Here is a 57,671-nt window from a genome sequence, read left to right on the forward strand (position 1 = left end):
GTGTTGATACCATGTTACTTGGATCAATCACCATTCTATTATTTTCAAACGTTACTTGAACGCCCATTAGCTCTAGAATTTCCATTAAAGAATGAACATCTTGGATATCTGGAACGCCTTCTAATACAACGGGTGAATCCGCTAGAATTGCTGCTGGTATTAATGCCACTGCACTATTTTTTGCACCACTAATCGTCACTTCACCTTTTAACTTTTTTCCACCATTTATAATTAATTTTTTCATTATGTTTTAAATTCCTCACTTTATACTTTAAAAAGCCGCTTGAACAAGCCGCTTTATCTTCTTTACCATTCAGTCAACACTTGCTATTTTAACACAAGTTACCTAGTAAAAAAAGTTTAAGTCGTCTTAAAAAGAAAAAAGTAACAAACCGAAGTTTGTTACTTTTATATTTCGTGTTTAGAAATTAATTATGCTTTACCGTTTGAACCAAACCATTGAATACGTTCTTTCACTAATTCAGTTACTGCAGTAGTACCTGGCTCTAATAATTTACGAGGGTCAAAACCTTTACCTTGTTGGTCTTTTCCTTCTTCAATGTATTTACGTGTTGCTGCTGCAAAGACTTCTTGACATTCAGTGTTCACGTTAATTTTAGATACGCCATGAGAAATAGCTTTTTGTACTTGGTCTAAAGGAATACCAGAACCACCATGTAATACTAATGGTTTGCCGTCTGTTACATTAGCAATTGCTTCTAATGTTTCAAAGCTTAATCCTGCCCAGTTTTCTGGATAAGAACCGTGGATGTTACCAATACCAGCAGCTAAGAAATCAATACCAGTATCTGACATTGCTTTACATTCAGCTGGATCAGCTAATTCACCAGAACCAATGATTCCGTCTTCTTCTCCACCGATGCTTCCAACTTCACACTCAACTGAAACGCCTTTAGCGTGAGCTTTAGCCACAACATCTTTTGCTTTTTCTAAGTTTTCTTCGAATGGTAAATGAGAACCATCAAACATTACTGACGTGTAACCAATTTCGATACATTTTAAAGCATCTTCGTATTCACCATGATCTAAATGTAATGCTACAGGAACAGTGATACCCATAGAATCGATTAAGTCTTTTACTAAATCGTAACATACTTGGTAACCACCCATATATTTAGCGGCACCCATAGATGTTTGAATCATAACTGGAGAGTTAGACTCTTGAGCTCCTTTAAGAATTGCTTTTGTCCACTCTAAGTTGTTAGTGTTGAAAGCTCCTACTGCGTATTGTTCTGCTCTTGCTTTTTTTAACATTTCTGTTGCTGATACTAATGCCATAATTAATTTCCTCCCAAATTTGGATTACAATTTTTGTTAAGTATAACCTAACTGACAAGGTTATTTTAACAGAATTTCAGTTGTTTTGCTAGTCAAATCACAAGATTTACTTGTTTTTCTGAAAACAATTAAGTTTTTCATACTTTTATTCTAGTATTAATACAGACCAAAACCTGTTTCACTTGTATCAATATAGATGTTTTTAGCTTGTGTGTACGCTTCTAAGATACTCTTATGGGTTTCACGACCAATACCTGATTTCTTCACGCCACCAAATGGTGAACCTGCTGGGATTTGGTTGTATGTGTTCACCCAAATACGACCGGTTTGAACTTCACGGCCTACTTTAAGCGCAGTGTTAAGATTGGTTGTCCAAACACCGCCACCTAAACCGTACTCAGAATCATTCGCCATCTCAATCACTTCATCCACTGTTTTAAACTTAATCACAACAGCAACAGGTCCAAAGATTTCTTCTTGTGCCACAGTCATATCGTTTGTTACATCTGTTAATAAAGTTGGTGCAACATAGCAACCATTAGCTAATTGTCCATCCAAACGCTTACCACCCGTTAAAATCGTTGCGCCTTCGTTTTTACCTTGCTCCACTGCTGCTAAAATCTTCGTAACTTGTCCTTCGTTCACTTGGGCACCCATTTGTGTTTCAGGATCCATAGCAGAACCAACCACAACAGCTTCAAATTTTTCTTTTAAAGCGGTAACAAATTTATCGTAAATGCCTTCTTGAACAAAAATTCTAGAACCGGCACAACATACTTGACCTTGATTAAATAAAATACCTAATTGTGCCCCTTCAACCGCTTTATCAAATGGCATATCATCAAAGAATATATTCGCTGATTTACCACCTAGCTCTAAAGTAGCTGGAATTAATTTTTCTGCCGCAGCACGCGCTACTCTATAACCTACTTCTGTTGATCCTGTAAAAGCTAACTTGTTAAAGCCTGGATGATTTAACATGTATTCACCTGAACGAGACCCTTTACCCGTGATGACGTTTAAAACGCCTTTAGGTAATAATGGTCCAATGAGTTTGGCCAATTCCAACAAGCTTAATGAAGTAGAAGATGATGGGTGAATAACTACAGTGTTACCTGCAGCTAAAGCAGGAGCTAGCTTCCATGCTCCCATAAGAAGTGGGAAGTTCCAAGGAATGATTTGTCCAACTACCCCAACAGGTTCTTTGATAACAATACTCAATGTATCTTTATCAAACGCTTGGGCTGATCCTTCTTCACTACGAATCACTCCTGCAAAATATCGGAAATGGTCCGCACTCAAAGGAACATCGATTGCCATCGTTTCACGGATTGGCTTACCATTATCCATTGATTCTACTTGTGCTAAATGCTCTAAATTCTCATCAATCACATCTGCAATTTTTAATAACAAGTTACTTCTGTCTAAAAGAGACCAGTTTTTCCATTCAGGTAATGCTGCTTGTGCGGATTCTACCGCATACGCTACATCTGCTTCTGTTGCGTCTACTATTTGTGATACTTTGTTGCCATCTAATGGTGAGTGAACATCTAATAACACTTGTTCTTCTTGTTTGTACCATTCACCGTTAATATATAAATCGTATTTTTTGTCTACATTAGGAAATACCATTAAATCAAACCTCCTAGATACTTTTTTATTTTTGGTATACATACATTGTATCGATATAAAAATAAAAATCAAGTGTTATGAACTAAAAAAAATAAACCTTTATTTCACAAGGTCTATTTCTTATCTAATTCAACACTTTCAATTTCTTTGCCTAAGAAGTAAGATATGGCTGTTCTAATCACAACAATCCCCGCTAGAATAAGGATATCTTCAATACTTGGGTTCATGATTGTTTCGATAATATCGGAGGCAATCAACACTTCTAAACTCAATAAAATATACGAACCTAAATACACTTTTATTTGGTTATTAGAACGTGTAATCGTTTCTTGATCTGTACCACGTGTCTCGTTTTTAATAAAATCGACGGTCGTCTTAACAACGCCAACTAATAGAATTAAAATAGAAAAACCATTTAACAACAAAATAAGCATACTAACAATTTCTTCCATTCTTTCCCCTCCTATTTACTAAAAAAAAGAACGTCTGATATCAGACGCCCCACATTCTTACTCTTCTTCTTCCTCTTCATCATCAAGATCAGAGTCATCATATAAATCATCTTCATCTACAATGGTTAAACCTTCGTTTTCAGAGACTTCTTCTTCATCGTTATCGGCACCGATTTCTGATAAATCTGAAGTGTATTGTTTAATTTCTTTTGATTCATCTTCTTCATCTTCATAAAGATCATCTTCATCTTCATTCAAATCTGAATCTTCTGGATCGTCATCGTTATAGTCAATACCATCGTCATCTAAACCAATGAAGGCATTTACTTTTTTACGCTTTTTACGACGAGGTGTTTCTTCTTCGTCTTCATCAATTCCTGAGATTTCTTCATCGATTGAATCAATTGGATACCATGCGCGTAATCCCCAACGATTGTCCCCTAATGAAATGAAACTTCCATCCAAGTTTAAATCTGTATAAAATTGAGGTAGAACGTCTCTAATTTCACTGTCTGCTTTTCCTAAATAGCTTTGAATTTGATTCACTAAATCTGAAAAGTCTATAATTTCTCCACGTTGTTCTAATATTCCATGAGCCACTTCAATCATTGATAACTCATCTTTGTTAACATCATTAAATGCTTTTATTTCCAACTGGCACACGTCCTTTCACAGTCTACTCTTTATAATACAATACTTAGGCCTTAAAATGCAATGCTATTCTATGTTTATCCCTTAAATTTTAAATCTAGTTGATAGATACCTAATCTTTCTTCCCCGCCATATAAATCATAATCGATAAAAAGACTTCCTTCACTCGGATGATTCTCCATGTTCACCGTCATATGTTTAGTATGGGTTTGAATTGACATGCTTCCAAAATTGGTGTGATACATGGTTTCATGTCTCTCTAGTAAGTTAAATATCAACTTCATCCTTATATCTCCCGACCGGATTAATTGAACTTTGCCATCAGGTAATATTTTGATGGTGACTGGTACCGCGTTGTCTACCCCTTCTAGTCTTTCTTCGTAACGAATATAAAAAGAGTCACCCATTGCAATGACTTCACCTGTCACTTGACTCTGGAAAGTATCCTCCCCAGCCTCTTGGCGAACCTTCGTTTTGACATCAATGGTTACAGGGGTTGTTTCACGTTCTTTCATTTTGACACCTCGTTCTTTTATTTCCTTCATTTTCAATGGTTTTCATCTATTTGTCAAATAAAGTAAACATCTTCCTTTCCGTCCTTTCATTATCTAGGTATAATGGACTTATTATTTTATAAAAGGAGTGTCACCATGATGCCAACCGCTTTATTATTTGATCAACACGTATTACCTCATACAAAAGGATTTGATCCTTTCATCTATACAGATATCCTGGCAGCCTATTCAGGAGAAACAAACCAAACCATGTTTCATTTTTGGGAAATGGAAAACCAAGTGATTCTAGGAATGCAAGATACCCGAGTGCCCTTTTTACAAGAAGGGGTCACCTCCATTGAGCAAGCTGGATACCATGTAGTGGTTCGAAATTCCGGTGGACTCGCTGTGGTTGCCAACCCTGGAGTGCTAAATTTTTCTATCATCTTACCTCAAGATGCTGAAGTTAAAGGTCTCAGCATTAACAACGGTTACGATTACATGAAAGAAATAATCGAAGCAGCTCTCCATGACTTTGATGCCACAATTGATGCTCTTGAAGTGGCTGATTCCTATTGCCCTGGTGATTACGACTTGAGCATTAATGGGAAAAAATTCGCTGGAATTGCGCAACGTCGTATTAAAAAGGGCATTGGTATTATGATTTATCTGAGTGTCCATGGCGATCAAACGCATCGAGGTCAAGTGGTTCGTGATTTTTATCAAGTGGGACTGAAAGAGGCGTTTGGAACAGGTGCCTTCCCGCCAGTGAACCCCGACTCTATGGCTAATCTCAACGACTTGTTGAAGACAAATATGACAATGACTGATATGAAACAACGTCTTATTCACGCTATTGAAGAACGGTTCACTCTATCAGAAGAGGCACAAAGTAGTTTTGATGCCTTTTTAACAAGTCCAGATTTTGAGGAAGAATATCAGCGTCAATACCAAAGAATGTCTGTCAGAAATGATGTCATCAATAAGGAGGCGTAATATGACACAAGACTTTACAGAACGAGTGTTTAGAGACCCTATTCATACTTATATCCATGTAGATCATCCTATTATTTTGGATTTAATTAATACCAAAGAATTCCAACGACTCAGACGGATTAAACAGCTAGGAACAAGCTCTCTTACCTTTCACGGGGCAGAACACTCACGCTTTGGCCATTCATTAGGTGTTTACGAACTGACCCGTCATATTTGTCAGTTCTTCCACCAACATTATCCGATTGAAAAAGACCCTATTAACGGGTGGGACAATGAGGAACGCTTAGTAGCTTTGTGTGCGGCTCTGCTTCATGATGTTGGTCACGGGCCGTATTCTCATACTTTTGAAGGGATTTTTGATACGAATCACGAAGCCTTAACGATTGATATCATTGAAAACCCTAATACCGAAATTAATCAGGTACTAAAAAAAGTTGCTTCAGATTTTCCTAGCCAGGTTGCTAGTGTCATTGATAAAACCTATCCTAATCCACAAGTGGTGCAACTCATCTCTAGTCAAATTGATGCTGATCGTATGGATTATCTTTTAAGAGATGCTTATTATACTGGTACGGAATACGGTACCTTTGACCTCACACGTATATTAAGAGTCATTCGACCTTATAAGGACGGCATTGCCTTTCAAATTAATGGTATGCATGCCGTTGAAGATTATATTGTGAGTCGTTATCAGATGTACATGCAAATTTATTTCCATCCAGTCTCTCGAGGTATGGAAGTCATTCTAGATCATTTGCTGCAACGGGCCAAAGTGCTTTATACTGAGGAACCTCTTTACTTTGAAAGAACTTCTCCTCTACTGATTCCTTTTTTAACCAACCAGTACACTTTAGGTGATTATCTCAAATTAGATGATGGGGTCTTAACTACCAGCTTCATCCTATGGTCTGACCATACAGATTTTGCTTTAAGTGACTTGGCTAAACGTTTCTTAAATCGTAAACCGTTCAAATCCGTTACTTTCAATAAAGAAACAGAAGCTGTCATTCCAATATTACAAGATTTAGTACAAACCGTGGGATTTGATAGCCAGCGCTACACCGCCATTAGTTCCAGTTATGATTTACCTTATGATTTCTATCATCCTGCCGAAAATAAGCACCGCACACAAATTGAGTTGATGGAAGAAGACGGCAGTTTAATTGAATTATCTAAGGCCAGTAACTTAGTCAGGTCTATTACCGGTGAAGTCCAAGGCGATCAACGATTCTATTTTCCAAAAGAAATGCTTGCATCAACAGACAAGGCTGCCTATACTCTATTTGAAGAACAGATTCAAGCATTCAATGCTCTCTTACACAACGGAGCGATAAAAAGAACGAAGGAGTGACTTAAAATGTCAATTAAATTAGTCGCTATCGATATCGATGGCACGTTATTAAATAATGAGCGTCAAATTACCCCAGAGGTGAAGCAAGCTATTACAGACGCTACAAATCAAGGTGTGAAGATAGTCTTAACCACAGGCCGCCCATCTATTGGTATCTTAGATGTGATTCAAGAACTTGGTTTAGAAAACGAAGACAACTATATGATCGCTTATAATGGTGCAGTGATTCAAAATGCTGGAAGTAAAAAAGTCTTACTTGAGTCTCCTTTAGACTACAATGATTACCTAGAAATCGAGTTACTTTCTCGTCAACTGAACATTCAATTACATGTACAAGATTTTGAAATGATGTACACAGCCAATAAAGAAATTAGCCCATATACCATACATGAAGCTAGTCTGACAGGTATTCCATTGTCTTATCGACCCGTATCAGAGATGACACCAGATATCAAAATCATTAAAGCTATGTATATTGGTGAACCTAACCATTTAGATGATGTTATTGCGAAAGTCCCACAACAATATAAAGAGAGATTGTCTATGTTCAAGAGTGCTCCTTTCTATTATGAAATACTTAATCCAGAAGCTACAAAAGGTAACGCTGTACACGAACTAGCAACGCTTCTAGGTATTAAACAGGAAGAAGTCATGGCAATTGGTGATAACGAAAACGATCTTTCTATGATTGAATACGCTGGCATTGGTGTCGCTATGGAGAATGCCCTACCAAGTGTCAAAGCGATTTGTAACAAAATCACTTTATCCAACGAAGAACACGGTGTCGCTCACGCCATTCGTGAATGGGTCTTATAATAAAAAAAACAGTCACTTCTCTTACCTAAGAAGTGACTGTTTTTTATTTGTCGTTTTTAAAAAATATCCCCATTAAAGATTGAATTCTTAACAATCACGTAGTCCACTTTGCGAATCGATTCTAAATCTTTACCACCTGCATAAGAAATAGAAGACTGCAAATCTTGTTGCATTTCAACTAAGGTGCTTTCTAGACTACCTTTATGTTCAATCCAGATTTTTTTACCTTCGACGTTTTTATGTTCTCCCTTTTGATGCTCAGAAGCACTACCAAAATATTCTTTGTAAAGAACGCCATTTTCTTCTTTGGTTGTTCCTGGAGATTCTTCATGCCCTGCAAACAACGAGCCAATCATCACCATAGATGCACCAAAACGAATGGATTTAGCAATATCACCATGGGTTCTAATCCCACCATCGGCAATAATTGGTTTTCTTGCTGCTTTACTACAACGTCGCACGGCAGATAATTGCCAACCACCTGTACCAAAACCTGTTTTTAGTTTTGTAATACATACTTTACCAGGTCCAATGCCGACTTTGGTTGCATCTGCTCCTGCATTCTCTAACTCTCTTACCGCCTCTGGTGTTCCCACGTTTCCTGCAATAACAAAACTTTCAGGCAACAAGCGTTTAATATGTTTAATCATGTCAATCACAGCATCTGAATGACCATGAGCAATATCAATTGTAATATAATCTGGTACCAATTGTTCATTAGCTAGTGTTTCTACAAAAGTGTACTCATTTTCTTTAATTCCCACACTGATGGAAGCAATTAATCCTTTACCTTGCATGTGCTTGATAAATGGAATACGGCCCTCTTCATCAAAACGATGCATGATGTAGAAGTAGCCATTGCTTGCTAAATATTCCGCAATTGTATCATCCACAATTGTCTGCATATTAGCAGGTACGACTGGCATCTTAAATGTATGTTTACCTAATGCAATACTTGTATCACATTCTGAACGACTTTTTACCACACATTTATTTGGAACAAGTTGAACATCTTCATAATCAAAAATCTTCATTTTAATACCTCCTGGGTTTAAATCCCGAATATCTTTAGGCTAAACACGAATAATTAATAAGAATAGAATAACTAACGTTTAGCTCCTATGATAATTTAACCCATCCATAAAAAAAAAGCAAGGATTATATAAATAATCTTTGCTTTTTTATTCTAATCGTTCGTGTTTACTAAAGATTTTGCTTATTCATGACCTTTAAAGCAATCAAAATAAAGATAACTGTGGATATTGCTGTCATTAAATTACTAAATAGCGTTATCCCTGTTAAAGAAAAATTCAAACTTGTTGGGATAAAATTGAAGAAATACAAAACAAAACTTTGGATCATGTTAAGTCCCATGTACAATAGAATCGTTAAATTGCGTCCCTTTAAAATAATCGTTGCTGTGGATATCACAACAAGAGTATTTATATAACCTAATATCAGTGACCCTAACGTACCAAACATTGAGAATTGACTCATTCGAAGAACTTCCAAGACACTTGCCATGATATCTGAAATATTAGTAACTTGATTCAATTTAATCATAACAATTAGAAAGGGAACAAAAATCAGAACAATGGTTAAACACATCGTCCATAATAAAGCTGCCCCTATTTTTGAGAAAAATAACCGACTACGATTGACTCCTGAAGCCACAAGCATGGACATAACATCGTTCTTATAATCCATAGACATTAAGTGAAAAGGATATAAAAACATGAATACCATGTTAATCATAAACGTTAAAGAGACCGAGAGTATAAACAAACCAAACATTGCCTCTCCCGTATCTGATAAATGATTCATGTTATCAATAAAATAGATTGAAAAAATTGTCATTAAGATATTTAATACCGCTAATACCGCTGTCGTCATTAAGTACTTTTTATCTTTCATGTACTTAAAAATTTCCATTTTAAAAATTAATTTGCCTGTCATAGAATCCTCCTAATTCAAATTACCGTCAAGGGCACTTACTTTAGCTAGCTCGATGATGTCCACGCCATGTTGTTCCATTTCACGCTTCACATCAGTCCATCGTTCATCTTGTATGTTCAAGCGAACACCGCCATTTTGTAAGACTTGATAGTAATAATTGATTTTTTCAAGAATAACAATAAACATTTCTTGATTGGTTGTCTCTATGTCTCGCAACATTTGACCTTCAACTTCTCTTAAATTAAGGTGCTTCATTAATTTTCCGTCCTTAATAACATAGACTTCTTCACATAGAGAAAGAATATCATTCTTTACATGACTGGAAATAATCAATGTCATGCCTTTGCTTGTCATTTGTTTTAAATAGAACTTAAACCATTGCACTGTTTCTGTGTCTAATCCTCTAAAAGGCTCGTCTAAAATAAGTATCTTAGGATCATGTAACAAGGCTATCAGTAAAATTAATTTCTTGACCATACCATAAGAATAGGTTTTGACTTTACTGCTTAAATATTCTGATATTTCTAATTCCACTGCTAGTTGTTCTGCTCTTTGAGGATCAAAATTACCTCTTAAGCCAGAGAAGTACTCCACATTAAACCAACCTGTTCGATCTTTATAAACGGAAATACCATCAAGAACAATCCCAACATTCATTAGAACATCGTTTTGCTCCTTAACATTTTGACCATTAATCAGTATTTCTCCTTCATAATCTGTCACAATGTTTGTCAGTGATTTAAATAAGGTTGTTTTCCCAGCCCCATTAGGCCCTATTACGCCATACGCCTGACCCGCTTTAAATTCCAGTTGTTCTATATTAAGAGCTTCTCTTTGACCATATTTCTTAACTAGACCTTTTACTTCTATATCCATATAACCCCTCTTTCTTACTTTACTTCGCACAAATAGACCGATATTCTAAAGAATAGCATGTTTATTTGTTCTTAACAATCAAAAAACTAAAATTGTTGATCAATTAGTTCTAAATTCAAACGGTTAAAAAATAATCTAATCTCTTTACGACTTAAATCATAGTGATCTGATTCAATGTATCCTATAATTTTACTAAAAGAACGACTGAACTCTCGGTACAAGAAATGAATCGAGGTATTTGGAAATTGAATACATACGATTCGGCCAAAGCTTGTAATAATCGCTTTAGCCATCACATCATTGGACAACTCTTTTAAGAACAGACAAAGAAAAGCTTCACTGTTAAGGTATTTATCTGGAACTACGTTTGTCCCGTCTAGTTTATTTAAGTATTTTTTTAGCTCTTTCCCATCTAGTTTGCTCTTTTTGATTTGTAGCTGATATAGATAGTTCGTTAATAACATTTCTAGAAAATACGTATGATCAGTAAACTCTTTGGTCGAAATAGATAGTCGTTCTACCAATACGCCTTTGTTTTTTTGCTTAACTAAATAACCTTCCTCCACAAGCACACTAATAGCGTCTCGTACAGGTGTCCTACTTGTATTCAGAGCCGTTGCTACATCTTGCTCTATTAATTTAAACTGATTCGGCCATTCGCCTGAATCTATTTTTTCTTTAATATAATCATATGCTAATTGCTGTGTTTTTTTTTGTTTCACGTCATTATCCCATTTATCGTTAGTTTTTTATTAATTTAATATGTTTTAACTCTTGTATTTTTTCGTCAATATTTTCTGAGAGGATTGTTACATGGCCTCTCACTTCATCTCTTTTGGCTAAACTTTCATAATGATGATAGTGCCAATCCCTCTTACTGCTAAGTAATTCTAACACACGTTTCTCATTATCCAGTGTTACATTGAATGAGATCGCTGGTTCATGTTGCTTAATTTTAGGTATTGGCCAATTACAGATTCCACGCACATGGACATCATACTCTGAAAAATTACAAGCATCCATCGTATATAACCCGATTTCATGAGGCCTAGTGGATACTTCATTTACGTATAAATTATTGTCTTCTGTTAAAAAGAACTCAATCCCTACAATTCCACTAGCATTAAGCTCTGAAGCAATGGCTTTAGCCACAATATGGATTTGATTAACAATAACATCTGGTAGATCATTAATGATGATAGGTGCTTTTACTTTACGTAGAGCCCCTGTGGCATCATGATAGGTTTCGACAATCGGGAATAAAGAATAATCCCCATTACGATTTAATCCAACGGCTACAAATAATTCTTTTTTCAAAGGAACATACGCCTCAACCACACACACCCCTTGTTGTATAAGGGGGACAGACTGATCCACGTCATCTGGACCATTCAATTGCACTACTTTATCTGCTTGCCCGTTTCTAATATTTGATTTTACAAGGCAAGGATACCCTACAAATTGCGCTGCTTCTCTGATATCTGATACTAGAGTCGCTGTAGTATAAGGGGCAATGTTTATCCTTAAAGAATTTAAGAATTCTCTTTCTAATAGTCTGTCTTGTGTCACGGACAAACCAAAAATCCCTTGTGGCATGTAGACATGTTCCTCCAAAAACTCCATGGCTTTTATGTTAACATTCTCATATTCATAGGTTAGAACATCTGACCTATCGCTCAGTTCAACTAACGCTTGAGCATCGTTAATACTGGCAATAATCTGCCAGTCTGCAACATAGCTTGCCGCACAATCAGCGCTTGGATCTAATATACCCACTTTAAATCCCATCTGCTTAGCAGATAAAACCAACATGCGAGACATGTGGCCTCCTCCAATAATCCCGATCGTCTGACCAGGTAATACTATTTTAGACACAACTTTTCACGTCTTTCTTACATCCTTTTATTAAAATTCTACTACAATAATAGTAACAATCATTGCCTAAGGTGTAAAGAAATAAAGTAGTGATTCCAAAAAACATCACGATTCTTGTATCAGAATCGTGATGTTTCTCTTTAGGCTTTCAGCTCATTAAAAATAATGTTCAATACAATAGCGGTAATACTCGTCACAACAATGCCATTACTCGTAAACATTTGAATTGTTTCAGAAAATTGACTAAACAAATCAGGAACACTATTGAAGCCTAAACCAAATCCAATAGATAATACCATGATTAGTAGGTTTTTTTCATTATTAAAATCAATGGTCGATAACATTTTCAAACCCTGAATCGCTACCATACCAAACATCACCAACATGCCTCCACCTAATACCGATTCAGGAATGATTTGAGCAAATGCTCCTGCCTTTGGTAAGAGACCAATAGCAATTAAGAAAATACCTGAATAGAAAACTGGTTTTTTCGATTTTATTCCAGATAATTGGACTAATCCAACATTTTGCGAAAAACCTGTATAAGGAAATGTGTTAAACAAACCACCTAGAATAACAGCTAATCCTTCAGCTCTATACCCTCGTTTTAAATCATCCTCTGAAACAGGTTGATCAACCAATTCTCCTAACGCGAAGTAAACCCCTGTGGACTCTACGATACTTATCATTGATATGACCGTCATAAGTAAAATGGATGACCACTCAAATTGTGGCGCTCCAAAGTGAAATAGCCTAGGAAAATGAAACCATGACGCATGAGCAACAGCCTCTAAATGCACTTGACCATTCAACGCAGCGACTAGAGTCCCAACGACTAACCCAATTAAAACAGAAACAGATTTAAGAAAACCTTTACCCCAAACTTGTATCACAACAATAATTAAAATCGTTAACAAGCCTAATAAAATATTCATTGGCGTACCAAACTCATTAGAGCTTGGATCGCCTCCACCTATTTTAGTGATGGCAACTGGCAAGAGCGTTAAACCAATCACTGTAATGACTGTTCCTGTCACAATGGTTGGAAAGAAACGACGTAACCTAGATAAATGCTTCGCCATCAGGACAATAATTAACCCAGAAGCAATAATAGAGCCGTACATTGTTCCAAGACCATGTTTGGTCCCAATCATAATTAAAGGGGCAACAGCCTGAATCGCGCAGCCTAAAACAACAGGCAAACCAATTCCTGAAAATTTGGTCACTTTTAATTGGAGTAACGTCGCTACCCCACACATAAAAATGTCGATGGAAATAAGATATGTTATCTCCTCAGCAGACATTCCTAGTCCCTGACCAATAAGGAGAGGAACAGCGACTGCTCCAGCATACATAGCTAATAAATGTTGCAGCCCAAGAACAGCAGATTTGGCATGAGTTTCATGTGTCATCCTCTTAATCCTCCGTCACGAAACGAACCTGATTATTTTTTAATGAAGCAACCCGAGCTAAAGAATCTACAACGTATCCCTTATCTTCTAGTAATTGTCGCCCATCTTGGAATGATTTTTCAATAACAATACAAATAGCCTCAACAGATGCCCCTGCTTGTTTACACAATTCGATTAATCCCAGTGCCGCTTGACCATTTGCTAAGAAATCGTCTACAACTAATACATGATCGTCTTCAGTTAAGAATTTAGTTGAAATAGAAATATTGCTTGTTACTTGTTTAGTAAACGAATAAACCTCTGCTGTTAACAATTCCGTATTCATTGTTAAACTTTTTTGCTTTCTTGCAAAAATAACAGGTAATCCTAACTCATAACCTAAAAAGATAGCTGGGGCAATCCCAGATGCTTCAATCGTCACTATTTTGGTAATCCCTTTGTCTTTGTAACGACTAGCAAACTCTTTAGCAATATTCGCCATTAATTGCGGATTTACTTGATGGGTTAAAAAACCATCAACCTTTAACACATCTTCCTTTAATACAGTACCTTCAGTTAAAATAACATTTTTCAATTCTTCCACAATTATCCCCCTAAAATATAAAAAAGAGGTCCTTTTTACAGAAAAGTAAAAAAGACCTCTTTTATGAGCCTTATTTACTTATAGTCCAATATTTACGGCATTGGGTAGAGACGATCGTCCATATTACGATCATATATAAGTCTTTGATACTTATAGTATACTTAATGACGAACGATAATGCAAATAAAATATTAAACATTCATGTTATTGCTAGGGATAAAAAAAGAAGACTATTTGTCTTCTTTACTTACTGTGTATTTATTCGGTTTATCCAAACTTTCAGATAAAGTATCTGCCATATCTTTGCCTAGCTTGTTAATCGTTGTGACTTTATCTGTATGGCTCACTTTTTTCTCACTTACTGGTTTCTTCTTAACTACTACTTCTTTATCATACTTTGTTAAATCATAAGTATTAATAATAGCATTCAATTTTTTATGATACAGGTGATCGTCTCGATTGGCTACCGTTAAATACGCAGTGACTTTTCTAAAACTATCTTTTTTCGTTTGCGTGTGCTCTTTATAGACTTTATCCTCTTTTTTCAACTCTTCAACATAATCATTGATAGCTGTTTCAATGTCAGGATAATCTTTGTACTCAACTTCAACTAGTTTGACACCTTCATCTTCTTCTACAAAAGTAGCGAGATTCTTCCCTTTGCCTTTGAATTGCCCTTTAGTTTGATACAAGTTGTTTTGTTCTACTAATACATTATTTCCTGAAGAACTCTTTAAAACGGCTTCGGCAATTAACACAGAGGCATACAAGTCATTTTTATCAGCTATCTTTTTGCTATCTTCAGCAATACTATCAATAAACAGTTGTGTTTCTTTGGATTTCTTTATGGTTTCGGGAACTGTTTTTTTCTGATCGTATTCGGTTAGATTATAGGTATCAATTAACCCATTTAACTTGTCATTATAACGGGTATCTGTTGCATATCTACCTGTTAAAAATCGAGTAGCCTCGGTATAGTCTTTAGTATTTGCTTTCCAAGCACCTTGGTAAAACGTGGATCTTCCCGATGTTCCACCTGTCATAAGCGTGGCATAGTCGTCTAAAGATTCTTTATAAGATGGGTATTTCCTAAATTTAGCAGTAATGGTAAATAAGCCGCCTTCACCATCGTCTTCCATTGTTGCCATTTCTACTGCTTCACCCTGATACGACCCCTTGATACCAAATAAATTATAATTAGGTTTTCTCGCCAGACCGCTATTACCTGACCCGCTCTCTAAAATAGCTTGCGCAATCATAACAGAAGCATACAAACCGTTCTCTTGACCAATTAATCTAGCATCCTCACCAATTTCTTCAATAAATTCTGCTGTTGATTGATTTCTTGAATAAACAATAGGTCCTACTGGGCCTTTTTCTTTATTCTTGTCAATTTTTTTCTTTTCTTCCTTTGACTCTGATTCGTTCCTTTCACTACTAGAGGAATCCTTACTAGAATTAGTACTTCCAGGCTTAGAATTACCTGTACTACCGATATTTGAACTATTACCCGTAGAAGAAGCGCTGGAACTAGCGCTCTCTGAAGTACTACTAGAAGTACTGTTAGTAGATGACGAATCAGATACTGGTGGCTGGTTTTCAAAGTCTGATTGTAAATCATCGTCCTTATCAGACACAGTGGTACCAGTTGAAGATGTTTCACTTGTTAAAGAGGAACTCTCTTCTGTTTCAGTATTTTCAGAAAATCCTGTTGAATTTATTGAGGTGTCAGAACTAGATAGGGCATCAGCCAAAACAATCATCGATGCACTTGGTACAAAAATAGAAGCCGTCGTAGCGACAATTCCTAAATAAGTCGTTGCACGTGTTAAGATTCTCTTTTTGCTCATTAACCTCACCTCTTCCTTTTACAGACGGTCGATGTCTCCCATTGTTTCTAATTTTCTTAATAACTCTGAGAAAACAACTTCAGATTCTGATTTAATTTTTTCTAATTTTCTATAATAATTTCTTGCTTCTTGACTGACTGCACTTAATTCCATTTCTGCATCTGCCACTTTACGTTTGGCTTCATAGTTAGCAACATCAACAATTTGACGCGCTTTTGCTTGTGCTTCTAACATTACTTGAGCAATGTCTGATTGATGCATTGTTCCTGGTTGTTGTTCTGCACGTAAGTTAGCCATTCTTAGCTCTTCTTTAACACGAGCTAATTCTTGTTGTAGAGCTAGTGTGTCTTGATTAGCAGGTGCACTTTGTAAATCAGTTAAGCTTGAAGCGACTCTCTCTTGTTGAACTTTCATATCCGAAAGTTCTCGCTCTAACTGGTTAATCATTTGTTGATTTTCCTTTAATTCAGCCAATTCTTTTTCTAATTTCTCGGTTTGACTTAATTGTGTTTCAAATTGTTCGTTCATCTCCGACAGCTCCTGTTCCCTAGACTCCAACGTCATGGCGTCTTTTTGGTATATTAGTATTTTTTCTTCGTATTCTTTGATTAGTGTTGTTTCCAACGCCTTAGACTGACTTAACTCATCTTCAAGCTCTTTAATAGTTCTTTGTAAATCCGCGATTGCAAGTTGTTCTGTTGTCCCTATTTTGAATTCTTGAAGTTCTGTCTCTAATACAGTGAGCGTTGTAATAAGTTGCTTGTTCTCTTCTTTTAGTTTTTCGTTAGCACTTTCAGCTGACGCTAAAGAGTCTTTTAATGATCCATTTTCTGTTTCAAGTGTTTGTTTGTCACTCTCTAATAATCTAAGTGCTTCTCCCTGTTGATCTAATGCCACTTGGCTCATAGAATTAGTCTCCAAAAGCATTTCTTTGTCATTTAGCGATTGACTTAATTCCGTTATTCTCTGCTCTGTTTCAATTAATTTTTGATCACGTTCATTAAGAAGGTTTTCTTGTTCTTTAATTGTGGCAGTAGCTACAGATAAAGCTTCTTCTTTTTCTGTGACTTCTTGTTCCTTCAACTCTTGAAGCTGGCGGAATTGTTTAGCCATTTCTCGTTTATCTCGGCTTAAAGAGCTGACTTGCTCCATAATGATTAGCAGTTCATCGCTTTGACGTGCTTTAATCTCTGTTAATTCTACTTCCTGAGCCAATGCTTTAGCAGAAGTACTTTCAAGCTCTTTATTTAAAGAATCATTCTCTTCTTTCAATGCTTCTAAATCAAGTAATTGCAATTGAATGTTTTGATTTTCTTCCATCAAGACACTGTATTCATCAAGTTGAGCCATTAATTGTTGATTGTTCTCTGCTAGTTTCTTAGTCTCATCAGATTGCTGGCGTAATGTATCATTTTCAATCATGACACGTTCAAGTTGCTCTCTTAATTGATTCATTTCATTTTCTAACAGTAACAATTTATCAGAACCTTCTTCTGCGATCATGCGTTCTTCAATATTAGGGTCTGACTCGTATAAATCATCACTCTCTTTAGAATCATTGGTAGTTACGAGATGATCATCGTAAGGACTTACATAAACATTATCAGTACTATCATATAATTCTGTCTCTATATTATTGTTCTCTTGTTCTAATTCTGGAATAGTTGGTTCTGAGTTATTCGTATCAGATCCTTCATAATAATAATAGTAATAATAGTCATCGTCTTGTTCTTCTAACTCTTCGTCATACTCTAATGGCTTGATATCAAGACTTTCAGAAATAGCATCACTCTCATAAAATTCTTCCAATTCTTCTTGTTCGTTCACGACTTCTTTATCTCGTCGTTTCAACCAATTATTAAACAATTCATCCCACCTCACAATAGCCCTCATTTAGTTCAAAACATAACTTGTTTTTTCGTTCGAATAGCCTTTGGATTACGTGCACTGTTATCCTATTCTAATTATAATTACACAATAAAATTATATCATACCAACTTTAATATGCAACAGTTTTTTCCTTCTTAATCCTGTTTTCAAGGGATTTAAGCATCTGTGTGAACGACTTTATAAACGTCTTGTTTTTTTAAGTTTCTCACTTTTGCCACTTTTTTTATGGCCTCTTTTTTATCGAGCCCCATTTCAGTCATTTCATAAGTCACGTGTTCTAACACACTGAGTTGTGCCCACTCAATTTCCCCTTCAACAGGAATTTCACCTGTGAAACCACTCACTAAAAGACAACATTCTCCCTTAACCGTTGCGTCTTCATAATAAGTAATCATTTCTGTGATTGGGCCCTTTGTATATTCTTCATGAATTTTCGTTAATTCTCGGCAAACAACAACCTCTCGTGTACTTCCAAGTACGTCTTCCATCACTTTTAATGTCTTTCCAATTCGATAAGGAGATTCATAAAAAATCAGCGTTGAAGATAAGTGCTTCATTTGTTCTAACTCTTTTACCTGTTCTGATTTTTTTCGTCCTAAAAAACCATAAAAATAAAAGGGTTGTGGTTGTAGTCCTGAAGCAATTAAAGCAGTGACTCCTGCCGTTGCTCCTGGGAGTGATACCACAGGTAAACCTGCCTCTTTCATGCTTACGACTAATTCATGCCCTGGATCGCTAATAGAAGGCATGCCTGCATCACTTACTTGGGCAATAGATATGCCTGAAGCAATCATTTCAATTAATTCTGGAATCCGCTCTTTATAGTTGTGTTCATGAAAACTAATCTGTTTCGTTTTAATCTCAAAATGATTCAATAACTTTTGTGTATTTCGTGTGTCTTCACTAGCAATTAATCCTACTTCTTGAAGTGTCTTAATTGATCTAAAGGTCATATCTTCTAGATTACCTATGGGTGTAGGAACCAGATAGAGTTTTCCTGTTTCATTCTCTTTAAAACTTTTCTGTTGTTGCATGTATTCCTCTCCTTTAAAAAAACTGGTCAAGACAAGCTTAACCAGTTTACATACCGTAAATCATACTTGAACAAAAGACACATTCTTCATGGTTCTCTCTTCTTGAGCCATAAAAGTCTTTACAAACATGAAATCCTTGTTCATATAATTTTTCTAAATTCAATCTAGACTTAGATAATTCTTTTTTATTGTCATTTTTGCCTAGTTGCTCATCCCGTATATCAAAGGATAATTCACCTTGTAATTTATCCAAACGGTCTCTTAAATGTTGATTTTCAAGTTCCAAGTTTAGGTTCTGTTCCAATAAAACATCAACCACAGACTTCATTTCGTCTACTTGGGTTAACAGGCTTCCCATGGTTTTTTCGAATGCCACCAATTCATCATATAACTGTGTTTTTTCCATGCTAACCTTCCTCTGATTCTTTATCTTTAGGTATCAATTCATCAAAATCATAATCCATCGGCGTTTCCCGTTGGGTTAATTTAACTTTAACAACTTGACTTAATATGTTCAATCCAATCACTCGACCCTTGCCATCTGGCGTCATAACAAATTCACCATAATCCGGCATTTCTTTACGAATGCGTTCATACTCATCGTTTTCATAATTCAAACAACACATCAATCGACCACACACACCTGATATTTTCGTTGGATTCAGTGATAGATTTTGTGCTTTTGCCATTTTAATCGATACTGGGGCAAAATCACCTAAAAAAGTACTACAACATAACGGTCGACCACAAGGACCAATACCACCTAATATTTTCGCTTCATCTCTCACACCAATTTGTCGTAATTCAATCCGCGTTTTAAAAATAGACGCTAAGTCTTTCACTAATTCTCTAAAATCAATCCGACCATCTGCTGTGAAATTAAAAATCATTTTGCTACGATCCAGGGTATATTCTACTTCTACTAGCTTCATATCCAGTTGGTGTTTGACAATTTTTTCTTTCGCAATATCAAAGGCTTTTGCTGCGTCTTTTTTATTATCTTCTTGTTTCTTAATATGTTTAGCCGTTGCCACCGTCAGGATTGTCTTTAATCCTTCTGGTACATCTGACTTATCTACTTTTTTTATTGGTATAACAACAGTCCCTAACTCTTTAGACTGTTGAGCTTCAACGATGACTTGTTGCTGATACTCATACGTTTTATTTTTCTCTGGTTTGTAAAAATATATCCGTCCAGCTGGTTTCAACCGAACACCAACAACTTCTACCATATAGTTATCCCCCTATTTAACGGATCAAGCGCCAAACTAGTTGTTCACAGACATTTTGAAAACTAACGTGGGTCCCAAGTTTTACTTTCGCATCAAGAACAAGTTCAAGATGTGCTACAGTCAAATGAATTGGTCTATCTAACGCATCCTTTAACATCTCGTATTTCAATAAACATAATACCATATCTAGGATGAATAGTTGCTCTTTTTTATCCTTACTTAGTTTAATGATATGTTGCTGTACATAAATAAACGACATAGGATGCTTCTTCAGTATTAAATCCACCCATTTTTTCACTGTTTCTCTAGAACCATTAAACCACTCATTTTCAAGCAATTCAACTGCTTCTTCTGAAGTAGACATTAATTCACTTATTAAATAAACCACTTGTTCATTTGTTGTATGTTGTAAGAGAGTCTTTTTAATAGATTCTTTGCTTTCTTTTCTAAGCGTAACGAGCTGACAACGTGATTGAATGGTGGAAATGATTTGATTACTGTTGTTCGTTAGAAATAAGATGTAGGTTTCTCCATCTGGTTCTTCAATGAATTTCAACAGAGCATTGGCTGCTTGATTTGTCATCTTTTCACTTTGTTGGATGATAACTAAGTTTTTATTCGATTCAAACCCTTTTTGAGTAAACACTTTTTTTATCTCTCGAATTTGATCCACTTTGATACTTTGACCATCTGGTGCTACGATTAACATATCAGGAAAATCATTCCTAGTTATTCGCTCGCAGTTCACACAGGTACCACAAGGATTTCCCTCTTTTTTTTCGTTGCAAAAAAGATGTTCTGCTAGCCACTGTGAAAAAGCAATCCCCTCTTGTTCCGAACTACTTTCTATCAGGTAGGCATGGGCAAACTGCTCTCTTGAAAAGACTCTTGTAAACAATTCATAAAAATGAGGTTGTTTTATTTTGATAGATTCACTTAGTTGATTCGTCATTAAAATTGATGAAATCCTTCCACTGGCATAACAAATACAGTCGCGCCTCCCACTTGAATTTCAATAGGATAACTCGAATGAGGATCCATCGTAATATCAAATGACACTGGCGAGGTCATATACTGCTCTCTTGATTGACAGGTTTCTTTAATAATTTCAAGAACTTCGTCTACTCTAACCTCTTCAATACCTACAATAAAGGTTGTATTTCCTGCTTTCAAAAAACCGCCTGTTGTCGATAATTTTGTAGCACGGACGTTGGCCTTATTAAATTCTGCGGATAAGCGATTGCTATCCTTATCTTGTACAATAGCCATTAATAATTTCATTGACATACGGCTCACACCTTTCCTCTATTTAAATATTTGGGGATAATGTTCTTTAACTAAATCATAACAAGTTTCAACGACTTTATCTAGTGAGGCACTAGCATCTATTTTCTTCACACGATCGGGGTTTGCTTCTAATACCTTCAAATAACCCTCTCTTACCTTATGGTGAAATGCTAGTGTTTCTTGGTCCAATCTATCCAACTCTTTCCGCCTTTGGATACGCTTTAGTCCTAATTCAGGTTCAATATCTAGGTAAAGAGTTAAATCTGGTTCTTGTCCATTCGTCGCAAAATCGTTAATTTCTTTAATTTCTTTCATTCCAATGCCACGGGCTTCTCCTTGATAAGCAAGGGAACTATCAACAAAACGATCACATAAAACGAGGGCCCCTTGTTCCAGTGCCGGGTTTACTTTCTCAACCAAATGTTGTCGTCTTGCAGAAGCATATAGTAAAGCTTCTGTACGATCATCCATTTCTGTGTGCTTTGGATCAAGAATAATGTGGCGTATTTTTTCTGATATTAAGATGCCACCTGGTTCACGTGTCGTAATAATTTTAGGTATGATCGCTTTATCAAGACGTTCCACTAGTTTTTTTAGAACCGTTGATTTTCCTGCTCCATCCGGACCTTCTATTGTAATAAACATTCCTTTAGTCATCTCTTATCTCCTACATCTTTTATAATTCTGTACGACCTTCCACTGCTTTTAACAAGGTGATTTCATCAGCATACTCAATGTCACTACCTACTGATAGTCCATGGGCAAGTCTGGTTACTTTGATCCCTGCAGGTTTGATGAGTCTTGATAAGTACATCGCTGTCGCTTCACCATCCGTTGTTGCATTAGTTGCCACAATAACTTCTTTCACGTCATCATCATGCAAACGTTTAATGAGGGAGGCTATATTTAAGTCATCTGGACCTGTACCATCCATGGGTGATAATACCCCATTAAGAACATGATACAGCCCACGATATTCTCTCATTTTTTCCATAGACATGACGTCTTTGGTTTCTTCTACAACTAAAATAATACTCCCGTCACGCGTTTTATCCTGGCATATGTCACACAACTCTGTTTCTGCAATATTGCCACATGCTTTACAATAATATAAGTCTCTTTTAACACTAATTAAGGACTTAGCAAATTCTGTAACATCTTCTTCTTGCATGTTAATCGTATAAAAAGCTAAACGCGTGGCTGTTTTTTGCCCGATACCTGGTAATTTCATATAACTGTCTATTAATTTAGCAATTGGGGTTGGATAATGCATGGAATACCTCTCTTTCTTCTAAAAAACAGGAAGTTTCCTTCCTGTTTCATCGTTCATTAAAATCCAGGTAAGTTCTTAGCGTATTTACCCATTACTTTTTCGGTTTCTGTATCAACGATTTCTAATACATTATTTGTTGCTGCCATCACTAAATCTTCAATCATTTCAACATCTTCTGGATCGATGACTTCTGGTTTAATAGCAATTGCTTTGATTTTTTTATCCCCAGTCATGGTTACTTCAACAAGACCATTCCCTGCTTGTCCTACAAACTCTTGCACATCTAGAGCTGCCTTTGTTTCTGTCATTTCTTTTTGTAATTTTTGCATTTGTTTCATCATGCCTTGCATATTTCCCATTCCACGCATCATAATTTATTCTCTCCCTTATTAATCTTCTATAATTTCAACAATCGAACCAAATCTTGACATTGCTTCATCAACAAGAGGGTCTACTGTTTTTTCTATTTTAGGTGCTTCGTCTGTTTCTGGTTGCTTATTAGCCAAATAATCTTCTCGTAATTGATACCAATTATCCTTTGGTACACTAATAATTGCTGGTGACGATTGGATCAATCGACTCAAATTATTTTTTAATGCCAACTGAAGTTCTTGGTCTTGACTCGTTCTTTGACACAGTATTTCGTAGTCAAAAGCTAAGATTAGCCCTTCTGGACTTGCTGCAACTGGTTCTGAGGCCTTTATCACAGCCCTTTGTGTAACACTCAACATACTTAATACTTCTACCCAAGCGTCTCTAATTCGTATTAAATCTGGCTTTGTTGCTTTATCTAATACTGAGAAAACCTGTTCTGTTGGTATTCGATATGTGGCTTGTTTCGCTTTAGAACCCTTGTTTGTTGCTTTTTCAGGGGCTTGCTGTTGTACCGTTACCCCTTTTTCTTTCAGAACTGAGAGTTCATGTTCTAATTGATTTAATTTCATCATTAATTCTTTAACCACGTCATTAGACGGTTCTTCTTGATGTGGTGTCGACGGTTTCTTATTAAGATTAGTCGCCTTAATTGTCATGACTTCTAAATAAATAGTTGGTTGTTGACTGAATTTTATTTCTCGCTGTGTGTCATTCAGTAGTGCAATCACCTCATATAAAAAGGACGCTTCCACTGTGTCAGATATTTCTTTGAAATCCTCTGTCAATATGCCAATTTCTTCATGAATCACATTGGGTGCTTGTTTATACACAAGTAGGTCACGACAATATGCTAATAAATTATCTACAATTCGGTTACTTTCTTTGCCTTCATTCAGTAAACGACTCAGGACCATAAGTCCTTCTTCAGTGTCTTGATTCATACATGCTTTGATATAATGATCCATCATATCACTGGTTAAGCTACCCGTTACTTCCATAGCGTCTTTAACGGTCAAATGCCCGCTACTAAAGGATATAACTTGGTCTAGTATGCTCAGCGCATCCCTCATACCACCTTCAGCTGCTCGAGAGACAATCGTTAATACTTGAGTCTCATACTCTATTTGTTTTTCTTTTAAAATCATCTCTAAATGAGCTTCAATATCTGCAACACTAATCCGTTTAAAATCAAACCGTTGCGTTCTTGAGATAATCGTTGCCGGTATCTTATGTGGCTCCGTTGTTGCTAAAATAAATATCACATGGGCAGGTGGTTCTTCCAAGGTTTTTAATAAGGCATTAAACGCTCCTGTTGATAACATGTGTACCTCATCTATAATATAAACTTTATAAGGCGCTTGTGTGGGTGCATATTTTACTTTATCTCTAATATCTCGGATTTCTTCCACACCGTTATTACTGGCCGCATCTATTTCTAATACATCCCCAATACGTCCCTCCGTAATACCTAAACACAGATCACATTCGTTACATGGCTCGCCATCGACACTATGAGAGCAGTTAATGGCTTTAGATAATATCTTAGCAGCACTTGTTTTCCCTGTTCCTCTTGGTCCTGTGAAGAGATAGGCGTGAGAAATTTTATTTTCTTGTATCGCATTTTTTAGCGTTTGCGTAATCACTTGTTGACCAATTAAATCATCAAATCGTTGCGAGCGCCATTCACGATATAAGGCTTGATATGACATTCCTAACATCCCCCCTTCTTTTACATCAATACTCTCTATTATACGTTATTTTTAGAAAAAATTCATTAAAAATCTCTCTCATTTGGGCATAAGTCTTGCTTAACTATCCTTACTTATTTAAAATAAGTATGAGGTGAAAGACATGAAATTTAATACCATTAAACGTTACATCGAACATATCCCTGTTTTTGAAATCACGCCGGAAGCATCGAGCACTGAGGCTCTGCCTTTGGTCGTTTATTACCATGGTTGGAAAACATCGAAAGAACTGGCAATGACACCCGCTAGAAAGATAGCACAACACAATATACGAGTGGTTATACCAGACGCCATGAACCACGGTGAACGGCGTATCAAACAACATTCATCTATTCCAAGCATCACTTTTTGGTCTAGTATTCAACACAACCTGAGTGAATTTGATCTCATTAAAAACTTTTACTCGGACCGAGGACTTATCAAGGATAACAACATCGGAGTGGGTGGGTTTTCTATGGGTGGTATGACAACAGCCGGGCTACTAACCCATCACCCAGAGATTAGAGTAGGGGCTATTTTAATGGGCACACCTAACTATCAAGGCTTCGTGGACCGCGTTGTCTATCACGCTGGTCAAACGGATCGCCATATCCCCACTGGTTTTAGAGATCTTCTAAGTTGGACTAATACCTTTGATTTAAATCAACAACCAGAAAAATTAGCAGGGCGTCCCGTTTATTTTTGGCATGGTACAGAAGATGCTAAAATTCCTTATGACAGCAGTCATAATTTTTATTTAGAGCACGTCAATACCCCTTACGGACGCGGAATGACTTATGAGACTAGTGAGGGAGAACCCCATCTACTAACCATTGATATCATGGAAAAAACAGGTGTTTTCTTTAACGATTTTTTTAACTAGAACTTGCTAATAATATCTTCTACATTTTTAATCATAACAGACACGGTACCATCTGGATTATTAATAAATTCGATCAAGTTTTTATCTTGAAATACATCCGATGGTATACTCAATTCAATACCATTGGTCAATTTAAACTTTTGTTTACTGAATTTTTTTTCATACTTCGGAATATTATTAGGAATCTCTTCTCTAAATTTCGTTTGCTCTACCAATTCAATGTATTCTTGTTTCGCTGATTCGTTGTTACTGAACACGGTATCAGCGATTTTTTTATTATCAATAATTCCGTCATCTTCAATGCTCTCAAAAATGGCTTGCTGCGCTTGACTCAAGCTCACATACTCTTCCTCGTTATAACGTTTAGAAATTTCTTTCACTGCTTTTTTTACGATTTTAACATTCTCACTCACTGTTGGTGCTGGATCAATTTGTAAAAAACGCTCCGAGAAAAACAACCGTTTTTGTCCTTCAAAATTGTATCGTTTCTCGACGAGTTCGACTTCTAATGTATCTAGGTTAACCAAGAAACCTTCATCAATTTTTTGAGTAATGGATGGGAATATGGTTTGATTAATAATAATATTGTTTTGCATTTTCTCTTCCACATAAGTAACGTGGTGAGTAAAACTCGGCTTATAATTAAATTTAGTTAACCCAAAATAAGGCGTGTTATCCAACCCAATCCCTTCAAATATCAAGCAATCCCCACTAGGTGCATCTTGACTGATTGCCATACTATCAAAGACAAGTTGGGCGATTTTTTCTGACTTTTCAAGAAAATCCAGATCTGAGGTTATCAGAGTTGCCACCTCGGAGTCATCATTTAGTACCCCTAATTTAAATTCAGCTTTACTCAACCTCACCTCTACAGAATTTAAATACTCTCTCACCGCATGTTCCTTTTTATCTAAAGGGGTTTGTGAACAAATCAAATTCCCACTGTCTTTATCCAAAATATGTAAAATAGCTGTTTTAATCTTCATTGTCTGCTCCTTATAACAAGAAAAAAGAAGGGCTAGCCTTCTTTTTCAGTCTTTTCTTTTTTTAATTTCTCGCCTAATTCGATAATTAAATTAGTTAAGTCGTCTTTAATTTGAGGATGTTGTAAGCCATAAGCAATACTTGTTTGCATAAAGCCAAATTTATCACCAACATCATAACGCGTTCCTTTAAACTGATGTGCAAAGACACGTTGTGTATTATTCAATGTATCAATCGCATCTGTTAATTGAATTTCTCCACCAGCTCCTGGTTTTTGATCTTCTAAAATCTTAAATATTTCAGGTGTCAGTAAGTAACGTCCAATAATGGCTAAATCACTTGGTGCATCCTCTACCGCTGGTTTTTCAACAAAGTTAATGACATTGAACAACCCTTCTTCAATTTCTTCACCTGGATTAATAACCCCATACTTATAGACCTCATCATGAGGCACTTCCATAACGGCAATGGTAGATGCATGAGTAGAATCATAGTTATTCATCAACTGTTTCGTTAATGGAATATCATCTGTCATCAAATCATCACCTAACATAACAACAAACGGTTCGTTACCAACAAATGACTTCGCTTGTAAAACTGCGTGGCCTAGTCCTAATGGATGAGATTGACGAATAAAGTGTAAGTTTAAGCCTGTTGTCTCTTCTACTAACTTAAGTAAATCGTCTTTCCCTTTTTCTTTTAAGTTCATTTCCAGCTCAAAATTAGAATCAAAATGATCTTCAATCGGTCGCTTTCCTTTACCTGTGACAATTAAAATATCTTCAATACCAGAAGCTCTGGCCTCTTCTACAATAAATTGAATCGTTGGTTTATCAACAATTGGTAACATCTCTTTGGCCATAGCTTTCGTCGCAGGTAAAAAACGTGTTCCTAATCCTGCTGCTGGAATGACTGCTTTTCTAACTTTTTTCATTTTATATTCCTCCACTAAAATTCACTCTCCGATTTATAGTTACGTAACATGATGTCTGTCACGGTTGTGTTAACGTCTTTATTATTGTAAACCACATCATAAATAGCTTCTGTAATGGGCATTTCAATGCCTAAATCATTGGATAATTCGTAAGCGGCACGCGTTGTGTAGACACCTTCTACAATCATTCCCATGTTTTCTAAAATATCATCTAGGTTTTGACCCTTACCTAATAGATTACCTGCACGCCAGTTTCTTGAATGAACACTGGTACACGTCACTGCTAAATCACCGACGCCACTTAGCCCAATAAAAGTCAATGGATCTGCCCCCATAGCCACTCCTAACCGACTAATTTCGGCTAACCCTCTGGTCATAATAGCTGCACGAGCATTATCTCCGTAGCCTAAACCACTTAGAGCACCTGAACCTAAGGCGATAATATTTTTAAGTGCAGCACCTAACTCTACACCAATAACGTCTTCGTTGGTATAAACACGGAAATATTTGTTAGAGAACAACATTTGAACGTATTCAGCGCTTGTTAGATTAATACAAGCTGCTGTGATCGTTGTGACATCTTTCACGGCTACTTCTTCAGCATGGCTTGGTCCAGATAAAACAACAATATCCTTACGATGTTCTTCTACGATTTCTTCTTCTAAAACCTCGCTAATACGTTTGTGTGTTTCTTGCTCTAACCCTTTACTGGCATGAATAATAACCGGTTGTCCTGTCGCTACCTCATTATATGCTCTCGATACTTCACGCATCGCTTTTGTCGGAACTACGAATAAAACAGCATCCGCCTGATTCACTGCTTCTTCTAATGAGCCATTGGCTTTCAAGCCTTCCGGTAACACTACATCTGGTAAATAACGATGATTAGTATGTTGGGTATTCATTTCTTCCATTTGGGCTGCATGATGTCCCCAAATCGTCACATCATGTCCATTCTCAACTAAGACCATGGCTAAAGCAGTGCCCCATGACCCTGCTCCTAAAACAGCAACTTTTTGTTTCATTCATAAAACTCCTTCAACTATTTTTGAAAACACTTACCTTAAATTTTATCATATTTAACCCAAAAATGATAAGTTATTTCCCTGTTTCTCTTTTTGCTTTTATTTGTCTATTGTAATAAGGCAAGGGTGTTACTTTTTTACGACGGTACACTAAAATGACAATCGCTCCAACAAATAAAATAGCTGATAATAATTGAGACACTCTTATGGCATCAAACATCATAAGGCTATCTGTCCTCATTCCTTCAATAAAGAAACGACCTAGAGAGTACCAAATAACATAAGTTAAAGCAATTTCACCTTCTTTAAAAAACGTCTGTCTTTTTCGTAACACGATGAGGATAATAAACCCTATCAAATTCCAAACACTTTCATATAGAAAAGTCGGCTGTCTATAAGCACCATCAATGTACATGTTTCTAATAATAAAATCTGGTAAATGCAATGACTCTAGAAACCCCTTCGTTGTGACCTCACCAAATGCTTCCTGATTCATAAAATTGCCCCAACGGCCAATGGCTTGTCCTAAAATGACACTAGGTGCTGCAACATCTAAAAACTTCCATGTGGAAATAAAACGATGACGAGTAAAGAAATATAAGACTAAACCACCAGCTAATAATCCACCATAAATGGCTAAACCTCCATTTCGAATGGCTAATATTTGACCTGGATTCTCAGCATAGTATTGCCACTCAAATAGCACATAATAAAGTCTCGCTCCCAAAATTGCTAAGGGTAAGGCCCAAAACATGAAGTCAATAATATCATCTTCACGTAAACCTACTCTCTCCGCTTCTCTTGTCGCTAGCCAAGATACTAATACAATACCTGATACAATAATAATCGCATACCACTGAATCTCGATACCAAACAGCTTGAAAGCTGTTGGATTAACTGTTAAAAACATATTGTCTCTCCTTATTCACTTTCTTTTGCTGAATTTTCTTCAATCAATTTAGCCAGATTGGCTTCAAATTTCTTTGTCGCATCATATCCCATAGTCTTGGCTCTAAAGTTCATCGCAGCTACTTCAATCATAATCGCCACATTACGACCCGTCGATACTGGGATTGTAATCTTTGGTACAGGAACATTAGCAAGTGAGATGGTTTCCGTCGCACTTCCTAATCTGTCAAAGGTGTTATCCTGTGTCCAGTCCTGTAAATTAACCACCAGAGAGATTTGTGTATGATGACGCACCGCGCTCGCTCCGAATAGATTCATAATATCAATGATGCCTACGCCTCTAATCTCCATCAAATGCTCTAATATTTTTGGTGCCTCTCCTACAACGGTTCTCTCATCCTGTTGGTAAATATCCACACGGTCGTCTGCAATCAAACGGTGCCCTTTTTTAATAAGCTCTAGTCCGGTTTCACTTTTACCAATGCCACTTTGACCTTGAATCAACACACCTAACCCGTACACTTCTACGAGTACACCGTGGATAGACGTTCTTTCTGCTAATTGGCTCTCAACAAAACTTGATACAATTCCTGATAAACGAGACGTTTGTAAGGTTGACACAACAATAGGAATTTCTTTTTCTATGGATGCTCGAACCAATTGTTCTGGTATAGCTAGCCCTCGCGCTACCATAAAACAAGGCGTATCTTCTCGACACAATTTCTTGAAAATTATTTCCTTCTCAATATCCGTCATTTTTTCAGTAAATGTGATTTCTTTTCTCCCTAAAACCTGAATACGATCATGAGGATAATAATTAAAATAACCGGTTAGTTCTAGTCCTGGACGAGAAATTTCACTTGTTGATACATCTCTATCTAAAAAATCTGGACCTGAATAAACATCTAGTTGTAACTGATTGACGATATCTTTTACCTTCACCATTTTGTCACTTCCTCTGCTTCTCTATTAATAACTCAACTGCTTCATTCTATCATTATCTATACGTTGTTTCTACTATAATCAATTAGCAGTTCCCATGACAACACAGTGTCCTATGTGCCATAAAAAATAACCTAGAGATCATACAGAGTCTCTAGGTTATCTCTTTATTCTGCTTGCCCTTGATTTTGATCTAATTCTGAGATTTTACCTGTTTTAAGGTACACAATCCACTCACAAATATTAGTGACATAATCAGCAATTCTTTCTAAATAACCCGCAACTTGTAAATAATCTGCTCCTACAATAATTGTTTCTGGGTTTTCTTTCATTGCTTGAATCGTATGATTGTAAATAGATTTAAAATATTTATTCGTTACGCTATCGCTTAAAGCAATCTCAATCGCTTTTTCAACATCTGTTGCTAGATAGGCTTCAAGTACGTTATTCACCATGTCCATAACATGTTTTGCCATTAAAGTGATTTCATCTTCAATTTCTAAAACGCGTTTATTCCCTTTCATACGAATGGTTGATTTTGCAATCGATACAGCATGATCACCCATACGTTCTAAATCAGAACTTACTTTTAGAATCGTTACAATTTTTCTTAAGTCTGTTGTTACAGGTTGTTGTAACGCAATCATTTCGAAACTTCGTTTTTCTAACTCAAGTTCTTGATGATTGACTTTAGCATCTTCTGCAATAACTTCTTTTGCTAAATTTTTATCATGGTCTGTAAAAGCCTGTACAGATTTATTGATGGCTTCGTTGACATCTTTACCCATGTTATAAAATTTGTTATGTAGCTTAATAATATCTTCTTCAAATTGACTTCTTAACATACTATCATCCTCTCATTCTAACCAAATTTACCGCTTATGTAGTCTTCTGTTTCTTTCTTACTTGGATTCAAGAATATTTTTTTGGTCTTATTATATTCTATCAAGTCTCCATTTAAGAAAAAGGCTGTCTTATCAGAAATACGTGACGCTTGTTGCATATTATGCGTCACCATAATCATCGTATATTGATCTTTCAGCTCAAATAACATGTTCTCAATCTTCCCACTTGAGACTGGATCAAGTGCACTTGTTGGTTCATCTAACAAAATAACATCTGGTTTTACGGCTAATACTCTGGCAATACACACCCTTTGCTGTTGTCCGCCAGATAATGATAAAGCACTTTTATGTAATTTGTCCTTTACATCATCCCAAACGGCTGCAGCCTTTAAACTTTCCTCAACAATTTGATCTAACTCTGCCTTGGAATGTTTTCCCTCTAATCTCAAACCATAAATAACATTTTCGTATACTGAAAACGGAAATGGATTGGGTTGTTGAAACACCATTCCAATTTGTTTTCTCAGTGACACAGTGTCCATTCTAGGACTATAAATATCTTGATCTCTGTACGTTACCTTACCAGTAATTGTCACAGATGGAATCAAGTCATTCATTCGGTTCAGTGTTCTTAGGTAGGTTGATTTACCACAACCCGAAGGACCAATCAAAGCAGTAATACCGCCTTCGTCAAATCCCATTGTGATTCCTTTTAATGCTTCATTTTTACCATAGTAAAGATGTAAGTCATTTGATTCGATAATTGACATGATTTCCCTCCTTAACCAAAGTGACCAGACACATAGTCTTCTGTTGCTTGAATTTTTGGTCGTGTAAATATTTTTCGTGTTTCGTCGTACTCTATAACATTCCCCATATAGAAGAAAGCTGTGTGATCACTAATACGAGATGCTTGTTGCATGTTATGTGTCACAATAATAATCGTGTAGTCCTCTTTTAAGTTTACCAAAGTTTCTTCAACCTTACTAGTCGAGATAGGATCTAAGGCACTTGCAGGTTCATCTAACAACAAAATATCTGGTTTCATTGCAATCGCTCGAGCAATACATAAACGTTGTTGTTGCCCACCTGATAAGGCTAATGCACTCTTATTCAAGTTATCTTTGACTTGTTCCCATAGGGCCGCTTGTTTTAGACTTGTTTCAACAATTTCATCTAATTCCTGCTTGTCTGTTAACCCATGACGTTTTAATGCAAAAGTTATATTTTCATAGATTGATTTACTGAAAGGATTAGGACGTTGGAAAACCATGCCTATGTGCTTTCTCATTTCGTAAACATCTACTTGTGATGAATTAATGTCGATGCCTTCATAATAAATACTACCTGTTACTTTGGTACCATCAATTTGATCATTCATGCGGTTAAGAGAACGTAAATACGTAGACTTTCCACATCCGGAAGGACCAATAAGTGATGTGATTTTATTTTTTTCAAATTGTAAGGAAACACCTTTAATGGCTTCGTTTTGGCCATACCATACATGTAGGTCTTCTGTCGATAACTCTACTTTTTGTTTTTCTTTATCAAATTCAACGATATAGCGATCGTTTAAATCATACTTTGTCAAGATCGTTCCCCCTCTGTCTATGCTGACGTAATTTTCTTGTGTAATCTCTTACCTAAGAAGCGTGCTAAAAAGTTAAACAATAACACGGCTAAGATTAAAACAGCCGAAGCCCCTGCTGATACTTGAGCCCCATCAGGCATTGTTCCTTCGCTGTTTACTTTCCAGATATGTACTGCTAACGTTTCTGCCTGTCTGAAGACATTTAACGGGCTCGTAATACTTAATGGGTTCCAATTCGTAAAATCAAGAGCTGGAGCACTTTGTCCTGCCGTATAGATTAAAGCAGCTGCCTCACCAAAAATACGACCCGCGCCTAAAATAATCCCAGTTAAAATCCCTGGTAGTGCTTCTGGAATTACTACTCTTGTGACTGTTTCCCAACGAGACAAACCAAGAGCAAGGCCTGCTTCTCTTTGAGTGTAGTGAACAGCTTTTAACGATTCTTCAACGTTTCTTGTTAATAAAGGTAAGTTGAAAAAAGTTAATGCCAATGCCCCTGATATAATAGAGAACCCAAAGCCAGCTTGAACAACAAACACCAAGAAACCAAACAAACCAACAACAACAGATGGTAATGAGCTCAGAACCTCAATGGCTGTTCTAACAATATTGGTTACCCAATTTTCTTTAGCATATTCGGATAAATAAATACCAGCACCTAAAGAAATAGGAATACTAATCAACATTGTAATAATAAGTAAGTAGAAAGAGTTGAATAATTGAATCCCAATCCCTCCACCTTCTTGAAAGGTTTTAGAAGGTTGCGTTAAAAACTCCCAACTAATATGTGGTAAACCTCTTGCTAGAATATAAATAATTAAACTGGCAAGAATAGCAACAATGACACCAGCAATAGTGTACAGAACACCTGTTGCAATTTTATCAACTTGTTTAGCATTCATTATTTCATAGCTCCTTTTTTACCAATTAGTCGTGTAATAATATTAAAGAATAGTGACATTAATAAGAGTAACAAGGCAAGTGACCATAAAACATTGTTTTCCAATGTTCCCATAATCGTGTTACCAATCCCCATTGTCAGAACACTTGTTAACGTTGATGCAGGGGTAATTAGATTGTGTGGCATAAGTGACGCGTTACCGATAACCATTTGAATGGCTAAAGCTTCACCAAATGCTCTTGCCATACCGAAAACAACTGCGGTTAAAATACCGGGTATAGCAGAACGTAGCACTACCTTATAAATTGTTTGCCAACGTGTTGCTCCTAGTGCAAGAGACGCTTCTCTATAGTGTCTTGGAACAGCTTTTAAAGCATCTACTGTCATTGATGTCACTGTGGGTAGGATCATAACAAATAACACAAAGGTTCCGGCTAAAATACCAAATCCTGAACCACCAAATACATTTCTAACAGCTGGCACAATCACAGATAAACCAATAAATCCATAAACAACGGATGGAATACCTACCAATAATTCAATAACTGGTTGAAGGATCTTTGTCCCCATTTTAGGTGATATTTCCGTCATAAAGACCGCGGCACCAATAGCAAAAGGAGTTGCCACTAAAGCTGATAATAGCGTAACAATAAATGAGCCAAGTAACATAGGGAAAGCGCCTACTAAAGGCTTCCCATCTGGACCGACTGCACTCGGGTTCCATTCTGTGCCAAAAAGAAAATCAAACACATTGACTTTATCGACAAAAAACGTTGCTAGCCCTTTACTAGCCACAAAATAAAAAATCGCCGCAACCACTAAGACAATTAACAAAATCGCCATGAAACTGATTGTTTTACCAAACTGTTCTAGTTTAGCTTTAGATGATTTTTTTACTAATTTCTTCTGAATATCTTCCAATTTACTGCCTCCTAAATGACTAGTCTTTTCTATCAAATGTATGACCTGTCGCGTCTCTCTCTACTTCCATTTTATCAACAGAGATGTAACCTAATAATGGAACAACCTCTTCTTGGATATCATCTGATAACATGTACGCTAAAAAGTCTTTTGATAGACCTTCAGGTTCACCCTTAGTATACATATGTTCGTAAGACCAAATCACCCAGTCATTTGTCATCACATTTTTTTCAGTTGGTGCTACACCGTCAATAGACAAACTTTGAACGTCATCTGTGACATATGAAAAGGCAAGGTAGCTGATAGCTCCAGGCGTAGTGCTGACAATTTGTCTTACCATCCCTGTGGATTCTTGCTCTTGTGAACTTTTAGTATCTTGTCCGTCCATTACCCATTGTTCAAACGTATGACGACTACCGCTTCCAGATGCTCGGTTTAGTAAGACGATTTTTTCATCTTTGCCCCCAACTTCTTTCCAGTTCGTAATCTTCCCAGTGAAAATATCTCTCAAATCTTCCATAGAAATATTTGACACTCCGACCTCTTTGTTAACGATAGGTGTCAATCCGACCACTGCGATGCGATGATCGACTAATTTATCCGCTTCAACACCCTCTTTTTCTTCTGCGAATAAATCCGAATTCCCGATTTCTACTGCGCCAGCTTGTACTTGACTTAACCCAGTACCGCTACCGCCTCCTTGAACATTAATAAATTTCCCTAAATTTTGTTGACTGTATTGTTCACTCGCCGCTTCCACAAGTGGTTGCATGGCTGACGATCCAACGGCATTAATTGATTCTCCGTTATCGATAGTGCCACATGCGCTTAAACCAAAAATGATGCCTGTTAGAATCAGGTATTTATAACCTTTTCTCACATCTTTTCCTCCTAAATAGTTCAATCTTGTCATTATAGCTATTTATCTGTAAATAACTCAAATTAAACATATAATTTCACCCACTAAAATGCAAGTGTTTTTACATAGTTTTTACATAAGGACTTCTATTTATTACATAGCGTGTGTGATTTAATCTCTCCTTTATTTTTTTATAAAGTATATATCAATATAACAAGAGTATGGTATACTTTATAAGAAACGTAGTTTTGTTTATCAGTAATTTATAAATAAGCCCCCAACTTGTTTATTATTAATTCTTTAAGAATAACTAATAAACACTATTTCCGCGTTTCATATCGCTAATTAGATATTCCCCATTGAGTTAGTGATAATTATCATCCCTTATAAGTAAAAGAATGACCCAACCGTCATTTTTTTACTTTATTTTTTTGTCTAAGTAGACATCATTTCCATGTCTCACTCAAAAAAAACGCTTAGTCTGACACTTATTTTTAATGTCGTACATCTAGTTAGATAGATCAATAATACATATTTAATTAACGAAGATTATTTACAGCGTTTACATAAAAAACGTGACCCATTTATCGTCTGTTACTTTCGTTATATGCTGTTTTACACAACACTTTTCTAAAAAATAAAGAACGATGATTTCAGGATAACCCTGTTCCATCGTTCTTCCCACTATAACGTCACACTTTGAGGCCTTATCTATCCATCAATCCATTGCGTTCAATCACTTCAGCCATCCAATAACTCGACGCTTTTGGCGAACGAGCAAAGTCTTTATCTCGTTCAACTCTGTAATAACCGTAACGGTTTTTATAAGCATTTAGCCATGACCAACAATCCACAAACGTCCATAAATGATAACCAAAACACGTAGAACCTGCTTCTATTGCGCGATGCAATTCTGTTAGGTGATCTTCAATAAATTCGATACGGTATTCATCTTGAATAACCCCAGTATCGTCCATAAATCGCTCTTCTTTAGATACACCCATACCATTTTCAGAAACAAACCACGGAATATTGCCATAATCTTGTTGTAATCTCATCGCTATATCATACAAGCCTTCTGGATAAATTTCCCAACCGCGATGAGGGTTCATTTTCTTATCTGGCCAATCATAAGAACTAAATAAATCTGAAGGGTCCGTAATCCCTTCTGATGATTTATCAACCCCTTGCACTCTCATCGGTTGATAATAATTAACTCCCAAGAAATCAACAGGATGCTCTTTAAAGATTGCTGCGTCCTCGTCACCTACTTCTGGGGACAACTCATTGGCATGAAACATGTCTACCATTTCTTGAGGAAAATAACCTTTTGTTGTAATATCCAAAAAGCTCTTAATATATAGCATATCAGCCCATTTTTTGGCTTCTATATCTCTGTCATCATCACTTTTAGCATACACTGGAGATAGATTAAGAATAATTGAGATTTTCCCTTCTGGGATATTGACTTCTCTAAAAGCCTTCACAGCTTTGGCATGAGCAAGCGCTGTGTGATACCCTACCTGAATAGCTCTCTTAAAATCATGAACTCTCGGCAAATGAAATTCGCCTAAGTAACCACATTCGATGTGTACCATCGGCTCATTAAATGTCGCCCACTGTGTGACAATATCGCCAAATAATTCGAAACAAGTTTTGGCATAAAAGGCAAAGTAATCGGTAGAACGTCTATTTTCCCAACCACCTTGTTCCATTAACCACCAAGGCATATCAAAATGAAACAAATTGACAATCGGTTCAACACCATTAATACGCATCTCTTGAAAATAAGCACGATAAAATTCAACGGCTTCTTCATTTACCGTTTTGCCATCTGGTAATAATCTCGTCCAAGAAATCGACGTTCGGTAAGAATTCAAATTCATCTTTGCCATCAACGCAACGTCTTCCTTATAACGGTAATATGTATTTGAGGTATGTTCTGGCCCTACTTGGTCATAAAAACTTTCTGGTTCCATTTCAAACCACTTGTCCCATACAGAAGCACTTTTACCATGCAATAGCGCAGCGCCTTCTGTTTGTGGTGCAGACGCTGCTGCCCCCCATAAAAAATCCTCTGGAAAATATTTCATTGCTCTCTCCCCTTTGACTTGTTTTTATTTACCTTTATAGTTTAACAAGGCTTAAATGATATAACAAGATATTTAAAACAAATTAAAGAATATATCATCTTAATCATCTAATGATGTATAATTGGCTTCGTAACGCTCTCTGAACTCTTTAGGTGTAATCCCATTCCATTTCCTAAACATTTTAGAAAAATAATTAGTGGCATTATATCCTACCTCATACCCTATCTCATTAATCGTTTTTTCCGTTTGTAATAACAACTCTTGCGCTTTCTTTATCCGAACCTGATTGAGATACTGAGCAAAACTTCTCTCTGTTTCTTTTTTAAATAATTGCCCCAAATAAACGCCGTTCATATGTAATTCTTCTGACACACTTTTTAGAGTCAAGTCTCCTTGGTATTGCTCTTTAATGATGGTTAAGGCTTCTGTAATCGTACTAGAGTATCGCTGAGGCTCCGATTTTTTTTGACTGACTCTACCCAAGACGTCAAATAACCATTCCTCAAGTTCTACTATGTTATTACTGTTTTGAATAATCCTTAAAGCTTCAGTATAGAGCGCTTCTTCTAAGTAAGGGTAATGACGGTAGACATCTGTAAAAATTAAAAAAGCAACATGTTTCACATTATCTGGTGTATAACCTAAGTCTTTCATTTGTGTAAAGATGGTAACCAATTCTTCCTCAATTGTTGGCATATCACCAATCATAAGGGCTTTATTAAAGGATAAAAATTGCAAACCGCTGTCAACGGAGGTCTCATTATTGACTCTAACAACATTCCTTGTCTCACCATAAAATTCTTCAAACAATAGTAATTTTTTGACCGTATCATAACTCGTATACGTGGTTTCCCATTCAGGTACAGATTGCCCCACTGTTAATTTTAAGTAGGCTCCGTCACTTTTTCTTTGACTATCTGTCACAAAGTGCGTCAATTGCTGACTGTTCCCCTGAAAAATAACAACCATTTGGGTGATATCCCCTTCCTCCTGGTAAAAATAAAGGGATTGTTTATGATACGTTAATATCGTTTCAAATAGTTTTTCTTCTAATTTATGACGGACCAGTATGACAGTATAAGGCCCCTCTTCAACTAACTGACGTTCTGATAAATAGTTAAAGAACTCATCCTCATTTAACTCATCATTCAACCACCTTGATAACATGGTTTCATGGTACAATTTTTTCTTTTGTATCCACTTCTTTTGATCATCTAGCTCCTGTTTAGATTCTCTCACCTTTTTGACTAATTCTTCTTTATCCACAGGCTTAACTAAATAGCTTTTTACTCCTAGATCAATCCCTTGTTTGACATAGTCAAACTCCTCATATCCTGACAAAATAATTGTTTTGATGTGTCCTACCTCTGATTGAATATGACGGATCATCTCAATCCCACTCATTTCAGGCATCGTCACATCCGTCACAATCAAATCAACAGGATTGTTTTTGGCATATCGAATGGCTTCTTGGGCTCTTTTAGCCGTCTTGACTATGTCAAATCCTAATTCTTGCCAAGAAATAATATGCTTTAGACCTTCTAATATCATGTATTCATCATCTACTAACATTACTTTATACATATTTCTTGGCTCCTTTTGGGTTCATTTTAATAGTGATCGTTGTTCCCTTATCAACCTCAGCGTCAATGGTCATCTCACATTCGCCTTGAAAGTACCCTGTCAGACGTTGATACACATTTTTAATCCCAATAGAATCTGAGACAACGCTTGTGTCTGAAAGTAATTCTTCTCTAATTTCCATTAATCGTGCTGCTGGTATTCCTTTCCCATTATCTATAATTTTAATCACAATATTTTCCGCTTCGTCTCTTAACGCTTTAACACTTAGTGCATTGTCTTGACGGCTGTAATCAATTCCATGCACAAAATAATTTTCCACTAAGGGTTGGATAATAAATTTAGGTACCGTTAACTCTTCCAAAGAAACATCCATATCAAAATGATAAGCAATACTGTCTGGGTAACGCATTTGATACAAGAAAACATATTTCTCACAGAAATTTAGTTCTTCTTTTAAAGAGCTCGTCTTGGCTTGTGTGGTGTTATTTCTAAGAAGAGCTGAAAAAGCATAAACCACATCAGCTAGTTCCTCCTGTTGCTGACTCAAGGCGTACATACGAATATATTCTAACGTATTATATAAAAAGTGAGGATTAATTTGCGATTGCAATGCCTCCATTTGAGCATCTCTTTGTTTAATTTCTAGCAAATAAATATCATCAATATAGGTATTAATACTACCAATCATCACATTGATAGCTTCAGCTAAATCACACAGTTCAAGTTGTAAATGACTGGTATCTATTCTCTTATCCAATCGACCTTGACTGACTTGGTCCGTTACTTCGACAATGGCCCCTACTTGACGAGTATAGTTTGTAAACACCTTTTTTAGGACTAGTAATAGCGTCACACTTGAGCCGATTCCGATTGCTAGAATAGGGAGTAATTGAACGAATATGTCGATCCATAACTGCTGCTTACTCATGATAGTTAAGACTGTCATATTCTTAGTAGACACATTACGGTAAAAATAATGACGATCTAGTTCTTTCCAATTATCTGGACTAGCTGGATACCTATATAACTCCTTCACAAAAGATTCCATGTTATTATAATCGTCTTCATACAGCATTGTGCCATCATTATCTAAAATAAATGTCGACGGAGATAAAACATGCTTTTGATACTCTTTATTCTGCTTCATTCCTTCTTTTTTAAAGGTTAAATAAATTTCGCCAGAACTCTCACCAGAATTTGGGTTCTTAAACGTTCGAAACAAAAATAATTGCTCATTCATTTTAGGACGACCATAGATTTTAATACCATTCGGATGTTGTCGATTCGCATTTAGATAGCTATCGGATTCCTCTAAAACAATATCAATTTCTTCTATGTCCGCATAAGTCGATAAAATGCTTTTTAAGGTATTAGAAAAATGGGTATTGATTCCCATGGTTTCCCAAAGTTCTGATGTATAGTCAAAGTACTCTGGAGGATCTAACGTCATATAATGTCTTAAATTGTCATAGTCTGATGTATTTAAGGCAATCTGACTCAGAACATTAGTAAGAACACTATCTCTTTGATCAATGGACTCACTCATTCTTAATGTTACATCATCTAAACGTTGATTAGCCTGTTGGCAGTTCGTTCTGATTGTAAACACACTTAACCCTAAAACAATCACTGTCATCATACCAATTAATATAAAACTGTATATTTGCATCAGTTGATTAATTAATAACCTGTCCTTAAACAATGACCTCATTTTATTTAACACTTTCTTCCAACTTCCCATCTATGAATTCACGATGTTTCTGAGTCGCGATAACGTCCCAAGCAATCATCAAGCTAAACGTTGCGAATACCAAAAGGCCTTTCATATACCAAGTGACTGCACTAATGACTACGAGTCCTAAAATAATTTTAACTAAACCTAAAAAATTTAGAAACACACTAATAAAAGAAAGTTTGAGTATTTGTAGAAATGGCATGTCATAATACGCTTCATAGACTAATAAGTACTGATAGGTCACAAAAACTACTAGTAAGGTGATAATCAGTAAAAAGTCAATCATCAACCACATCATCCCCTGTATCTGTGTTGATAAATACAAATTATAAATAAGAAAGAGACTCGTTCCCATGAACAACCAAAATTGTGCATTACTTCGTCTAAAATAAAATTTCCATAATTCAAAGCCTCGATTAAACGTTACCTCTTTGGCATCCATTTTGGACTCTTGGAACAAATGACTCACCATTTGAGCTGATGGGCCTATACCCAATACTAATAATCCTAATAAACTAAAAAGATGAAACATTAGGTTTAATTTAATTATCAACCAGCTTATTTTAAACGCTCTTTCTAATCCACTTCCCATAATCTGCCTACCTCGTTCCCTCTTATTTTTATTGTTATCATTTCTATTAAATCACATTTAATATACTTTTAACATAAAATGAATAATAGACTGGAGCAAAAATGCCCCAGTCTTTATTTATTTAATATTATTTTAAAAATTCATCGTATTGTGTTTGCATTTCTGTCATTACTTTGTCTAATCCAGCTTTGTCTAATTCTTTTAATAAATCTGGAACAGCTTTGTCAGGATCTAACGTTCCTGTATTAATCGCTGATCTAAAACGGTTCATGACGTTAGCAATGTTTGTGATTTCAGTTTTCACTGAGTCTGTTTTGAAGTTGAATCCTAATATTGGAGACTCTTCAGCAGCTGCAATACTTTCGTCACGTTGTTTTACTAAATCATCTGATAACGTATCTTGTGTATAAAGGATAAAGTTGTTACCTGTGTTCCACGCAGCCATGTGTTGGTTTGGTTGGTAGCCATCAAGTAATTTGATTTTGTTGTCGCCAACTTTTTCCCAAGCTTCTCCTTCAATTCCCCATACTAAACCATTTAATAATTCTGGGTCACTGTTAAGTAAACCTAAAAACTCTACTGATTTCTCTTTGTTTTTTGATACATTTGATACAACAAAGTTTGCCATTTGAGCATTTGCTGTTGTTTTAAGTGGTTTTGTAATAGCTTTAGACACTAATTCTTTTCCACCAGCAGCATTTGTTAAGATAGTATCACCATAATCCATAGGTCCTTGAGTTTCTTCACGCATGAACCAAGTGTTACCTTCTAATGGATACGCTTGTGTGTTTGTTTCAGCATCCGTTGGGATGTAACCTGCTTTATACCATTTGTTCATTGTTTTCAATGTCTCAATGTTTTTTTCTTCAGTATATGGGTTAATAATCTTAGTATGGTCCCCATCTAAATCGACTGCAATTGGGTAATCTTTGCCTAATGGATAGTCATAATTTCCTGAAGCTGTAAAAGTTTGACCAATAGCAAAGGCTGTAATATTTGGTTCTTTTTTATGGAATTCTTCTAATACTTTATCAGCATCTTGATAAGACTCAATGCCATCAATATCTAAATCATATTTATCTAAATACTCTTTGTTAAATGTCAACACTTGTTGTGCATAAACGTTACCATTAACTGGCATGGCATATAACTTGCCATCAATCGTGTTTCCCTTGATGTAAGCTGGGTCTAATTGTTTATAAGCATCTTCTGCGTACTCAGGAATCAATTCTGTTAAGTCAGCATAAGCTCCTTTTTGAGCATTAGCCACATAGTGTGTCGCGTAAGCAATATCAAAATTCTCACCTGAAGCGATGATGGTACTCATTTTTTCATCCCAATCACCCCAACCAATGTATTGTAAATCTAGGGTTGCATTAATCTCTTCTTGAATACGTTTATTCGCAACTTCCATTAACTCGTCATAGTTCTCTGGTTTGTCACCAATTTGATACATCAATAAAGTGGTCGAACCGTCATCTGATCCTTTTCCTTTGCTTCCTGATGCGCTCTTATCAGATCCACATGCTGCTAAACCAACTAAAAGTAAGGCAGATCCTGCTAAAAGTAATGATTTTTTAAACTTCTTCACACTGTATTCCCCCTAATATTTTTTTATTCTTTAACGCCACCAATGGTTAATCCACCCACAAAGTATTTTTGGAAGAATGGATAGGTTAACGCAATAGGTAGAGTTGAAATCACAACAATGGCCATTCTTGCTGACTCGCTTGGCAAGGCAGCTAATCCCCCTTGTACTTGCGCACTCATAGCAGAGTTTTGAGCTAAGTAGTCAAGATTACTTTGTATCTTCATTAACAGATACTGAAGTGGAACTAAGTTATCATTTTGAATGTATAGTAACGCATTGAACCAGTCATTCCAATAACCAAGTGCTGCAAACAAACTAATCGTTGCTATCCCTGGTACCGCAAGTGGTAACACAATTTTAACAAAAATCTTTAATTCACTAGCACCATCGATTCTTGCTGATTCAATAATGCTATCTGGAACAGTCTTAATAAAAAAGGTTCTCATGACTAAAATATTGAAAGGCCCTAAGGCTAACGGTAAAATTAGCGCCCAAATCGTATCTTTCAAATGAAGTAAGTTTGTCATAACAATGTAGTTAGCTACCATACCTGGCGCAAATAACATTGTAACCAAAGCAAAGACAGTGAAAAACTTTCTAAATGGAAAGGTCTTTCTTGAAATAACGTAAGCGTATAAAGACGTCATTGTCGCATTTACTAATGTACCGAAGACTGTAACAAAGACGGTGACACCAAAAGCTCTGATAATTTTTTGTGACATTTGGCCACTAAAAATATAACGATACGCTTCAAATGACATCTCATTCGGGATGAACTTATAACCAAATTCTGCTAAAGATGCTTCCGTCGTAACTGAAATCATAATAACAAATAGGAAAGGTATGACACATGATATAGCAAACAAGCCGATGAGAATACTAAATAGTATATCAATTTTAGGACTCATTGAATGAATTTCTACTTTTTCTACTTTTTTTCTACTCATTTTTCACACTCCTATTAGAACAAGGCTGAATCCGGATCAAGTTTTCTAACGATTAAGTTTGATCCAAGTAATAAGATACTTCCTACAACTGATTGATAAAGACCAGCCGCTGCAGTCATTCCGATATCTCCTGTTGCTGTTAAACCATTATAGATGTATGTATCAAGGACAGACGTAACATTGTATAATGCCCCAGCGTTTCGTGGTACCGTGTAGAAAAGACCAAAGTCAGCTCTAAAAATACCACCAATATTTAAGATCAATAGCACACTCATCATCGGGATGATTTGTGGAATAGTGACATTTTTTATTTGTTGCCATTTGGTCGCACCATCTACCATAGCTGCCTCATAATACGTTGGGTCAATCCCCATAACTGAAGCATAATAGATAATACTGTTGTAACCTAAGCTCTTCCAAACATTTAGTATAACAAAGAACAATGGCCACCACGTCGGATCGGCATACCAATTGACACTGTCCATGCCAAACGATTGTAACACTTGATTTAGTATTCCTTTATCAGGGCTTAAGAAAGCATATACAAAGTAAGAAATAACTACCCACGATAAAAAGTACGGTAATAACGACATCGTATGGAACACTTTTACCATTCTCTTACTTCTTAATTCGCTCATAATAATAGCAAAAGCAATTGCAAAGAAAAGGTTAAAAGCTAAGAAGATGACATTATAAACGATGGTGTTTCGAGTAATTAGCCAAGCATCACTTGAAGCAAATAAAAATTTAAAATTATCAAACCCAACCCAAGGACTCTGTCTCAAACTCGCAAGAAAGCCATCAGGTGAAATGTGAAAATCTTTAAATGCCACAACGTTAGCAAATACTGGAATGTAAAAGAAGAAGATAAACCATACAAATCCAGGTAGTGCCATTAAAATTAGCGCTTTGTATCTGACGACGTCAGACCAGAAAGACTTTTTTTTCTGTTTCATTCACACATCCTCCTATCATTGATTGCAGTATATCGTTTTATCCCCCTTAAATTAAGAAACAAATTAAAGTTTATAGGCAACAAATTAAAGAACTTCAATGAAAACGATTTTAATTTTAGTAATGACACATATAAATCGTTTATTAATAGTAATAAAAACGTTTATTTTAGCTCCATTCTATTATTTTAACGTATCATTTATATAAACTTAAACAATAAAAAAAGAGGTTAATCAGTTATTAACTCTTTCTTAAGTACATAGAAAAAAATCTTTCCCTCTCTTTATTATCCCTACTGTTTATGTTAGGATATATCATATAAAATATAATAAAAAAAGATATATCATAAGGAGGAAATACATGCTAACAGCCATTGATACACGACACGGTACCGCGAATCAACATAGCTATTCTAACGGTAACACATTACCTTATACAGGTGTTCCCTTCGGTGCTAATTATTTTGCACCCCAAACCACAGATCAACACGGTAGTTGGTGGTTCCATCCTGAAGACCGTGTCTTTCAAGGTTTTCGATTAACACACCAACCAAGCCCTTGGATGGGAGATTTTAGTCAGTTACTTTTATCTGCCACATCTGGCACCATCTTGAAAACAGAAAATTTCTTTAATCAATCTTCTTATCGGCCAGAAGAGGCGACATTCAACCCTCATCACCTAGCTATTTATGCAGAACGTCACCGTATACTTAATGAATTGACACCATTTAAATACGGGGCTCATTTGAAGTTTACTTACGAAAGAGCCAATGAGGTGCCTGGTATGTTCCTTCGTTCTCCTGGTCCAAGTCACTTTACCTTACAAGACAATCAATTAGTTGGATATGTTTCTAATTTTTCTGGCTCAGAAGACAAAGAGTTGAAGATGTACATCGCGATTACTTTTTCAGAAAAAGTCTTAGATTGGACGAGGACACAAAAGGATAGTCTTCATGTCCTAGAAGAGCAAACCCTTGATATGACTGACCCAGAAATCTATCTGTCTTTCGCTTCATCAGCCAAACCAAAGATAATCGAAGCCATTATTGCGACTTCTTTCATTAGCGAAGAACAAGCCCTACTTAACTTATCTAGGGAACAAGACACCTCTTTTGATAATCACAAGGCTGAAGCGGAAGCTTTATGGTTGTCTTACTTAAACCGCATCGAAGTAAAAGATAAAAAGAAAGAAAAGGTTCAACTCTTTTATCAAATGATGTATCGTAGCTTTTTATTCCCACAAACTTGGCATGAATACAATGAAAACCAGGAAGCTGTTCATTATGACACTCTAAGTAAGAGCATTAAAAAAGGCGTTTACTATACTAATAATGGCTTCTGGGATACCTGTCGCTCAGTCTATCCACTCTTTTCTTTAATTGCTACAGAAGAATACGAAGACATGTTGGACGGCTTTTATCATGCTTACGAAAACAGTGGGTACTTACCAAAATGGTTATCTCCTGATGAAAGAGGATTGATGCCAGGTACACTTATTGATGCTGTGATTGCTGATGCAGCTGTTAAGGGCATCCACTCTGATAAAATGCCTGAGTTTTTGACAGCTATGCTAAAAAGTGCCACAACCAATAGTGGTAAAGATAACTACGGTCGCCAAGGAACAGAAGATTATCTAACATACGGTTACGTACCTAGTCATTATCATGAAAGTGTGAACCATACACAAGATTATGCTTACAGCGATTTTTGTATTTCTCAAGTCGCTAAAACCCTTGGGGATAAAGCGCTAGAAGAACACTACGGGAAACAATCCCTTAACTACCGTAACTTAGTAGATACAGAGCACCATGTCCTTCGTGCCAAAGATGTAGAAGGTGTTAAAAGAACGCCGTTCAATCCTTTTACTTGGGGACGAGATTACGCTGAAGGCAGTGCTTATCAAAATAGTTTTGCTAGCTTCCACGACTTCCAAGGTCTAATTAAAGTTCACGGTGGGGAGAAAGTATTCACAGAAACTATTACAGAATTATGCAACACCTATCCTATCTTTAACGTGGACGGTTACGGTTTTGAAATTCACGAAATGAGTGAAATGGCAGCCATTGATTTTGGTCAAATTGCGATTTCTAATCAACCAAGTTTCCACTTACCCTTCTTGTTTAATTACGTTGGGCAACTCCCAACCACACAACATGTCTTAAAAGAATTAATGACTCGTGCCTTTAGTCTTGGTTACCGTGGTTACCCAGGAGATGAAGATAATGGCAGTATGAGCGCTTGGTTTATTCTGAACAGCATGGGAATGTACCCTGTCACACCGGGGAGTGGACAATACGCAGTAGGCGTTCCCTTATTTGATCAAGTGACCGTACATTTAGCTAACGGTAACACCTTAACGATTCAAACACAGAACAATGTGCCACAATATCATTATTCAAAAGAAATCAGACTGAATGGCGTGCCTTATTCAAATCTGTTCTTTAACCATTCCGATATTATGGAAGGAGCTACTATTGAATTTGATATGGCCTTAGTCCCTCCAACGACGACATACACTAAAGAACAGCGTCCTTTTTCTTTAACTCAATAACGACAAAAAACTACTATGCAGAGATAGCTTGTTCTGCGTAGTAGTTTTTTTGATGACACGCTATTTTTTTACTGCCGATACATAGCGTTCATAATAAGTCAGAGGAATATTACTTCCAATTCGGTGATTTCCTGTATCAAGATTGGCTTTTATTTTAGCAGCCTCTGTTAAGTCATTAGCCATCATTGCTTCCCATAAGCTCATCTCTTCATGTACACGATTAAACCACGGTGACACTTGCTCTTTAAATGGAAGATAGTCCCATTTTTCTAGCTCTTGAACGGCTTCTTCTAACTCCGTCAACACCTTAGTTAATTCTTCTGTTTTTTGATGATTGAGACTCATCTCTACGTCAATCTCACGTTCCATATGGGTGTGACGATTTCGTTGGTGGTTAGCAAACACTACTAAATTTTCAGCAAGAGATGCCTCTTTAGTGTACGCCATCACGGTTTCCCTCCATGCATGATCTGGTTGAAAACTCGCCACACTCCACATGTAACGACTCGCATGATGCATGGTTAATTTAGATAACTCCCACTGCGCCATTGGATTCAACACAATTCCCTTCACCTGATAATCTGGATGATTTAAGTTCTTAGAGCGATTCGTATAGGGACTTAAAAATAAGCGTTGGTTATCTTGTTCAAAATCATTGACTGGCACATTGTCCCAAATAATCATTTCACGTTGATAAATGTTAGCCATTCTAGTCACTTCATCTGTCGTTATTCTTCTAGCCAATGTACTTGGACCTGTCCAAAATAGAGGAACCTCCTTATCTAATGCCTCATTGAGTTCTTCTAAATAAAGTGAATCAAAATCATTATCATATTCTGTTGGGCAAGCAACGAGTGAATAAACAGCTAATTCTGTTTTTAAATAAGCATTGATATCATTGATAATAAAGGCATGGGCCCGAGCACTGGATCCAAAACGACGCTTGTTTTCACCTTTTAATTCGTAGTCTATATCGTCTAATAATAAGCCAAAGTGAGTGACACCTAGATCAATCAACTGTTTTAATTTATCTTTTAATACTTTCATATCAGCTGGGTCAGTGTATTTGATATCATTTCCTGGACTAATCATGTACCAAAAATCAAGTCGATACGCCTCTGACAGCTCCAGTAATTCTTCGAAATGTCGAGTCATCTCTTCATCGTACAATTCACGCCAACGATGACGTTGTAAGGCATCATCTTTTGGTGCATACATATAGGTATTCATCTTCGTATCATGTAAAAATTTCAAACAATCTTTTCGGTTCTCTTTTGTCCAAGGCTTACCATAAAACCCTTCAATGATACCTCTGATATTAAAGCTGGGTGTATGACTTATCTTTAAAATAGGTAACGTTATTGTTGCTCCGTATTGTTGAAATAATTGACTTAACAAGGTCTGTGCATAATCCCATCCCCTTAAATGGCTACTTTCAACAATAATTTGATGATCCTTCGTTATCTCTAAGGTAAACCCATCCTGTGTAATGTTTCGATTAAACACATGTTGAATTAACACGTCACAGCCTTCATTTGGCTGATGATGTTCCCACTTAACAAACCCTGGATACAGTGATTTAGTAACCACTTTTTCATGGTTTTCAAATCGAAAAAAAGTACCTCTAAACTGACAAATAATGGCTTGCTTCTCAAATAAAAGATACTCCTCACTGAATACAACCTCTTCGTATGCATCTAATTCTTTCATCAACTGTGCTCTCTTCATCGTCTCACCCTTTGCTTTAATCTTCGGTTATTTTAGTACTTCCACGCTGAATCAACTCAACTGGAAGGATGTGCTCTTTAGTCGGTTTAACAGGAGACTTGATTTTCTCCATTAGTAACTCTGCTGCAACTCTTCCCATAGCGTAAAAATTTTGGGCCACAGTACTTAAAGGAGGCTCCACTAAATTGGCTGCTTGAATGTTGTCAAAACCAACAACCCCAACTTCTTCAGGAATTTTCATTCCCATTTGATTTAAATGTGTCATAAGTTTAATCGCAATCACGTCATTCTCTACGACTAATCCTATCTTTTGACCTTTATTAATTTCCTCTTTAATATGGGCGCCAATGCGATCAAAAAATAGCGCTAGAGGCTCTTCCGCTTTAGCAACACAATGCGTCGGAATCTTATCTACATCATATAATGCAGATAAGTAACCTAAGTAACGGTCCCTTACAGAGGATAGCTCTGATAACTGATTGGTACTCACAAAATAAATATCATCACAGCCTTGTTTTAATAAATGTTCCGTTGACACTTTACCACCTGATTCGTTATCTGCTACAACTGAATCATACTTTATTTTTTCTATTGATTTATCAATAAGCACAACAGGAATATCTTGTTTTTGGCATTTATACAAAAAGTTTAGGCTAATTTCTGTATTAATTGGGTAATATAAAATACCTGCATAATCATCTTTTAATGTGTAATCATTACCAGTAAATAACCATTCATGAGGTTGCATTTGTAACCGGTAATCAGAATCTTTGAACGCTTCTAATATACCTTCTGCATAATTACCAAAACCTTCATTTTGGGCAAAAGGCATAATAAATAGAATCGTGTCATTGGGACGCTTATGAGATGTTTTCTCGTCCCCTTTAACAAAACTTCCCTTTCCTCTTAATCGGTAAATAAGTCCTTCATTTTCTAATTCTACTAGAGCTCTTTTAGAAGTGATTCGACTGACGCCATAAGTTTCAGATAACTCTAATTCTGTGGGAAGCTGCATGTCTTTTTCATAGACGCCAGTATAAATTTTGTTTTTAAGTTCTTGGTATATTTGCTTATATAGTGGTTGTTCTTTCATATTTTTCCATCCTTATCTATTATCATGATATATCATATCACAATTATTACAAAAAAAAAATATACTCATTACTACTAGACAGATAACTTGATATACCATATAATCATTATTATAAATAATTGATATATCATTCAGGAGGAATACACATTATGGCTTACACTGAAATACCACAATCTGTTCAAGCATTTATGGATAAAATGACGCACTTATGCGAAGACACACACCCACGTTGGGCTGAAAATTTTAAAGCTGGGTTTGCCAACACTTTATTAACAACTGTTCGTCGTTATGAGGATGGAACAACGTTTTTATTAACAGGAGATATTCCTGCTATGTGGTTACGAGACTCAACGGCTCAATTTAGACCTTACTTAGTTATCGCTAAAGAAGACAAAGACATTCGTGACATGATTGCCGGTCTTGTGAAGCGTCAGTTCAAATATATCAATATGGATCCTTATGCCAATGCTTTTAATGAAGAAGCTAACGGTAAAGGACACCAAACAGATGATACAGAAATGACCGATTGGATTTGGGAAAGAAAATATGAAATCGATTCACTATGCTACCCTATTCAACTATCTTACTTACTATACAAACAAACGGGAGAAACGTCTCAATTTAACGATGACTTTCATGAAGGCGTTAAAAAAATTCTGAACGTCTGGCAGACTGAACAAAATCACGAAAACTCTCCTTATAATTTCGAGCGTGACACATGGCGTAAAGAAGATACATTGACTCACGAAGGAAAAGGAACACCCGTTGCACCAACTGGCATGACATGGTCAGGTTTTAGACCTAGTGATGACGCTTGTATCTATGGTTATTTAATCCCTTCAAATATGTTTGCAGTTGTCGTTCTTGGCTATCTTGAAGAAATCTACTCTACCTTGTTCAATGAACCAACCATTGTCTCTGCAGCCACTAAACTTAAAACCGACATCCACGAAGGAATCCAGCAACATGCTGTGGTTAAAAATAAAGCAGGCAAGGCTATTTACGCCTATGAAGTAGACGGTTTAGGTGGGTACTCTATTATGGATGACTCGAACGTACCAAGTCTAATGGCCGCCCCTTACCTAGGTTACTGTGAGAAAAACGATCCAACTTACTTAGCTACCCGTGAGACCTTACTAAGCAAAGAAAATCCTTATTTCTACGAAGGAACATGTGCGAAAGGAATTGGCAGTTCCCACACACCAGAAAACTATGTTTGGCCAATCGCTTTAGCTATTGAAGGTTTAACCACAGATAGCAAAGAAGAAAAAGAACGTATCTTAAATTTATTGGTTGATAATGATGGTGGGACTAACTTAATGCATGAAGGATTTGATGTCAATGACCCGAGCCAATTCACTCGCGAATGGTTCTCTTGGGCTAACATGATGTTTTGTGAATTAGTCATGGATTACTATGACATTCGTATTGATGCTAACTACTAAAAGGAGTGACACCAATGACAAAGAAAAAAGTATATATTATTTCTCATAGCCACTGGGATCGTGAGTGGTACATGCCATATGAACAACATCATATGCGCTTAATCCGTTTAATGGACGATTTATTAGACCTTTTCAAAACAAATCCTGACTTCAATAGCTTTCATTTAGATGGACAAACCATTATTCTAGATGATTACTTGCAAGTTAGACCCGAAAAAAGAGCGGAAGTACAAGAGGCCATTGATAAAGGAAAATTAAAAATTGGGCCCTTTTATATTTTACAAGATGACTTTCTAATTAGTAGTGAAGCCAACACACGAAATACGTTAATCGGACTAGAAGAAAGTCGCAAATGGGGGAACCCTACGATGCTAGGGTACTTCCCTGATACTTTTGGGAACATGGGACAAACCCCTCAAATGATGAAAGAAGCCGGGATTAAAGCCGCTGCTTTTGGTCGTGGGGTTAAACCGACAGGCTTCAACAACGCGGTCATTAATGATGAAAAATACGCGTCTCAATTCTCGGAAATGTGGTGGGAAGGACCAGACAGCTCTAACATCTTTTCCCTATTATTCGCCAACTGGTACAGCAATGGTAATGAAATTCCTACTGAAAAAGAAGAAGCAATTAATTTTTGGAACCAGAAATTAGCAGATGCGGAACAATTCGCTTCGACTAACCATATTCTTATGATGAATGGTGTAGATCATCAACCTGTTCAAAAAGACGTGACAGATGGTATTAAATTAGCCAATGAACTTTATCCTGACTACGACTTTATTCATAGTAACTTCGATGATTATCTAGAAGCTGTGATGAATGATGTTCCTGAAAACTTAAGTACAGTTGAAGGAGAATTAACCTCTCAAGAAACAGATGGCTGGTACACATTAGCTAATACTTCTTCTGCCCGTATTTATATCAAACAAAAAAACACAGACGTTCAACGTCAACTTGAAAACGTGACAGAGCCACTAGCTACAATGGCTTATGAAGTGACAGGTACTTATCCTCATGACGAACTACGTTATGCTTGGAAAACGTTAATGCAAAATCATCCCCATGATAGTATTTGTGGGTGCAGTGTGGACGAGGTGCATCAAGAGATGATGACCCGTTATCAAAAAGCAGAGGAAGTTGGTAAATACTTAGCTGAAGAAGCAACAACAGCTTTAGTTAATGCCATTGATACAACTTCTTTCCCTTCTGATAGCAAACCTTTTGTTATTTTCAACACTTCTGGTCACCAAAGATCTCAAGTAGTTGAAACAATCATTGAATGGAAACGTCTACCTTTTTCAGAAGGTATTCCACACGAATTGTTCCATGCTCTAGAAGAAGAAGTTAATACTTTAACTGATTTCCATGTGATTGATGAAACTGGAACGGTGATTCCTTCAGACTTACTCAATACCGAGGTTTCTTTTGGGTATGACTTGCCAACCGACCGATTCCGTATTCCTTACATGGCTATCTATGTAACTGTTCGACTTAACTTAACTAGTATGCCTGGTATGTCTTGGAAAACAGTAGCTCTTAAGGAAGATAAAGGCATGACTGATACAACCTCTCTTGTTAACATTGGGACCTTTACCCTTGAAAATAACGTTCTAAAAGCAAGAGTTCTTGAAAACGGACAACTAGAAATAACAGACAAAATACGTCAGCATACCTATCCTCATGGAATGATCTTCGAAAATACGGGAGACATTGGTAATGAGTACATTTACAAGCAACCAAAAGAGGATATGCCTTTGTATGCCCATGATTTTAAAACAACAAGAGAAATTATAACAGACACTCCTCTTGTTGCCGAAATCCGTGTCACTCAAGAAATGATGATTCCTATTTCTGCCGATACTCTACTTACGAGCGAAATGAAGGCTGTTTATGAAATGCGTGAAAGAGAAGCCGGTCGAAGCGCTGAACTAGCACCATTTATCATTGAAACAACCATTCGTCTAGAAAAAGACAGCAAGCAATTAACATTCCACACTGCATTTGATAACCAAATGAAAGATCACCGATTACGTGTTCTTTTCCCTACTGGCTTAACGACTGATGTCCATTATGCCGAAAGTATTTTTGAAGTCGTCAAGCGACCAAATAACGTTAATTCAGCTACTTGGGAAAATCCTACTAATCCGCAACATCAACATTCATTCGTGAATGTTAATGAAGAGTCTCTAGGAATGACTGTGGCAAATTATGGTATCAATGAGTATGAAATCCTAACAGATAACAATACGATTGCTTTAACGATTTTACGCGCTGTGGGAGAACTTGGAGATTGGGGATATTTCCCAACACCGGAAGCCCAATGTTTAGGTAAACAACATGTAGATTACGCTGTCAGCTGTCATGGGGCAGACGATAAATACGACACCTTCATACAAGCACAGCAGTTCCAAATACCAATGACTGTGGCTCAAACCACACAACATTCGGGTAAACTAGATGCGACTTCTCACTTTCTATCGATTGAGAGTAATCAATACGCTTTGACGGCTCTTAAACGCAAAGAAAATGGCAGTGATATCATTACGCGTGGGTTTAACTTATCTAACGAAACTTCTTGTGAATTATCCATTGCGATTCCTCATTACAATGGCAAAGAAGCTAACATGATAGAAGAGTATAAAAATGAAGCCATTCAAACAACTCTAGCTCCAGCTAAAATACAAACTATTCGTTGGACAAAATAAAAAAATGCCAAAAGCTGAAATAGCTTTTGGCATTTTTTATTATAATCCTTTAAAAGTTGCTACAACATTTTCTACAGTAAAACCATATTTTTCAATGACTGTGTTACCAGGAGCGCTTGCTCCAAAAGTATCAATGCCCATTGTTGCTCCATCAAAACCTACATAACGTTCCCAACCAAGGGTTGCTCCCATTTCAATGGATACGCGTTTTCTAACAGCTGATGGTAAGACACTTTCTTTATAAGCAGCATCTTGTGCTTCAAATAATTGAGTACTTGGCATAGATACCACTGACACGTCGATGTTTTCTTTTCTTAATTCTTTTTGTGCTTGTACGGCTAAGTTAACTTCCGAGCCTGTCGCTATCAAAATACCTTCTGGTTGTTGCCCTTCTTGCGGAGAAATCACGTAAGCCCCTTTGACTACGTTCTCTGGTGCAAGCTCTTTACTACCTTCTAGTACAGGTAAGTTTTGACGAGATAAAGCAAGAACTGTCGGTGTTTCTTTTGATGTGATAGCTATTTTCCAAGCTGCGGCAACTTCGTTACCGTCTGCTGGGCGAATGACATTCACATTTGGAATACTTCTTAAGCCTGATAATTGCTCAATTGGTTCATGAGTTGGTCCATCTTCTCCAACGGCAATAGAATCATGAGTTAAAACATAAGTTACTGGTGCTTTTTGAATCGCTGATAAACGCAAGGCTGGTTTTAAGTAATCCACAAAGACAAAGAATGTCCCACCGTATACTCTAGTACCACCGTGTAATGTAATACCGTTCATAGCTGCTGCCATAGCGAATTCACGCACACCAAACCAAATATTACGTCCTTCGTATTGTCCAGGTTCAAAATCTTTCTCTCCCGCAATCATCGTGTTATTTGATGATGATAAGTCGGCAGATCCTCCCCAAAAATGAGGCACCGTTTTGGCGATTTCTTGAATCACTTCTTTACTTGTTACACGACTTGCGGCACTTGTCTCTAATTCATACACAGGCAATGCTTTATCTAAATCAGGCGTGATGTCATTATTGAAGGCTGCTTCAAATTGAGCCGCTAGTTCAGGGTATTCAACTTGATAGGCCTTGAATAAGTCATTCCATTTAGCTTCTGCTTCTTGTCCTTTAACGACCATCTCTTCATGGAAACGTGCCGTTACTTCTTCTGGTACAGTAAATTCAGGATAGTCCCAGCCATAAGCTTTTTTGGCAGTAGCAATACCTTCAGCACCAAGTGGTGCCCCGTGAACTTTATTCGTCCCTTGATTTTCAGCCCCGTAACCAATAATTGTTTTCACTTCAATAATCGTTGGTTTCGTTGTTTCTGCTTTAGCAGCTTCAATGGCTTTAGAAATGGCTTCTAAATCATTCCCATCTTTTACTAAGATATGTTGCCAACCTGTTGCTTCAAAGCGTCCTTTTACATCTTCTGAGAAAGATTTATCTAATGGACCATCTAAAGAAATATCATTTGAATCATATAACACAATCAATTTATCTAATTTTAAATGCCCAGCTAAACTAATTGATTCTTGAGAAATACCTTCCATTAAGTCTCCATCACCACATAAAGCATACGTGTAATGATCGACAATGTTAAAATTATCACGGTTGTAAGTCCCTGCTAAGTGAGCTTCTGCCATAGCAAAACCAACACTCATAGCAATCCCTTGTCCTAAAGGACCTGTCGTCGCTTCCACACCATCCGTATGATACACTTCTGGGTGTCCTGGTGTTAAACTATCCCATTGACGGAATTGTTTTAGTTCTTCCATTGGTAAGTTATAACCTGATAAATGCAATAAACTATATAACATAGATGAGCCATGACCAGCAGATAAAATAAAGCGGTCTCTGTCTACCCAATTTCTTGATGTGCTTGGATTAACTTTCAAGTGTTTTGTCCAAAGCGTGTACGCCATTGGAGCAGCCCCCATTGGTAACCCTGGGTGTCCTGAATTTGCCTTTTGAATCATGTCTAAACTTAGTGTACGAACTGCGTTAACTCCTAATTGATCTATTTGGTCGAATGACATAAATAAGCCTCCTGTTAATTTAGGTTTTTATTACTTTTATTAAATTGTAACCTTATTGGACAGTTTTTGCAAGTTCTTTCAATACTTTACTTAAGATTATCTTCCGTGGATCCCTTTTTCTTTTTGGATTTTTTTCAACTTATCTGGCGTCACGTCGCTACCTTCTTGATCAACCACTTTCATTCCTTCTATGTGATGTCTCATCCCACCTCTAAATACTTCAATGTATTCAGTACGTAACTCTTTTTGTTCTGTTTTTTCTGCTTCAGTTAAACCTTCAGCCGTTTTAGATTTGTTTGCTAATTCGTTAATACGTTTCATTTTTTCTTCTGATAACATAATGAAAACCTCCTTATTTCGCTTTAATCTTAGCTTAAATTGACAAAAAAAACAATCTTTTGATTCTCCAAAAAAGCGAACATCTGTTTGATTATTATTTTTAGATATGTTATTATTAAAAAAAAGATATAGGAGGAACGTATGACAAAAAAACAATCTCCTAGACAGTTAGAAGTTCTAAAATATATCCATGAAAAAGTAGAAGAACGTGGTTATCCACCGACCGTTAGAGAAATTGGACTGGCTGTTAACCTATCATCCACCTCTACTGTTCACGGTCACTTATCTCGTCTAGAAAAAAAAGGGCTCATCTTAAGAGACCCAACAAAACCAAGAGCGATAGAATTAACAGAAGATGGTTTAAAATTAATTGGTGCTCAACCTTCTACAATACCAATGTTAGGTGTCGTTACCGCAGGT

54 protein-coding genes and 1 riboswitch (2 of these 55 running past the window's edge) are annotated in these 57,671 nt (G+C 36.5%); of the genes, 8 read left to right on the forward strand and 46 right to left on the reverse strand.

Annotation, left to right across the window (positions count from 1 at the left end; translation table 11 throughout):
• The 6 genes from ACVWM0_RS07030 to ACVWM0_RS07055 all read right to left on the reverse strand — a co-directional run.
• On the reverse strand, positions 1–244 hold the 5' portion of the coding sequence (locus ACVWM0_RS07030; RefSeq protein ID WP_476471933.1) for a UDP-N-acetylglucosamine 1-carboxyvinyltransferase. It extends 1,022 nt beyond the left edge of the window; 244 of the gene's 1,266 nt are visible here — the first part of the coding sequence; the start codon lies at positions 242–244; the stop codon falls past the left edge of the window.
• 188 nt (positions 245–432) lie between these two features.
• Positions 433–1,299, reverse strand: coding sequence for a class II fructose-bisphosphate aldolase (locus ACVWM0_RS07035; RefSeq protein WP_476471934.1), 867 nt, complete (start codon positions 1,297–1,299; stop codon positions 433–435).
• Positions 1,300–1,455: 156 nt separating this feature from the next.
• Entirely contained in the window at positions 1,456–2,931 is a 1,476-nt protein-coding gene (locus ACVWM0_RS07040; RefSeq protein WP_476471935.1) for an aldehyde dehydrogenase family protein, read from the reverse strand.
• Positions 2,932–3,044: 113 nt separating this feature from the next.
• Positions 3,045–3,383, reverse strand: a complete 339-nt coding sequence (locus ACVWM0_RS07045) for a DUF1622 domain-containing protein (protein WP_476471936.1) — start codon at positions 3,381–3,383, stop codon at positions 3,045–3,047.
• 57 nt (positions 3,384–3,440) lie between these two features.
• Positions 3,441–4,037, reverse strand: a complete 597-nt coding sequence (gene rpoE, locus ACVWM0_RS07050; RefSeq protein WP_476471937.1) for a DNA-directed RNA polymerase subunit delta — start codon at positions 4,035–4,037, stop codon at positions 3,441–3,443.
• A gap of 74 nt (positions 4,038–4,111) precedes the next feature.
• The gene (locus tag ACVWM0_RS07055; RefSeq protein WP_476471938.1) at positions 4,112–4,549 is read right to left on the reverse strand and encodes a YwiB family protein; all 438 of its coding nucleotides are present in this window, start codon (positions 4,547–4,549) and stop codon (positions 4,112–4,114) included.
• 135 nt (positions 4,550–4,684) lie between these two features.
• Here ACVWM0_RS07055 and ACVWM0_RS07060 point away from each other — a divergent pair, with 135 nt between their 5' ends.
• Genes ACVWM0_RS07060 through yidA form a run of 3 tightly spaced genes read left to right on the forward strand, consistent with a single transcriptional unit; the run spans position 4,685 to position 7,691 of the window.
• Positions 4,685–5,524 (forward strand): lipoate--protein ligase family protein, encoded by an 840-nt coding sequence (locus ACVWM0_RS07060; protein WP_476471939.1) that lies wholly within the window; start codon positions 4,685–4,687, stop codon positions 5,522–5,524.
• 1 nt (position 5,525) lies between these two features.
• Entirely contained in the window at positions 5,526–6,875 is a 1,350-nt protein-coding gene (locus tag ACVWM0_RS07065) for an HD domain-containing protein (protein ID WP_476471940.1), read from the forward strand.
• A 6-nt stretch (positions 6,876–6,881) separates the two neighbouring features.
• Complete coding sequence (yidA, locus tag ACVWM0_RS07070) at positions 6,882–7,691, forward strand: sugar-phosphatase (RefSeq protein ID WP_476471941.1); 810 nt, start codon at positions 6,882–6,884, stop codon at positions 7,689–7,691.
• A 56-nt stretch (positions 7,692–7,747) separates the two neighbouring features.
• On the opposite strand, the gene guaC is transcribed toward yidA, so the two are convergent.
• The 18 genes from guaC to dnaX all read right to left on the reverse strand — a co-directional run bounded on the left by guaC (position 7,748) and on the right by dnaX (position 25,043).
• Positions 7,748–8,725, reverse strand: a complete 978-nt coding sequence (gene guaC / locus ACVWM0_RS07075; protein WP_476471942.1) for a GMP reductase — start codon at positions 8,723–8,725, stop codon at positions 7,748–7,750.
• A 169-nt stretch (positions 8,726–8,894) separates the two neighbouring features.
• Complete coding sequence (locus ACVWM0_RS07080) at positions 8,895–9,647, reverse strand: ABC transporter permease (RefSeq protein ID WP_476471943.1); 753 nt, start codon at positions 9,645–9,647, stop codon at positions 8,895–8,897.
• Positions 9,648–9,656: 9 nt separating this feature from the next.
• Positions 9,657–10,523 (reverse strand): ABC transporter ATP-binding protein, encoded by an 867-nt coding sequence (locus ACVWM0_RS07085; protein ID WP_476471944.1) that lies wholly within the window; start codon positions 10,521–10,523, stop codon positions 9,657–9,659.
• Between the two features lie 86 nt (positions 10,524–10,609).
• Positions 10,610–11,245 carry a GntR family transcriptional regulator gene (locus tag ACVWM0_RS07090; protein WP_476471945.1) on the reverse strand — a complete coding sequence of 212 codons (636 nt, stop codon included), beginning with the start codon at positions 11,243–11,245 and terminating at the stop codon, positions 10,610–10,612.
• A 19-nt stretch (positions 11,246–11,264) separates the two neighbouring features.
• Positions 11,265–12,398 carry a 5-(carboxyamino)imidazole ribonucleotide synthase gene (locus tag ACVWM0_RS07095; RefSeq protein ID WP_476471946.1) on the reverse strand — a complete coding sequence of 378 codons (1,134 nt, stop codon included), beginning with the start codon at positions 12,396–12,398 and terminating at the stop codon, positions 11,265–11,267.
• Positions 12,399–12,538: 140 nt separating this feature from the next.
• On the reverse strand, positions 12,539–13,810 hold the full coding sequence (locus ACVWM0_RS07100; RefSeq protein ID WP_476471947.1) for a nucleobase:cation symporter-2 family protein: 1,272 nt from the start codon (positions 13,808–13,810) through the stop codon (positions 12,539–12,541).
• A 4-nt stretch (positions 13,811–13,814) separates the two neighbouring features.
• Positions 13,815–14,393, reverse strand: coding sequence for a xanthine phosphoribosyltransferase (locus tag ACVWM0_RS07105; RefSeq protein ID WP_476471948.1), 579 nt, complete (start codon positions 14,391–14,393; stop codon positions 13,815–13,817).
• Between the two features lie 61 nt (positions 14,394–14,454).
• A riboswitch (purine riboswitch) is annotated at positions 14,455–14,552 on the reverse strand.
• A 71-nt stretch (positions 14,553–14,623) separates the two neighbouring features.
• A complete protein-coding gene (locus ACVWM0_RS07110; protein ID WP_476471949.1) occupies positions 14,624–16,243 on the reverse strand; it encodes a glycoside hydrolase family 73 protein in 1,620 nt (539 codons plus the stop codon).
• 18 nt (positions 16,244–16,261) lie between these two features.
• Entirely contained in the window at positions 16,262–18,109 is a 1,848-nt protein-coding gene (locus ACVWM0_RS07115; protein ID WP_476471950.1) for a hypothetical protein, read from the reverse strand.
• 179 nt (positions 18,110–18,288) lie between these two features.
• Positions 18,289–19,167 carry a 16S rRNA (cytidine(1402)-2'-O)-methyltransferase gene (gene rsmI / locus ACVWM0_RS07120; protein ID WP_476471951.1) on the reverse strand — a complete coding sequence of 293 codons (879 nt, stop codon included), beginning with the start codon at positions 19,165–19,167 and terminating at the stop codon, positions 18,289–18,291.
• A 46-nt stretch (positions 19,168–19,213) separates the two neighbouring features.
• The gene (locus tag ACVWM0_RS07125; protein ID WP_476471952.1) at positions 19,214–19,573 is read right to left on the reverse strand and encodes an initiation control protein YabA; all 360 of its coding nucleotides are present in this window, start codon (positions 19,571–19,573) and stop codon (positions 19,214–19,216) included.
• Position 19,574: 1 nt separating this feature from the next.
• A complete protein-coding gene (locus ACVWM0_RS07130) occupies positions 19,575–20,399 on the reverse strand; it encodes a PSP1 domain-containing protein (RefSeq protein WP_476471953.1) in 825 nt (274 codons plus the stop codon).
• A gap of 16 nt (positions 20,400–20,415) precedes the next feature.
• Positions 20,416–21,351 carry a DNA polymerase III subunit delta' gene (locus tag ACVWM0_RS07135; protein WP_476471954.1) on the reverse strand — a complete coding sequence of 312 codons (936 nt, stop codon included), beginning with the start codon at positions 21,349–21,351 and terminating at the stop codon, positions 20,416–20,418.
• Positions 21,351–21,680, reverse strand: a complete 330-nt coding sequence (locus ACVWM0_RS07140) for a cyclic-di-AMP receptor (RefSeq protein WP_476473685.1) — start codon at positions 21,678–21,680, stop codon at positions 21,351–21,353. Before ACVWM0_RS07140 ends, ACVWM0_RS07135 begins: the two co-directional genes overlap by 1 nt.
• 24 nt (positions 21,681–21,704) lie before the next feature.
• On the reverse strand, positions 21,705–22,343 hold the full coding sequence (gene tmk, locus ACVWM0_RS07145) for a dTMP kinase (protein WP_476471955.1): 639 nt from the start codon (positions 22,341–22,343) through the stop codon (positions 21,705–21,707).
• Between the two features lie 19 nt (positions 22,344–22,362).
• Positions 22,363–22,959 (reverse strand): recombination mediator RecR, encoded by a 597-nt coding sequence (gene recR, locus ACVWM0_RS07150; RefSeq protein WP_476471956.1) that lies wholly within the window; start codon positions 22,957–22,959, stop codon positions 22,363–22,365.
• Positions 22,960–23,015: 56 nt separating this feature from the next.
• Entirely contained in the window at positions 23,016–23,330 is a 315-nt protein-coding gene (locus ACVWM0_RS07155) for a YbaB/EbfC family nucleoid-associated protein (RefSeq protein WP_476471957.1), read from the reverse strand.
• An 18-nt stretch (positions 23,331–23,348) separates the two neighbouring features.
• Positions 23,349–25,043, reverse strand: coding sequence for a DNA polymerase III subunit gamma/tau (gene dnaX, locus ACVWM0_RS07160; protein ID WP_476471958.1), 1,695 nt, complete (start codon positions 25,041–25,043; stop codon positions 23,349–23,351).
• Between the two features lie 142 nt (positions 25,044–25,185).
• Here dnaX and ACVWM0_RS07165 point away from each other — a divergent pair, with 142 nt between their 5' ends.
• A complete protein-coding gene (locus tag ACVWM0_RS07165; RefSeq protein WP_476471959.1) occupies positions 25,186–25,944 on the forward strand; it encodes a prolyl oligopeptidase family serine peptidase in 759 nt (252 codons plus the stop codon).
• Here the strand turns inward: ACVWM0_RS07165 and ACVWM0_RS07170 are convergent.
• The 18 genes from ACVWM0_RS07170 to ACVWM0_RS07255 form a co-directional block, all read right to left on the reverse strand.
• On the reverse strand, positions 25,941–26,930 hold the full coding sequence (locus ACVWM0_RS07170) for a nucleoid-associated protein (protein WP_476471960.1): 990 nt from the start codon (positions 26,928–26,930) through the stop codon (positions 25,941–25,943). The genes ACVWM0_RS07165 and ACVWM0_RS07170 overlap by 4 nt on opposite strands.
• Positions 26,931–26,962: 32 nt before the next feature.
• A complete protein-coding gene (galU, locus tag ACVWM0_RS07175) occupies positions 26,963–27,862 on the reverse strand; it encodes a UTP--glucose-1-phosphate uridylyltransferase GalU (protein WP_476471961.1) in 900 nt (299 codons plus the stop codon).
• 14 nt (positions 27,863–27,876) lie between these two features.
• Complete coding sequence (locus tag ACVWM0_RS07180) at positions 27,877–28,887, reverse strand: NAD(P)H-dependent glycerol-3-phosphate dehydrogenase (protein ID WP_476471962.1); 1,011 nt, start codon at positions 28,885–28,887, stop codon at positions 27,877–27,879.
• Between the two features lie 73 nt (positions 28,888–28,960).
• Complete coding sequence (gene lgt, locus ACVWM0_RS07185) at positions 28,961–29,797, reverse strand: prolipoprotein diacylglyceryl transferase (protein ID WP_476471963.1); 837 nt, start codon at positions 29,795–29,797, stop codon at positions 28,961–28,963.
• An 11-nt stretch (positions 29,798–29,808) separates the two neighbouring features.
• Positions 29,809–30,741, reverse strand: a complete 933-nt coding sequence (hprK, locus tag ACVWM0_RS07190; RefSeq protein WP_476471964.1) for an HPr(Ser) kinase/phosphatase — start codon at positions 30,739–30,741, stop codon at positions 29,809–29,811.
• A gap of 164 nt (positions 30,742–30,905) precedes the next feature.
• A complete protein-coding gene (gene phoU, locus ACVWM0_RS07195; protein ID WP_476471965.1) occupies positions 30,906–31,583 on the reverse strand; it encodes a phosphate signaling complex protein PhoU in 678 nt (225 codons plus the stop codon).
• A 17-nt stretch (positions 31,584–31,600) separates the two neighbouring features.
• Positions 31,601–32,353: a phosphate ABC transporter ATP-binding protein PstB gene (pstB, locus tag ACVWM0_RS07200; protein WP_476471966.1), complete on the reverse strand. Its 753-nt coding sequence runs from the start codon at positions 32,351–32,353 to the stop codon at positions 31,601–31,603.
• 11 nt (positions 32,354–32,364) lie between these two features.
• Entirely contained in the window at positions 32,365–33,174 is an 810-nt protein-coding gene (pstB, locus tag ACVWM0_RS07205; protein WP_476471967.1) for a phosphate ABC transporter ATP-binding protein PstB, read from the reverse strand.
• A 17-nt stretch (positions 33,175–33,191) separates the two neighbouring features.
• Positions 33,192–34,076 carry a phosphate ABC transporter permease PstA gene (gene pstA, locus ACVWM0_RS07210; RefSeq protein WP_476471968.1) on the reverse strand — a complete coding sequence of 295 codons (885 nt, stop codon included), beginning with the start codon at positions 34,074–34,076 and terminating at the stop codon, positions 33,192–33,194.
• A complete protein-coding gene (gene pstC, locus ACVWM0_RS07215; protein ID WP_476471969.1) occupies positions 34,076–34,996 on the reverse strand; it encodes a phosphate ABC transporter permease subunit PstC in 921 nt (306 codons plus the stop codon). Before pstC ends, pstA begins: the two co-directional genes overlap by 1 nt.
• A gap of 19 nt (positions 34,997–35,015) precedes the next feature.
• The gene (locus ACVWM0_RS07220; protein ID WP_476473686.1) at positions 35,016–35,855 is read right to left on the reverse strand and encodes a phosphate ABC transporter substrate-binding protein PstS family protein; all 840 of its coding nucleotides are present in this window, start codon (positions 35,853–35,855) and stop codon (positions 35,016–35,018) included.
• 707 nt (positions 35,856–36,562) lie between these two features.
• Positions 36,563–37,948 (reverse strand): glycoside hydrolase family 1 protein, encoded by a 1,386-nt coding sequence (locus ACVWM0_RS07225; RefSeq protein WP_476471970.1) that lies wholly within the window; start codon positions 37,946–37,948, stop codon positions 36,563–36,565.
• 99 nt (positions 37,949–38,047) lie between these two features.
• Positions 38,048–39,532: a response regulator transcription factor gene (locus ACVWM0_RS07230; RefSeq protein ID WP_476471971.1), complete on the reverse strand. Its 1,485-nt coding sequence runs from the start codon at positions 39,530–39,532 to the stop codon at positions 38,048–38,050.
• Positions 39,525–41,243 carry a sensor histidine kinase gene (locus ACVWM0_RS07235; RefSeq protein ID WP_476471972.1) on the reverse strand — a complete coding sequence of 573 codons (1,719 nt, stop codon included), beginning with the start codon at positions 41,241–41,243 and terminating at the stop codon, positions 39,525–39,527. Before ACVWM0_RS07235 ends, ACVWM0_RS07230 begins: the two co-directional genes overlap by 8 nt.
• Position 41,244: 1 nt before the next feature.
• A complete protein-coding gene (locus ACVWM0_RS07240) occupies positions 41,245–41,859 on the reverse strand; it encodes a YesL family protein (RefSeq protein WP_476471973.1) in 615 nt (204 codons plus the stop codon).
• Positions 41,860–41,986: 127 nt separating this feature from the next.
• On the reverse strand, positions 41,987–43,450 hold the full coding sequence (locus ACVWM0_RS07245) for an ABC transporter substrate-binding protein (protein WP_476471974.1): 1,464 nt from the start codon (positions 43,448–43,450) through the stop codon (positions 41,987–41,989).
• A 23-nt stretch (positions 43,451–43,473) separates the two neighbouring features.
• Positions 43,474–44,397 (reverse strand): carbohydrate ABC transporter permease, encoded by a 924-nt coding sequence (locus tag ACVWM0_RS07250; protein WP_476471975.1) that lies wholly within the window; start codon positions 44,395–44,397, stop codon positions 43,474–43,476.
• A gap of 14 nt (positions 44,398–44,411) precedes the next feature.
• On the reverse strand, positions 44,412–45,353 hold the full coding sequence (locus tag ACVWM0_RS07255) for an ABC transporter permease (RefSeq protein WP_476471976.1): 942 nt from the start codon (positions 45,351–45,353) through the stop codon (positions 44,412–44,414).
• A 358-nt stretch (positions 45,354–45,711) separates the two neighbouring features.
• Here ACVWM0_RS07255 and ACVWM0_RS07260 point away from each other — a divergent pair, with 358 nt between their 5' ends.
• Entirely contained in the window at positions 45,712–47,901 is a 2,190-nt protein-coding gene (locus ACVWM0_RS07260) for a GH92 family glycosyl hydrolase (RefSeq protein WP_476471977.1), read from the forward strand.
• Between the two features lie 60 nt (positions 47,902–47,961).
• Here the strand turns inward: ACVWM0_RS07260 and ACVWM0_RS07265 are convergent, their stop codons facing one another.
• On the reverse strand, positions 47,962–49,629 hold the full coding sequence (locus ACVWM0_RS07265; protein WP_476471978.1) for a protein O-GlcNAcase: 1,668 nt from the start codon (positions 49,627–49,629) through the stop codon (positions 47,962–47,964).
• Positions 49,630–49,645: 16 nt separating this feature from the next.
• Positions 49,646–50,722 carry a GntR family transcriptional regulator gene (locus tag ACVWM0_RS07270; RefSeq protein WP_476471979.1) on the reverse strand — a complete coding sequence of 359 codons (1,077 nt, stop codon included), beginning with the start codon at positions 50,720–50,722 and terminating at the stop codon, positions 49,646–49,648.
• Between the two features lie 149 nt (positions 50,723–50,871).
• On the opposite strand from ACVWM0_RS07270, the gene ACVWM0_RS07275 reads away from it, so the two are divergent.
• Positions 50,872–52,167, forward strand: a complete 1,296-nt coding sequence (locus ACVWM0_RS07275) for a glycoside hydrolase family 125 protein (RefSeq protein ID WP_476471980.1) — start codon at positions 50,872–50,874, stop codon at positions 52,165–52,167.
• A 14-nt stretch (positions 52,168–52,181) separates the two neighbouring features.
• Positions 52,182–54,875, forward strand: coding sequence for an alpha-mannosidase (locus ACVWM0_RS07280; RefSeq protein ID WP_476471981.1), 2,694 nt, complete (start codon positions 52,182–52,184; stop codon positions 54,873–54,875).
• A gap of 39 nt (positions 54,876–54,914) precedes the next feature.
• On the opposite strand, the gene tkt is transcribed toward ACVWM0_RS07280, so the two are convergent.
• The gene (gene tkt / locus ACVWM0_RS07285; protein WP_476471982.1) at positions 54,915–56,912 is read right to left on the reverse strand and encodes a transketolase; all 1,998 of its coding nucleotides are present in this window, start codon (positions 56,910–56,912) and stop codon (positions 54,915–54,917) included.
• Between the two features lie 96 nt (positions 56,913–57,008).
• Positions 57,009–57,251: a DUF896 family protein gene (locus ACVWM0_RS07290; protein WP_476471983.1), complete on the reverse strand. Its 243-nt coding sequence runs from the start codon at positions 57,249–57,251 to the stop codon at positions 57,009–57,011.
• A gap of 141 nt (positions 57,252–57,392) precedes the next feature.
• Here ACVWM0_RS07290 and lexA point away from each other — a divergent pair, with 141 nt between their 5' ends.
• Positions 57,393–57,671: the 5' portion of a transcriptional repressor LexA gene (lexA, locus tag ACVWM0_RS07295; RefSeq protein ID WP_476471984.1), read on the forward strand. Its footprint extends 342 nt past the window's final position; the window shows 279 of its 621 coding nt (coding positions 1–279); it begins with the start codon at positions 57,393–57,395; its stop codon lies off the right edge, out of view.

It is taken from the genome of Vagococcus sp. 211 (assembly GCF_056322705.1).

Bases quoted from the DNA above. Each gene is read 5' to 3' on its own strand.
- ACVWM0_RS07035 (WP_476471934.1), bottom strand. From the start codon at position 1,299: ATGGCATTAGTATCAGCAACAGAAATGTTAAAAAAAGCAAGAGCAGAA.
- ACVWM0_RS07040 (WP_476471935.1), bottom strand. From the start codon at position 2,931: ATGGTATTTCCTAATGTAGACAAAAAATACGATTTATATATTAACGGT.
- ACVWM0_RS07045 (WP_476471936.1), bottom strand. From the start codon at position 3,383: ATGGAAGAAATTGTTAGTATGCTTATTTTGTTGTTAAATGGTTTTTCT.
- ACVWM0_RS07055 (WP_476471938.1), bottom strand. From the start codon at position 4,549: ATGAAAGAACGTGAAACAACCCCTGTAACCATTGATGTCAAAACGAAG.
- ACVWM0_RS07060 (WP_476471939.1), top strand. From the start codon at position 4,685: ATGATGCCAACCGCTTTATTATTTGATCAACACGTATTACCTCATACA.
- ACVWM0_RS07065 (WP_476471940.1), top strand. From the start codon at position 5,526: ATGACACAAGACTTTACAGAACGAGTGTTTAGAGACCCTATTCATACT.
- yidA (WP_476471941.1), top strand. From the start codon at position 6,882: ATGTCAATTAAATTAGTCGCTATCGATATCGATGGCACGTTATTAAAT.
- guaC (WP_476471942.1), bottom strand. From the start codon at position 8,725: ATGAAGATTTTTGATTATGAAGATGTTCAACTTGTTCCAAATAAATGT.
- ACVWM0_RS07080 (WP_476471943.1), bottom strand. From the start codon at position 9,647: ATGACAGGCAAATTAATTTTTAAAATGGAAATTTTTAAGTACATGAAA.
- ACVWM0_RS07085 (WP_476471944.1), bottom strand. From the start codon at position 10,523: ATGGATATAGAAGTAAAAGGTCTAGTTAAGAAATATGGTCAAAGAGAA.
- ACVWM0_RS07100 (WP_476471947.1), bottom strand. From the start codon at position 13,810: ATGACACATGAAACTCATGCCAAATCTGCTGTTCTTGGGCTGCAACAT.
- ACVWM0_RS07110 (WP_476471949.1), bottom strand. From the start codon at position 16,243: ATGAGCAAAAAGAGAATCTTAACACGTGCAACGACTTATTTAGGAATT.
- rsmI (WP_476471951.1), bottom strand. From the start codon at position 19,167: ATGCAACAACAGAAAAGTTTTAAAGAGAATGAAACAGGAAAACTCTAT.
- ACVWM0_RS07125 (WP_476471952.1), bottom strand. From the start codon at position 19,573: ATGGAAAAAACACAGTTATATGATGAATTGGTGGCATTCGAAAAAACC.
- ACVWM0_RS07130 (WP_476471953.1), bottom strand. From the start codon at position 20,399: ATGGTAGAAGTTGTTGGTGTTCGGTTGAAACCAGCTGGACGGATATAT.
- ACVWM0_RS07135 (WP_476471954.1), bottom strand. From the start codon at position 21,351: ATGACGAATCAACTAAGTGAATCTATCAAAATAAAACAACCTCATTTT.
- ACVWM0_RS07140 (WP_476473685.1), bottom strand. From the start codon at position 21,680: ATGAAATTATTAATGGCTATTGTACAAGATAAGGATAGCAATCGCTTA.
- tmk (WP_476471955.1), bottom strand. From the start codon at position 22,343: ATGACTAAAGGAATGTTTATTACAATAGAAGGTCCGGATGGAGCAGGA.
- recR (WP_476471956.1), bottom strand. From the start codon at position 22,959: ATGCATTATCCAACCCCAATTGCTAAATTAATAGACAGTTATATGAAA.
- ACVWM0_RS07155 (WP_476471957.1), bottom strand. From the start codon at position 23,330: ATGATGCGTGGAATGGGAAATATGCAAGGCATGATGAAACAAATGCAA.
- dnaX (WP_476471958.1), bottom strand. From the start codon at position 25,043: ATGTCATATCAAGCCTTATATCGTGAATGGCGCTCGCAACGATTTGAT.
- ACVWM0_RS07165 (WP_476471959.1), top strand. From the start codon at position 25,186: ATGAAATTTAATACCATTAAACGTTACATCGAACATATCCCTGTTTTT.
- ACVWM0_RS07170 (WP_476471960.1), bottom strand. From the start codon at position 26,930: ATGAAGATTAAAACAGCTATTTTACATATTTTGGATAAAGACAGTGGG.
- galU (WP_476471961.1), bottom strand. From the start codon at position 27,862: ATGAAAAAAGTTAGAAAAGCAGTCATTCCAGCAGCAGGATTAGGAACA.
- ACVWM0_RS07180 (WP_476471962.1), bottom strand. From the start codon at position 28,887: ATGAAACAAAAAGTTGCTGTTTTAGGAGCAGGGTCATGGGGCACTGCT.
- lgt (WP_476471963.1), bottom strand. From the start codon at position 29,797: ATGTTTTTAACAGTTAATCCAACAGCTTTCAAGCTGTTTGGTATCGAG.
- hprK (WP_476471964.1), bottom strand. From the start codon at position 30,741: ATGGTGAAGGTAAAAGATATCGTCAATCAGTTACAACTAGATGTTTAT.
- phoU (WP_476471965.1), bottom strand. From the start codon at position 31,583: ATGTTAAGAAGTCAATTTGAAGAAGATATTATTAAGCTACATAACAAA.
- pstB (WP_476471966.1), bottom strand. From the start codon at position 32,353: ATGTCAATTATCGAATCAAATGACTTACATCTTTACTATGGTAAAAAT.
- pstA (WP_476471968.1), bottom strand. From the start codon at position 34,076: ATGAATGCTAAACAAGTTGATAAAATTGCAACAGGTGTTCTGTACACT.
- ACVWM0_RS07225 (WP_476471970.1), bottom strand. From the start codon at position 37,948: ATGAAATATTTTCCAGAGGATTTTTTATGGGGGGCAGCAGCGTCTGCA.
- ACVWM0_RS07230 (WP_476471971.1), bottom strand. From the start codon at position 39,532: ATGTATAAAGTAATGTTAGTAGATGATGAATACATGATATTAGAAGGT.
- ACVWM0_RS07235 (WP_476471972.1), bottom strand. From the start codon at position 41,243: ATGAGGTCATTGTTTAAGGACAGGTTATTAATTAATCAACTGATGCAA.
- ACVWM0_RS07240 (WP_476471973.1), bottom strand. From the start codon at position 41,859: ATGGGAAGTGGATTAGAAAGAGCGTTTAAAATAAGCTGGTTGATAATT.
- ACVWM0_RS07250 (WP_476471975.1), bottom strand. From the start codon at position 44,397: ATGAGTAGAAAAAAAGTAGAAAAAGTAGAAATTCATTCAATGAGTCCT.
- ACVWM0_RS07255 (WP_476471976.1), bottom strand. From the start codon at position 45,353: ATGAAACAGAAAAAAAAGTCTTTCTGGTCTGACGTCGTCAGATACAAA.
- ACVWM0_RS07260 (WP_476471977.1), top strand. From the start codon at position 45,712: ATGCTAACAGCCATTGATACACGACACGGTACCGCGAATCAACATAGC.
- ACVWM0_RS07265 (WP_476471978.1), bottom strand. From the start codon at position 49,629: ATGAAGAGAGCACAGTTGATGAAAGAATTAGATGCATACGAAGAGGTT.
- ACVWM0_RS07270 (WP_476471979.1), bottom strand. From the start codon at position 50,722: ATGAAAGAACAACCACTATATAAGCAAATATACCAAGAACTTAAAAAC.
- ACVWM0_RS07275 (WP_476471980.1), top strand. From the start codon at position 50,872: ATGGCTTACACTGAAATACCACAATCTGTTCAAGCATTTATGGATAAA.
- ACVWM0_RS07280 (WP_476471981.1), top strand. From the start codon at position 52,182: ATGACAAAGAAAAAAGTATATATTATTTCTCATAGCCACTGGGATCGT.
- tkt (WP_476471982.1), bottom strand. From the start codon at position 56,912: ATGTCATTCGACCAAATAGATCAATTAGGAGTTAACGCAGTTCGTACA.
- ACVWM0_RS07290 (WP_476471983.1), bottom strand. From the start codon at position 57,251: ATGTTATCAGAAGAAAAAATGAAACGTATTAACGAATTAGCAAACAAA.